Origin of the sequence: Rhodococcus sp. NPDC019647 (assembly GCF_044389235.1) — a bacterium.
GTDB lineage: Bacteria > Actinomycetota > Actinomycetes > Mycobacteriales > Mycobacteriaceae > Rhodococcus_F > Rhodococcus_F oxybenzonivorans.
Genome location: NZ_JBIRXS010000037.1, coordinates 1 through 56,207, shown reverse-complemented (window position 1 = coordinate 56,207; position 56,207 = coordinate 1). Strand labels below are relative to the sequence as shown.

Genomic DNA, 56,207 nt, shown 5'->3' with positions numbered 1-56,207 from the left:
CCGTTGCTGGAGGTCACTCCGAAGCTGCTGGACCGTGCCATGGCGGTGGGTCCCGTGGCGACTCTGTTCCTCATGCAGCTGTGCCATCCCCACTTGAAAGCACGCGGCGGCGGCTCGATCGTCAATCTCGTGAGTTCCTCGGCGGTGCGCTGGGACACCAGCGGTTACGGGCTGTACGCGGCCACGAAGGAGGCCATGCGCTCGCTGACCCGCACCGCCGCCAGTGAGTGGGGCGCCGACGGAATCCGGGTCAATGCCATTGCGCCGCATGCCCTCTCTCCCGGACTGCAGTGGTGGACGGAGAACAATCCGGAGGAGGCGGCCGAGTTCGTCCGGTCTATACCGTTGGGCCGGATCGGAGACTGTGAGCAGGACATCGGACGAGCCGTCGTCTTCCTCGTCGGACCCGACGCCGGCTACCTGACCGGTGCCACCATCCCGCTCGACGGCGGCCAGGCACGCTGGAGTTGAGCGTCGAGCCGGTTGCCCGGCGAGCACGCTGTCAGGGCAACCGGTGGAACGCCTCGTCCAGTCCGCGAAGTCCGCTGGTGTCGATGAGGAACTCCGATTCGAGGCATTTCCGGAGCTCGTCGGCGCTCGTCAGCTCGAGTCGGACGGACTCACCACCGAGCGGGTGGACGGTGAACCGGGTTCCGTTGAGTGCATACCGGCGCCCGTCCGCGACCCGGGCAGCGAGGAGTCCGGTGACGAAATGGGAACCGGGCCAGGTGGACAGGTACCAGTTCGGCGCCTCGTAGTCGACGGGGTGCTGCGGGGTGAGGTCGAAGCGGTAGATGGGACGCCACTCGTCCCCCACGAGGGCCTCCAAGAGGTAGTCGCCGCGCAGGTCGAGCAGCCGGAACGGCTCGAGCGGAGTGTCCTGCACCGTGTTCGTTTCGAGGCGCAACGTGGTGTCGAGGGTCATGCCGCCGAACCCGACGTCGATGATGCGCCGGTCACCCTCGATACTCGAGGTCCAGCCGATTCGGTGTGCCGAGGAACGGATCGAGGTTCTCGAACGGAATCGACCGGGCATGGTGGGCGGCAATGGCATTCAGTGTTGCCGTCGTCGCGGATCGGTCCCCGTCGTATCCGATCCGTTCGAAGTACCGCTCGAGGTCGAGATCGCCTGCAAATCCCATGACTCCCGCAGTTCCCATGATGCTCAGTGTAAGCACGCCCGAGTGGGTGATCAGGCGCCGTTCGCGTCCGGTGAGCGGCATCGTGCGCGCGAGCGTACTTTCGCACTTGTATGGGTGGAGACCGGCGCGCGGCGGAAGGACTCTCATGAAACGGGGATGTGTTGCGGCTGCCGCGTTGCTGGTGGGCTTTGCCGCCACCGGTTGCCAGACCGATTCGAGCACGGGGGAGTCGGCGGCGACATCGGCGGCGCAACCACCCGTGGCCGCTCCCACCGTGGTCGCGACCGAGTTGGAGGTGCCCTGGGGAATCGCGCTGTTGCCCGACGGCGCCGCGGTAATCGCCGAGCGGGACGGCGGCACCATCCGTCGTCTGCAACCGAACGGTGATGTGACCGAGGTCGGGGAGGTGCCGGAGGTGGCAGCGCGGGGGGAGTCGGGACTGCTCGGGCTCGCCGTGTCGCCCACCTACACGTCGGACCAGACAATTTTCGCCTACCTCACCACCGATGAGGACAACCGTGTGGTTGCCGTGCGATACGACGGCCGCAGCCTCGGCGAGCCCGTCCCGATCCTCACAGGAATTCCGGCCGCGTCGATCCACGACGGGGGCCGAATTGCCTTCGGACCCGACGGCAAGCTCTACGTCACCACCGGCGAAGCCGGCGATCGGCCGCTCGCCCAGGATCCCTCCTCGCTCGGCGGCAAGATCCTGCGGATCAATCCGGACGGAACGATTCCGCCCGACAACCCGCTGTCCGGCTCACCGGTCTGGTCGCTGGGACACCGAAACGTGCAGGGCATCACCTGGGACGACGCAGGCAGGTTGTGGGCCACCGAGTTCGGCGCGAACACGTGGGACGAAGTGAACCTGATCCGGCCTGGCGCCAACTACGGATGGCCCGACGTCGAAGGGCAGGCGGACGAGGCCGAATTCGTGGACCCGGTGGTGCAGTGGCCTACGGACGAGGCGTCACCGTCCGGCGTCGCCTACCTCGACGGGTCGCTGTGGGTGGCGGCATTGCGGGGCGAACGGTTGTGGCGGATACCCGTCGGCGGGGACGGCTCGCTCGGTGAACCGCAGTCGCTGTTCGCAGAGGAGTACGGGCGGCTGCGCACCGTCGTCGCGACACCGGACGGGGCGCTGTGGTTCAGCACGAGCAACCGCGACGGTCGGGGGTCGCCGGCAGAGAGTGACGACCGCATCCTCGCGGTGCGGCCGTCGGCCTGAAGTGCGGCGGGGCGTCAGTCGGTCCAGGGCGCGACGGGCGGCTTCACCCACATGATCTTCTCGTCCGCGTGTGCGGGCGATGCCGACGGATGATCCGGGTGGCGCTCGGCCCACGCCGACTTCTGGTCCAGCAGTTCGGCCACGGTGAGCCAGGTTTCCATGGTGCTCGGTGGGTTCGATCCGGCTGCCCGGGCCAGTTTCCGCAGTGTGCCGTCGGTGAGGTCGAGCAGTTCCTTCCCGCTGATAGCGCGATCCCAGACGTATTTGGCGAGCCCCACGGCCTTCTCGCGACGTTTGCGCGCCGCGCCTTCGGTGTGGGCGAAGTCGACTTCCTGAGGTTCCATCGCCTCCCTCTCTCGTGCGCGCCACTACGGTAGGTCACCGCGTAGTCGTGCCGGTATCGTGGGATGACGATTGTCGCAGCAGACGCGCGCAGTCGATGCGAACGGTAGGGAAGTCGGTATATGGGCAGGCAGCGCGGCGGCCGAAGTGCGCACGCAGCCGAAGGTGGGCCCGTTGCCGGGGTTTATCCGATCGACACGGGAACCTGCGAACTCGCCGAGGACAACGTCAATCCCCACGGCTGGGTTCTCAAAGTGAACGGCGTCGAAAGTTCACACATCGACCTCACGGATCCCGAACACCTCGATTTCGAGTACATGCGGTGGATGGCCGACCTGATCGGATCCCGCTGGCAGCGCGCGGACCGGGTACGGGCCCTGCATCTCGGCGGCGGCGCCTGCTCACTTGCCCGTTATCTGTCGGCTGTGTACCCGGACGCCCGGCAGGTAGTGGTCGAACTGGACGGCAAGCTGGCCGAACTGGTGCGTCGATGGTTTGATCTGCCGCGGGCACCGCTGCTCCGACTACGCGTCGGTGAAGCCAGGGCTGTCACCGAAACCCTCACCGAGTCGAGCCGTGATCTGATCATTCGTGACGTGTTCGCCGGCAACACGACGCCTCCGTCACTCACCACCGTCGAATTCACCGGCCAGGTTCGCAGGGTCCTGGCACCGGGCGGGATCTACGTCGTCAACTGCGGTGACACCCGCGACCTCGTGAAGGCGCGGCGGGAAGCGGCCACCATCGGCAGCGTGTTCCCGCACACCGCCGTGATCGCGGACCCGGCCATGCTGAAGGGCCGTCGCTACGGCAACATCGTGATCGCCGGAAGTGACGTGCCCCTCGGCGACGACCCCGCACTGGTTCGGCGACTACTGGGTGGCGGTGTGCCCGCACACCTCTGGGACGACGCGCAGGTCCGGTCGTTCGCCGGTTCGGCGCGCGTCCTGCTCGATGCGGAAGGATCACCGGGCGAGTCCGGGTGAGACTGCGCCGCGGATTGCGCAACGGGAACATCACCGACCGCACCGTGGTTGGGTGTCGGTATGAGCCTGGAAGTGAACGACGCGCAGCGTCCCCTGCTCGACCTCGTCGCGACACACTCGCACGCCGTCCTCACAACGATCAAAAGGGATGGCCGACCGCAGCTGTCCAACGTTCTCTACACCTGGGACCCCGACACGAACACCGCCCGGATCTCGGTGACCGCGGACCGGGCGAAGACACGCAACGCCGCGCGGGACCCCCGGGTGTCGCTGCACGTGAGCGCGCCCGACTTCTGGAGTTATGCGGTCGTCGAAGGTGACGCCGAGCTGAGTGCCGTCGCCGGCGACCCCCACGACGCGGCCACCGACGAGCTCGTCGAGGTATTCCGCAATGCAGCAGGTCGGGAACACGACGACTGGGAAGACTTTCGTCGTGCGATGGTGTCCGAGCGACGGCAGGTACTCCGGGTACGCGCGACACACCTGTACGGCATGGCCCAGCTGCCGTGAGCATTCGGCCCGGAACATAGTTGTGGCAGGCCGCCGCCCCCGGTGGGACCATGGGGTGCATGCGCAGGAGGCGGTGGCCGGCGGCCGCGCCGCCCGCCACGGGAGGGGTCGTCGTATACGGCCCCGTCGAACTCGCGACTACCCGTGATCTGACGCTCCGGCTGGCAGAGGTGGTCGCCCACCCGGCGGGTCTCGAGCTGCGCATCGAGCTCACCGCAACCGGACGCACGGCTGACAGGGCGCGTCACGAAACCCGCCCCCTCGACGATCCCGACGACCCGTCCGCCCGCTGGTCGTATCTCGCGGTGCACGTGCGGGTGGAGGACGTGGTCGGTGAGGCCGACCCGAGCCACCTGCAGTCCACGTCGAGGGTGGCCACGAGCGAGGCGTCCGAGTATCACACCGAGCCCCGCTACTGGGTCGGCGCCTACCCGGAGTCGGGGGTGATCACCCTGACCGTGGGGTGGCCGGAAATCGGGCTGCATGCCCGGACCGACGTCATCCGGCTGGGCCCCAACCCCGCCCGGTGAGCAGGCGAATGTACCTTTCGGCTTTACTACCGCGTCGAAAGGTACATTCGCCCCGACGTCAGCGAGGCTGCTCGGCCAGCTTGGCGGCGATCACACCGTTGAGCCGCTGCAGACCGCTCGGGGTGATGCCGTGGATCTGGCCTTCGATGCTGCGCACGACATGCGTGTCGCTCAGGACCTTCTCGCTGGACTGAATCAACACCGTTCCGGCGCCCGTGAAGTCGAACTGGCGTTCCTCGCCCGAGTTGATGCCCATCATGTGGGCGCCGGCGGCGAGGAAGTTGCTGATCCACCCCTGGTCGTAGTGGTGGCTCGGCGACGGGCAGTCCGCCCACCCGACCAGTGCTTCGGGGTCGATCCGCAGTGGCGGCTCGGCGAACATCACCGGGCCGTTGGAGGAGGCCAGGAACTTGCCGGTTCCGATGAGGGTCAGGAACCCCGGGACAATCGACTGGTTCAGCGACAAACCCGGTTCGAAGGCAAGGAGATTGGACGCCCGGATGGTGAGGTTGCCGTCGTCGAGGTCATACGAGTTGATGTCGTAGCCGCGGTCACCGATGATCAGCTTCCCGAAGCCTTCGGCTACCGCATACTCACCCATGTAGAGCGGCGCCGAGAACTGGTTGGCCACCATGTGCAGTGCGGCGCCGTGCAATCCGTGGGTCAGTGCCTGGAACTGCATCTGCCCGTAGTAGGCGATCATCGCACCCTTGCGGATGAACCAGGGTGCAGTGAGGTCGATGCAGTAGGCGTAACTGTTGTCCGGAATGTTGTCGCTGGCGCCCAAAGTCGTCGGATTCAGCACGGTGCTCACAGTTTCTCCTCCGAAGCCTGAACGTAGACGATTCCTTGTCCGGTGCACTGCAATTGCATCGCTTCGCCGGCGCCGCGGCCCACGGCATCCCGCCAGCCGACCGCGGACTTCAGTTCTACCTGGACGTTTCCGTACGTACCGACGAAGGCGTCGGGGTCGACGAGGATGGGGTTGGGACCGCCCACAGGGATCTCCAGGAAACCGCCGTGCGCCAACAGCACCGCCGATCCGTACCCGGACAGCTGCGTGGTGAACATGCCTGTCCCGGACAACGCACCCGCAGCGGCGCCGCGGAGGGCACCGAGCATTCCGCGACCACCGCCGCCGCCCTGACTCATCACCGAGACCACCGAGCTCTGCAGTCCGGCGTTGTGGGCCAGCAGTCGGGACGCCTCGACGCACAGAGTTCCACCCTGCGACATGTCGACCACGTGCACCTCGAGACCGGCGTGACCGTAGTGCACCTCGCCCTGTCCCTGCGCGAGCATCGTGCGCTCGTGTTCGCCCTGCATCATCCGTCCGGCCATGCGGGTGAACCCGCCCATCCCGGCCATGGACTGCGAACCGGGAACCTGGTGCGGTGAGAACTGGACCTGACCGGTGTAGAACAGCATCGACCCGGTGCGCGCGACGACTCCGCCCGCTGCCCCGACATCGACCTTGACGACCTTCGAATTGACCTGTGTGAACACCATGCTGATCACCGTTCCGCCGGCTGGATGGACACGACGCCGTGGCCGTCCCACTTGAGGGAGAAGGCTTCACCGTTGCCCTGGCCGACGGCGGTCCGCCACGACACATCGGTGACGAAGGACTGGGTCAACTGCCCGCGGGCCGAGACGAAGGCGTCGGGGTCGACCACGAGTGGATACTGCGGCGACACCTCGAGGTGAATGAGCGGGCCACCGGCCGAGAGGAGGGCCACCTGCCCCTGCCCCGACACCGTCGTGGTGAACAGGCCCTGGCCGCCGACACCGCCTCGGAGACCGGTGAAGGTGACGTTGGTGTTCAGGTTGCCGCTGAGTGCGAGAAGTTGCTGCGACTCTACCTGCAGCGTTTCACCCGCGAGGTCGATGACGGTGACGTGCTGGCCGCCCACCGCCAGGTAGACGACACCGTTGCCGGAGCATTCCATCAAGGACAGCGACTCGCCGGTGGCGCGCCTCTTCATCCCCGCCAGTACACCGTCGCCGCCACCGAAACCGGCCGATTTGAAGCTGACATTGCCTTCGTAGGCAATCATCGATCCCTGTATTGCCCGGATGGTGGTTCCGGCCAGTTGGGCTTCGACCACCTTCTTCGACTTCTCGAGCAGCCGCGCCATAGGTGCCCTTTCCAGTGCCGAGCGGCAGTGTTCGTGACCGGGTCACGAACACTGCCGCAGGATGTGAGTACAGGCAGAACCTAGCTGATGGAGAGCGGTTTCGGCTCGTCCACGTCATTGTCCGAGCTCCCGCCGGCGGCTGCAGCCTTGCGGTTGCGCAAGATGCTGGAGATGAACGCGGCTCCGATGAGGGCGACGCCGACGAGTCCGGTGACGTTCTCGTTGACGTGATAGCCGATCGAGACGAGCAGGATCACGGCCAGGGCGCCGATGGCCCAGTGCGCCCCGTGTTCGAGGTACACGTAGTCGGACAGGGTGCCCTTGCGAACGAGGAACACGGTGATCGAGCGGACGAACATCGCACCGACGAAGCCGAGGCCGAGGGCGATGATGATCGGGTCGGACGTGATCGCGAAGGCACCGATCACGCCGTCGAAGGAGAACGACGCATCCAGGACCTCGAGGTAGAGGAACAGGAAGAAGCCGGCCTTGCCGGTGGCCTTGGCCAGTTCGGTCGGGCCGCCACTGGAGCCCTCGACGACCTCGCCGTTCTCATCCTCTTCGGGGGTGTTGAACAGTTCACCGAGGCCGTTGACGGCGATGTAGGTGATCATGCCGAGGACTCCGGCGACCATCACGGTGGAGACGGTGTCTTCGGGTGCGATGTACGAGGCGGTCAGCAGAAGCAGGCCACCGGCGACGATCACCGCGAGCTGGTCGAGCTTGCCTGCGCGGGCGAGCGGCTTCTCCAGCCAGGACAGCCAGGTGATCTCGCGTTCTTCGAGGATGAATCCGAGGAAGAGCATCAGCAGGAACATGCCGCCGAACGCCGCGATCTGCGGGTGGGCGTCGGTGAGCAGGGTTTCGTAGCTGGGGCTGCCGTCGGGGAAGTACGCGGCGTCGTCGGCGGGCGGGTTGAGTGCAAGGTCGAGCGCGGCGACCGGGCCGAGGCCGGATGCGAGCCACACGATGACCAGCGGGAAGACCAGGCGCATGCCGAACACGGCGATGACGATGCCGACGGTGAGGAAGATTTTCTGCCAGAACTCGCTCATCCGCCGCAGCACGGTGGCGTTGATGACGGCGTTGTCGAACGACAGGGAGATCTCGAGGATCGAGAGGATGACGACGAGGAGGACGGCTTGGGGGCCTCCGTAGAGCGCCGCGATGATGATGGACACCACCGTGACAGCGAAGGACAGACCGAATATTCGCAGAACCACTGAGCGTGGCCTTTCTTGTTGGGCAATGCCGGGTGGCTACTGCTGGAGTACGAACGCCGAGGAGGGTTCCACGTCAGCGACGCGAAACCCTACCCGGCTGATGTAGCGAAACTACCGTCAGACGTTGACGCCGTAGTCGCGGGCGATACCGGCGAGCCCGGACGCGTAGCCCTGGCCGATAGCGCGGAACTTCCACTCTGCGCCGTTCCGGTACAGCTCTCCGAAGACCATCGCCGTCTCGGTGGACGCATCCTCGGACAGGTCGTAACGGGCGAGCTCGTTGCCGTTTGCCTGGTCGACGACGCGGATGTACGCGTTGCGAACCTGGCCGAACGACTGCGAGCGGGTCTCGGCGTCGTAGATCGAGACGGGGAAGATGATGCTCTCGATGTTCGCGGGGACCGCCGCCAGGTTGACGTTGATCACCTCGTCGTCGCCTTCGCCGGCGCCGGTGGTGTTGTCACCGACGTGCTCGATGGAACCGTCCGGCGAGCGCAGGTTGTTGAAGAAGATGAAGTGCTGGTCGGAGACAACCTTCTTGTCGGCACCCGCACCGATGGCGCTGGCGTCGAGGTCGAAGTCGGTACCGGTGGTCGAACGAGCGTCCCATCCGAGTCCGACAGCCACCGCGGTCAGGTTCGGCGCCTCCTTCGTGAGTGAAACGTTGCCGCCCTTGGTCAAGCTGACGCCCATTCAGGGGTCCTTTCGAGAGGAGGTGTTCGACCTCGACGGCTGTCGAAGTCTCGAGATCGTCGTGCACCACCACGATAATGAATTTGTCCGACTTGTCCCATCCGATACCTGTCCACAGGTTTGTCCACAGGCGATTCCGGTCAGCTCGGGCCGACTGCGCCGACCAGTACGATTTCAGGTGTGACGAGCGGATGGTCGGGACGCTTCCGAGGAAGAGCCCGGAGCGACGAGTCGACTCGTCGCGCCCACGACACCATGGTCGCAGCGTTTCTCGACATGGACAACCGCCAGAGCATCGCCGCCGCGGCGGTCGACGCCTCGAAACAGCTCACCCCGGAACGCGGAGTGCAGCGGCTGTGGGAGCCGGTTCGGGACGGGTGCTATCAAGCGGCGTCCGCGTATCTCGCGGCGGAGGATCAATTCGACGGCGTCCAGTCGCCGACGGCAACCGCCGCCTTCGAGCAGGTCACAGCGCAATTAGTGGCCGCGACACAGGCGCTGGACGAGTTCTACCGCGCGCATCGCAGTCATCTCGAAGAATCGACGGCGATGCTGGCCGCCGTTCCACAGGTGGCGCAGCAGGCCCTGCAGACAGCCGAGGCCGCTCGCGACGGGCTGCGGCGACACCAGGCGTACGGCGACTATCCGTCGGTGCGGGCATCCGCTGCGGCGCTCGACGACGCCGTCGCGGCCTTGCAGGCAGCCCGGGGGGCCAACCCGGTGCGCGAAGCCGCGGGCCGGGTACGGGAAGCTGCGGCGGCCCTCGACAGTGCGCTGGCGGCGGCGCCGTCCAAGGAGCGGGACGCCTCACACGCGGTGTCGTCCGTGACCACCCGGATCGCCGCCGTGCAGACCCGCGCCGAGCGGCTCGCGCCTGCCTACTCCGCACTACTGCGAGAGTTCAACGCGAGAAGTTCGGCGGATCTCGTCCGCAACGAGCAGGACAGTCGCCTGCAGATCGAACAGGCCGAGGCCGATCTGCAGAAGGCGCGTGAGGCCCTGACCGCGGGCAACCCGGAAGGCGCGCTCGAGTTGACGAGCGCGGCGCGGACTCATCTGGCGGATGCCGAGGCGAAGGTGGACGGTGTCACCGACCGGTTGCGACTACTGCGGCATGTCCGCGAGAATCCGCGTGCGAAAGAGAACGAGATCAGATTTCGCCTGCGCGATGCCCAGATGTTGGCTGTCAATCGCGGGCTCGTGCGGGAATGGGGGTCGGTCCTCGACGCCCAGCTCGAGCGGATCGACCGGATCGCAGGGACACTGACGGGCAGGCACCCCGACTACTGGGCGTACATCACCCAGCTCGATGCGGTGTCGGCGTTCATTGCCGAGGTGGTTCAGAAGATGAGAGGACATACAGCGCAGCGATGACATGGGGGGACGATGAGTATTAGCGAACAGACCGCGGCAGGCGCCGTGACACCGGGTACCACGATGCCGCGGGTACGGCACTTCCACCACCTCGACTCACAGACCCACGAACGGTTGTTCCTGCACGCTCCGCAGTCGCTGGAACCGGACGAGGACAGGGTGGTGCTGGCCGTCGCCCTCGGTGCAACGTTGTACGTGCCGGCCACGCGGTCCGACCTGGCGGACATCGTGCTTCGCCGGTCGGCGGAGGGCGTGTGCTCGATGGTCCTCGACCTCGAGGATGCCGTTGCCGACGATCAAGTGGAGTTCGCGCTGCTCAATGCCGTCGACGCGCTCGACCGGCTGGCCGCTTCGGGTGGTGCCCGGCTGCAGCTGTTCGTGCGGGTGCGGGCGGCCGCGGATCTTCGGCGCATCGCCGAGCTGCTGACCACGGGCGCGGAGGTCCTCACCGGCTTCGTGATACCGAAGTTCGGGAGCGTCACCGGCCGCGAATTCCTCGACGAGCTGGCCGCGGCGTCCGATCGTCTCGGCAAGCACCTGTACGCGATGCCCGTGCTCGAATCACCGGAACTGGTACACCGTGAGACCCGTGACCACGAACTCGCGCGTATCGGCGAGGTGCTGGCCGAGCGCCGCGATCAGATCCTCGCGGTGCGGGTCGGGGCCACCGACATGTGCGGCACCTTCGGGATCAGACGTGACCGCGACCTGACGATCTACGACGTCCGGGTGGTGGCCGACGCGATCGCCGCCATCGTCAACTACCTCGGGCGCAGCGACGACACCGGGCACGTCATCACCGGACCGGTGTGGGAGTACTTCGCCGATCACGAGCGGATGTTCCGGCCCACGCTGCGCGCCACCCCGTTCGAGGAACACGACGAGGTGCGGTTCCGTCAGCAATTGGTGAGCCGTGATCTCGACGGTCTGCTCCGCGAAATCGCCCTCGACCGGGCCAACGGTATCCAGGGCAAAACGGTCATCCATCCCACCCACGTGGCCGCCGTGCACGCCCTGTCCGCGGTCACGCACGAGGAGTACCACGACGCTCTCGACATTCTCGGCGCCGACGGCGTCGGCGGGGTGCGCGCCTCGGGGTACCGCAACAAGATGAACGAGATGCGCCCTCATCGCAATTGGGCCGAGAAGACGCTCGTCCGAGCCAAAGTGTTCGGCGTGACAAACGAGGGGATCACATTCGTGGATCTGTTGACTGCTCTGGCCGTCCGATGACGTCACCGACCTCGCTACGCGAGCTACCCTGGGCCACTGAGCATCTCGGGCTGACGCTCGCCCACGTCGATTCGGCGGTCGGGCTCACCGTTCCCGAGCTGATCGAGCCGGGGCTGCGCCGCAACCCGCGCCGTGCGCACCTGCTCGTCTCGACGGTCCTCGGCAAGCACCTGCCCACCGAACCCGGGGTCGTGATCTCCGCGGGCAACACCCTCGGTGACCTGGTTGCCGAGGTACTCGGTCCGGACGCCGATCCAGTGGTGCTCGGGTTCGCGGAGACCGCGACCGGCCTCGGGCATTGTGTCGCCGCCCGGCTGCACGCCCGGTGCTACCTGCACTCGACTCGTCGTGACGTCCCGCAGGTGGGGACGTTCGCCGGGTTCGAGGAAGGGCACTCCCACGCCACCAGCCACCAGCTGCAACCGACCAGCGCCGAATTGTTCGCCAACGACTTGCCACTCGTCCTCGTCGACGACGAGATCTCCACGGGGGCCACCGCAGTCGACGCGATTCGTGCACTGCACCGGCACAACCCGCGCAGCCGGTACGTGGTGGCGTCGCTCGTGGACATGCGTACCTCGGAGCATCGCGACGCCATGGACGTCGCCGCGGCGGAGTTGGATGTGCGGATCGACAGTGTCAGCTTGGCGCAGGGCCGCACCGAGCTCCCGGACAGGCTGGTGGAGTCCGTGGCCGCTCTTCCCGACCCGGTGCTCAACGGCGTCGCCGAACGGGCGGGCACGGTCGAGCGCATCGACCTGGACTGGCCCGCAACGGTTCCCGATGGAGGGCGTCACGGATTTCTGCGCGAAGACGTTACCGCCTTCGCTCGCGCAGTCGGATCCGTGGCTGCCGCACTCGGTGATCGTCTCGATTCTCGGCGCCCCGTGATCGTCGTCGGGCACGAGGAGTTGATGTACTTGCCGCTGAGGGTTGCGGAAGCGCTCTCGACATCCGGCCATCGGGTGCGATACCAGACGACGACGCGGTCGCCGGCGTACGTGCTGAACGAGGCCGGATATCCACTGCGCCGTGGATTCCGCTTCACCGCACCCGAATCCGGTGAGGAACAGCCCAGATTCCTGTACAACGCCCAGTGGCCGGACGAAGATGCCGTGGTGGTCGTGATGGTCGACGCGCCGGCCGATACCGACCGGCTCACTTCCGAAGGCGGCCTGCTCGACGTGCTCACCGCATCGGGCACCGACGTGGTGCTCGCCGTCGTGTCGGGAGCCGACCCCGCCCGGCTACGGGCCGCACGAGAAGGTGCGTCGTCGTGACGGGCCCGACCGGACCCGGCCCGTTGACCGGACCCGCATTCGGGTCGTACGCCGCCGAAGAGGTGGCGTGGCTCCTCAAAGACCTCTCCCACGTGAACCTCGAGGCGGACGTGGCCGAGCGGGAACGGCGCATCCAGGCGGGTGACGCCCACTACGCCGAAACCCTGCCGATCGAGTATCAGCCGGACGCCGAATACCGCGAGCTGTTCGAGAAGGTTCTGCAGGACAGTGCCATCCGACTTGCCCGGGCGGTGGGGACCGTGACCGAACTGGTCCTGGCCGAACGAGGCCGGGACATCACCCTCGTATCGCTGGCACGCGCCGGGACCCCGGTGGGCGTGTTGATGCGGCGGTGGGCGCGCGAGGTTGCCGGAGTGACGCTGCCCCACTACGCCGTCTCGATCGTCCGGGACCGCGGTATCGATGCGACTGCCCTCGACTATATTGCGGCGCATCATGATTCCCGCAACGTGGTGTTCGTGGACGGCTGGACGGGTAAGGGCGCCATCGCGCGCGAGCTGTCGCAGGCGCTCACCGAGTACCGCGACGCAGGGGGCGCCGTTTTCGACGACGACCTCGCCGTCCTCGCCGACCCCGGACACTGCGTACGCACGTTCGGCACCCGCGACGATTTCCTCATCGCCTCCGCCTGCCTCAACTCGACGGTCTCCGGACTGGTGTCGCGCACGGTCCTCAACGACACCCTGATCGGGCCGGGCGATTTCCACGGCGCCAAGTTCTACGCCCACCTCGCGGGTGAGGACGTGTCCAATCATCTCCTCGACGCCGTCTCCGCCGCTTTCGCCGATGTGCGCGAACACGTTCCCGGTGACGTGGAGAAGCTGCTCCGCGGGGACAGGACACCGACCTGGGACGGCTGGAAGTCCGTCGAGGCAATCCGCGAGCAGTACGGAATTTCCACCGTCAACTTCGTCAAACCGGGAGTCGGCGAGACCACCCGGGTGCTGCTGCGACGGGTGCCGTGGCGTGTACTCGTTCGCGACCTCGACGCGCCTGAGCACGCGCACATTCGACTGCTCGCCGCGGCACGCTCGGTTCCGGTGGAGGAAGTGCCCGACCTGGCGTATGCGTGCATGGGCCTCATCAAGGATGTGACATGAGCAGGCAGGACACGAAAAGTTCGGGCAGAACGGCGCTGATCGCCACCGACCTCGACCGGACCATGATTTATTCGCGTACCGCGATGGAGCTCGGCACGGCCGAGTCCGACGTGACGTCCACGCCGGATGCCGAGGACGTGTTGTGCGTCGAGGTGTATGACGGAAAACCGTTGTCGTACGTCACCTCCGCCGCCGAGGCCATGCTGAGGAAGCTCACCGCTTCGGCGGTGGTGGTCCCCACGACGACGAGAACCATCGTGCAGTTCCAGCGGATCGAGTTGCCCGGCGCGCCGTGGCGGTATGCCATCACCACGAACGGCGGGAACATCCTGGTCGACGGGGTACCCGACGAGCAGTGGCGCACCGGTGTCGAGACCGCGCTCGCAGCCGGTGGCGCCTCACTCGAGGAGGTCGGGGCCGAACTGGGTCGCCGGATCGACGACAGCTGGGTCCGCACTTTCCGCGTCGCCGACGAGTTGTTTTCCTACCTGGTGGTGGATCCCGAAGCGATGCCCTCGGGATTCGTCGAGGAGTGGGACGAATGGTGTGTGGCGCGGGGATGGGGGGCGTCGCAGCAGGGCCGCAAGATCTACACGATGCCGAACGCGGTCTGTAAGAGCCTGGCGGTCGCCGAGGTTCGTTCGCGGCTCATCGACGACGGGGTGCTTCCGCCGGATGCACCCGTTCTCGCAGCCGGTGACGGTGCGCTCGACGCCAACATGCTCAGCGCCGCTGACGCCGCGATCCGCCCACGCCACGGAGAACTCGAATTGGCGAACTGGCAGCATCCGACGCTGTCGATCACCGAGAGCAGCGGCATCGCCGCTGGTGAAGAGATTCTCCGGTGGATGTCGGCGCGTGTCGCCCACGGTGCGGCGACGACGTCTGTCGCCTCTCTTTTGTAGGTTGGTAGGCAAACCGGTCGAACGGGACGAACCCGACGCTCCCCACAGTGAAGGAATCACGCAGTGTCCACTCCGCTTTCCAAGGGTCAGAACGGCCCACTGAGCGTCAACGAGGTCGTCGTCTCTCTCGAACTGACGGCCGCCGCAGACCTGTCCGCACTTCTCGTGACCGAATCGGGGAAGGTGCGCTCCGACGCCGACTTCGTCTTCTTCAACCAGCCGAGCGGTCCGGGCGTCCAGCTGGTTCCGGGACCTGCCGGTCAGGCGGCCTCGCTGAAGGTGGCGCTCGGGTCGGTGCCCGCCGACATCGAGCAGGTGCGTGCGGTGATCACCCTGGACGACACGAACAGTAACTTCGGCCGATTCGCACCGCCGACCGCTCGGGTGGCCGATGGTGCAGGTAACCCGTTGTACGAGTACAAGATCGAGGGCCTGAACTCCGAGTCGATCGTGATCGCCCTCGAACTGTATCGGCGTCAGGGTGCCTGGAAGGTGCGGGCCGTGGGCCAGGGATACGCCGGCGGATTCGCGGCACTCGTCACCGATCACGGCGTGTCCGTCGACGACGCGCCCGCACCTGCCCCCACACCGCCCCCGGCCGCACCGACACCTGCAGCTCCCACTCCGCCTCCGGCGCAGGCAGCTCCCACTCCGCCCCCGGCTGCTCCGGCTGCTCCGGCCGAGGTCAGTCTCACCAAGTCGCGGCCGGTCAGCCTCACCAAGGGGCAGAAGGTGACTCTCCGCAAGGAGGGGGGCGTCGCACTCACGTACATCCAGATGGGCCTCGGCTGGGACCCCGTCGAGAAGCGTGGAATGTTCGGCAGCCGTTCCGCAGACGTCGATCTCGACGCGTCGGCAGTGCTGTTCGCCGACAATAACCTCGTCGACGTCGCCTACTACGGACAGTTGGCCTCCAAGGACGGTTCGATCCGGCACCAGGGCGACAACCTCACCGGGGAGGGCGCCGGAGACGACGAGGTAATCATGGTGGATCTCACCCGCATCCCGCCGCACGTGTCCAGCATCGTCTTCATCGTGACCTCCTACCGCGGGCACACCTTCGAACAGGTGAAGAACGCTTTCTGCCGGTTGGTCGACAGCACCTCGCAGGCCGAGCTCGCCCGGTTCACCCTGCAGGGCGGCATGCCGTTCACCGGAATGGTGATGGCCAAGGTGTACCGCGTCGGCGGCGAATGGAAACTCCAGGCGATCGGCGAGGGCATCCAGGCCAAGCACGCCGGTGAAGCGGCTCCGCAACTCACCCGCTTCCTCGGCGTCTAGGGCAGGGCGGTGACGATTCACCTCGCGGCCGGCCAGAACACGGTGCTGCCTTCGCATTCGGTGCGTTTCCAGGCGGTGAATGCGAGTCCGATCGACGTGTCGGTGCTCGTGGTCGACGGGAACCTGCGCGCGCTGTCGTCGGATCACTTCGTGTTCTACAACGCTCGATCCGCGGCCGGCGTGACTCTCGACGACGGCAACGTGATTCGGCTGGATCTCGGCGGGGTGGACGGCACCGCTTCGGCGGTGCTCTGTGTGGTGAGTGTGGACCCGACGGCCGACGAGGGAACACCTCTCCCTCGTAGCGGTTTGTCGGCCACGCTCTCCGACGAGCACGGCGCTCCGCTTGTCGCTTTCGAGGTGCCGCTCGTCGGCAGCGAGACGGCGGCGATCTGCCTCGAGCTCTATCGCCGCGGCGACGAGTGGAAGGTGCGGGCCGTTGGGCAGGGCTACGACGGCGGCCTGGCGGAGCTGCTCACCCGGCACGGGGTCGAGGTGGACGAGCCGAAGCCGACAGTCCCTGCCCCCACTCCTGCCGGGCCTGCCGCCGTGCCCCTCGACCCAGCCCACTCGTTCGAGCGGGCGTGGATGATCTTCGAGGATGCAGCTCGCTCCGCCGCCTCCTTCCGGGCATCCCGCGACTATGCCCAGGCCCGGCTGGACGATGAGCTGTCAGCGTCGGTGGCCGACCAGTCCACGAGAAACAGCCCCGCCGCGGCGGGATTGCAGGCCCGAGCCCAGGAGCGTCACGACGCGCTCCTCGCCGAGGCGCAGTCGAAATTCGCGGGTGAGACAACGCAGCTGGCCGAGGAACTCCGCGTCATCGACCCGCTGCTGCCGCGCTCGCTGGCCACCTTCGAATCGACCTCGTGGTCGGCACGGGACGCGAGCAGGGCGATGACCGACGGTCTGCGGCTCGGCGAATTGTCCGCACCCGATCTCGGTGACCTGCGGGTGCCGTTCTGTGTGCACTATCCGCTGGCTCGCCCGCTGTGGATCGTCGGGGACTCGGCGGAGGCCGCGCCGGTCGTCGCAGCACTGGCGGTTCGCATGCTGGTGGCATCCGCCGCGGGAACGCCCACACTCGAAGTTGTGGACCTCAGCGGTTCGTTGCGCGCTCTCACCGAGCCCCTCGCCGCGCTGCTGGCTGCCCCGGTGGTGACTACCGCCGCCGACATCTCGGCACGGCTCGCCGCACTCTCGGACAGCGTCGACCTTGCAGAAATGGCCGCCCGCAACGGAATCGCGGATACAGTGCCGTCCTCGCGCCTCGTCATTCTCAACGATTTTCCGCACGGCTACGGAGCCGAGGATGCTGCGCGCATCGTCCATCTGGCTGACCACGGTCCTGCAGTGGGAACGTCCCTGATCATCGTCGGCGAAGACAGTGCGGCGGAGACGGACTCCGGTGTCGCGGTGCTCGAGCGAATCGCGCAACAAGTCCCGTCGTCGGGGGTTCTCACCGTGTCCGACCCGTGGACGGGCAACCAGTGGACCCTCACGCCCGACCGGCTTCCCGCCGATCCGCTACATCGTGCCTCGGTGCTCGATTCGCTCACCGGGCGGTAACCCTCACTCGTCCGGTAGCTCGATCCCGAGTTCCCGCGCCTTCGCGGCGACCGCGTCGGGAAACACGTTGCGGAACAAGAACAGGTCTTGCCCGAGAACCCACCCGGGCGCGAGTTCCGTCGCGTAGCGCTCGAAGTACCCCAGCTGCTTGCCGAACAGCACCAACTCCTCGGGGCTCGCGACACCCCACTTCTTGCCGATCCCCACCAACGCCATGATCAGTTCGCTGAGGCGCAGTTCGCCGAGGTCACGCCCGAGGAGGGGCGCGAGGGCGGCCGCTACCTGCAGGCCGACCTCCTCGTCGGTCGCAGGGTTGTCCGTCACATATCCCAGGCTCCGGATACCACGGGCCATCCGGGAGAAGTCGCCGTCGATCAGCGTCGCATAGAACATGTCGCGAAGGATTTGACGCCACGACTCCGGGAGCTCCCCGACGATGCCGAAGTCGAGCATCGCGATACGGCCGTCGTCGAGCACCCACAAATTGCCTGCGTGCACGTCGCCGTGGAAGGGCCCGTGGACGATGACCGATTCGAGCCAGACCTTCACGCCCCGGCGGATCAGCATCCGGGTGTTCATGTGTGCGAGGTCGGGGAAACGGTCGAGGGGCAGTCCGTACATGCGTTCCATGCAGATCACGTGGGGACCGCAGTAGTCCCAGTACACCTCAGGGGTAGTGACCCCTTTGTTGTCCCCGAACGCCCCGATGTTGGTACGGAATCGGGCCTGGCGATCGGCCTCGACTGCGCTGTTGAGCTCCGTCATCGTGGCAGCGTGCAGGTCGCGGATGATGGCTGTGGCGTTGGCGATGCGGAAGAACTCGAAGAGCCGCTCGAGGATTCGCGCTCCCCAGTACGCGGTGCGCAGATCCACCACCATGCGGCGGAAGATGTCGGGGCGCTGTACCTTGATGACCGCTTCCCGGCCGTCGTGCAGAACGCAGGCGTGGACCTGCGCAACGGAGGCGGCGGCGAGGGGGATGTCCTCGAACGCGGCGAACAGTGCGTCCACCGGATGTCCCAGGTCTTGCTCGATGACCCTGCGTGCTTCGGCAGCGGGTACCGGTGGGACGTCGTCGAGACATCGCAGGCACGCGTTGGCCAGCGGGGCGGGGAACACCCCGGACGACGACGCCATCAATTGTCCGACCTTCACGAAGGTAGGTCCGAGCACCTCGAAACCGTCGACCAACCCTTCCGACGCCGCGTCCGCGAGGGTGCGGCCGCGGCGACGGAAGGGCCAGCTGGCGACGGAGAACAGCACGTAGGCCACGACGACGACGCCGATGACCACCGCTCGCCACAGTTCCGCGCCGCGAAACCGGTCGAGGGTGACGGCGTCGACGGTCAAGGCTGCTTCGGGCGGTCCCGAGGCGTAGGGGCCGACTGGACGTGCCGTTGGCTCTTGCACAGTTCCTACCTTGCGTTCAGTCCTGGCTGCCGTTCAGTGGGGACCCTACCCCGACCGATGAGCCGGACTTCTGCCGGTATGCGGGACGTGCTGTCACACTATTTCGTTAGCACAAGTCAGATCCCCAGCGCGGCCGCGAGTTCGCGAAGCGCGGGAACCGGATCGTCCCCGGCCGGCAGCACCTGAATAGCGACGTGGTCGGCACCGGCATCGAGGTGTTCGCGCAGGCGTCCGGCGATGTATTCCGTCTCCCCGTGAGCCACCAGGGCGTCGATCAGGTCGTCACTGCCACCGCCGGCGATCTGCTCCTGGGTGTACCCGAGCCGTTCGAGGTTGCTCACGTAGTTGCGCAGATGGAGGTAGGGGTTGTCGACGGCGGCGCGTCCGATCGGGCGGGCCCGCGCGGTATCGGTGTCGAGAACGACCTTCTGCTCGGGCGCGAGTATCGGACCGGTGCCGAGGAGTTCGCGGGCCTCACGGGTGTGTTGAGGAGTGGTCAGATACGGGTGGGCGCCGGCGCTGCGTGCCGCCGACAGCTCCAGCACCTTCGGGCCGAGTGCGGCCAGAACCCGGCGATCGGCCGGCACTCCGGCTTCGTCGAGGACGTCCAGGTAGCTCACCAGAGAGGAGTACGGCTTGCTGTAGTTCAGTCCCGGCTGTTCGGGATGGCCGACGCCGATCCCCAGGAGGAAGCGCCCGGCGTGACGCTTTTCGAGGCGGTGGAACGATTCCGCGACCTCTTCGGCGGGCGCAGTCCAGATGTTGGTGATGCCGGTGGCCACGGTGATCGTGGACGTGGCGTCGAGCAGGCGCTCCGCCACCTCGAGGTCGGCCGGCGGAGACCCGCCGATCCAGATGGCGCCGTAGCCTGCCTTCTCGATGGCAACGCCCACCTCGGGCTGTAGACCGCCCGCGTGTCGCCATACGCCGAACTGTCCGAGCTGCGGGGTATTCGCTGTGGTCTCTGTCATGTGGCGTGCAACCTCCCCTGTTCGTCATTCATTCCGGCGACTCGTACTCGGCGGACCGTCAGCTTCCCGGTGCGCGATAGTCGGCCTCACGCCGTACGGCGTCGTCGATCTGTTCGGGCGTCAACAGCATGACCGATTCCGACCGTGCGGCACCGGATGCGGCGGTACGGATGCCGAGAGCGGCGGCCGCGACGTCGTCGGGTACGTCACCGATGACGAACAGATCGCGTCCGCCGAGCGCGAAGTAGCAGGATTCTACTGTCCCGCCGATGCTTTCGACCATCCGTGTGATCGCCTCGCGTCGGGCGGTGCCACCCTCGGTGAGGAGGCCTTGCGCGCCTTCGGATGAGTACGTGACCTGCCAGAGGTATTTCGGCATGGGGCCTCCTCGGTTGTGGTCCGTCCCATGCTTCTCCCCGGGAGCGATCGCGCGCAAGGGGCAACGCCGTTAGTGTCGTGATATGGCGCAGGCCCGAATAGGTATCTCCGGTTGGACGTATCCGGGCTGGCGTGGTGATTTCTATCCGGAGGGACTGGCTCACCGGAAGGAATTGTCCTATGCGGCGGGGCGTTTGACGTCCATCGAGATCAACGGGTCGTTCTATTCGTTGCAACGACCCACGAGCTACGCGAAGTGGCGGAGCGAGACACCGGAGAACTTCGTGTTCGCGGTCAAGGGTGGCCGCTACATCACCCACATGAAGCGGCTGGTGAATGCGGAGAGCGCAATGGCCAACTTCTTTGCCTCGGGTGTGCTCGCGCTCGGTCCCAAGCTCGGGCCGTTCCTGTGGCAGCTCCCCCCGACACTCGCCTTCGACGAGTCGAGCCTGGCCGCCTTCTTCGACCAGCTTCCGCGTACTACCGCGGAGGCGGCGGCGCTCGCGGCTCACCACGACGAGAAGCTGTCCGGCGATCGAGTTCTGCTCGAGACCGATGCCGACCGCCCGCTACGCCACGCGCTCGAGGTTCGCCACCACAGCTTCGACACGGCGGAGGCGACCGAACTGCTCCGTGCCCACGACATCGCCTTCGTGGTGGCCGACACCGCGGGCCGGTATCCGTTGGTGGAGGCGACCACCAGCACCTTCGTCTACGTCCGGTTGCATGGCGACAAGGAGCTTTACGCAAGCGGTTACGACGACGAGGCGCTGGACGGGTGGGCACGCAAGATCGAGTGGTGGATGGAGCAGGGGCTCGATGTGTTCGTGTACTTCGACAACGACATGAAGGGGTATGCACCGTTCGATGCGCTCCGGCTGATCGACCGCGTGCGGGGGAGTGGAGGTGTCGGGCCGCCATGAGAGGGTGATGGCGCACTTCTCCCGGAGAAAGAGGATCACCCGATGTGGCCTACACACTGGCCGACGGTCGCCCGCGACATTGCCGAAGCGGTCGACACCGCACTCGCCGCTGCTCGCTCGTCGGACGCGGCAGCGCTGACCGAAGCAGTGGCGAAGCTGGCAGGGGCACCGCCGGAACAGGTTCGGGTAGTGCTGGCAGCCGTCGTCCGGGAACTGCTCGAGACACTCCACCCCGACGGCCTGACCGGCGACGATGTGCAGGACGTGCTCGGGCGCTGCGCTCGCGCGGCCGTGCTCTGGTTCCCCGCCGTCCCGGTCGACGCCTTCGTCAGCGTGCTCACGGGCGCACTCGGGGTGACCGAGGTGGAGGAGAACCCGCGATCACCGGAACGCGTGTTCGAGGCGGCGGTTCTGGTAATCGCCGACCTGTCGGCCACGGCCGCAGTGCCCCCTACCGACTACCTGCGGCGGGCGCTCGACGAGATCGCCCGCGCCGAAACGGTCGAAATGCCCTGATCAGCTAGGGGTGGACTCCGGACTCGACGTTGGTGGCGATGCGGCGGAGCAGCCCGGCCAGAACCGAGCGTTCGTCCTCGTCCAGACCGTCGAGTAGCCGCCTGTCGCGCTCGATTCGTCGCGGGAACTCAGCGTCGACGAGCGCGCGCCCGGCGTCGGTCAGGTGAATCAGGACCACCCGCCCGTCGCGCTCGAAGGGCAGGCGTTCGACGAGGCCGAGCCTGCCGAGGCGGTCGACGTGTTTGGTGGTGGAGGCGCCGCTGAGCATGGTCACGGCGGTTACTTCACTGGCCCGCAACGGCCGCCCGCTCCGGGCCAGCACGCACAGCACGTCGAACTCGGGGCGGGAGACGCCGTGTTCGTCGAGCGAATGGTCCAACTGCTGCAAAGCGCGCGACCCGATGCGGGTGATCCGCCCGATCACCTCGATCGGTGAGGTATCGACTTCGGGATAGGTTTCGGCCCACTCGCGTCGGACGCGGTCGGTGAAGTCCTCGTCCGGACGGGAAGTGCTGCTCATGACAGCCATGGTAGCGACCGACCTCACACTAGTTCACAACTATTTTACTAGTGAAATATACGCTACGCTCGAGCAATGCAGGTTCTCCCTCGATACGTGCCCGACAGCAGTCGACTCGCACACTGCCGCACTGCGCTGAAGCATTCGGTGACCCCCGCTACCTGGCGTCGAGCGCTCGAGGTCCACCCGGTGGACGCCACCATCGCGCCGGCGATACGCGTGGGTGCGGCTACAGCGCTGGTGCTGGTACTGGGCGGACTGCTCGGGCACGGCAACCTGGCGGGACTCGGTGCACTCGGTGCGCTGACGGCGGCGTTCGGGCGGTACGAGCCGTATTCACAGCTCGCCCGCAAGGCCGGTTTCGTGGGGATCGCCTTGGTTGTCTACGTCGCTGCCGGGGCACTGCTCGGTGCGGCAGGCTGGGCGGTGTGGTGGCAGATCGCCCTGATGTCGGTGGCCGCGGGTACCGCTGCCTGGCTGCTGACCGCCTTCCGGATCGCCGGCCCCGGTCCCGTCATCCTGATCTTCGCCGCTACGGCTGCAGTCGGGTATGCCAGGAATCTCTCCGACGTGGGACCGGCTGTAGCCGCTGTCGCAGGCGGAGTAGTCGTCGGGTGGCTCGCCGTCATGACGCCCTATTTCTTCCTTCCGCTCGGACCTGCGCGGCTCGCGGTGGCGAGGGCCCTCGCGGCGGTGTCGGAACTGGGTCGGAAGTGCGACGGTGCAACTCTGACCTCTGCCCGCCGGGCCGTCGATCGTGCGTGGGAGGTGCTGGCACACACCGGCAGGCGCCAGGACGCGCACGTCCGTCAACTCGCCGCCCTGCTCGCCGACGCGGAAACGGTGGTCGAGCGGTGGACGTCGGATCGAGACTGCGCCACCCTGCGCGCCCTCGCCGAATACGAGGGCGAACTTCGCAAGGTGAAGCGCCGCAGTGTTCTTCCCGGGATCGAGGGCCCCGATCGCGAACTGCCGGCGCCCGGACGTTTCCTTCCGGACGGCATGCGCCGGCTGCGGTCACGGGACGAGGCGGTCAGTGCTGCCCGCATTGCAGTGGCAGCGCTCCTCGCCGGATGCTTCTGCCTCACTGTGGGGTTGGAGCATCCGTTGTGGGCATCGATGGGTGCGATGGCGGCCATGCAGGGCATGACTTTCAGTCAGACGGTGCAGCGCGGGATCCAGCGATTGACCGGAAATCTGGCCGGCGCAGTCCTCGCGGCAGCATTGATCGCCGCGGCTCTGGGGTACTGGCAGACGGTGGTCGTGATCGTCGTACTGCAGACGGCGACCGAACTCGTCGTCATCAAGAATTACGGCTTCGCGTCCGTCGTGATCACCCCGATGGCTTTGCTGCTCACCGGTCTGGGGTCGGCAGTCACCCCCGGCATCGCGGTCAGTCGGGTGATCGACACCCTGGTCGGGGTTGTGATCGGTGTGATCGTGTCGGCCGTGGCCATCAGTCGGACGGACGACCACCACGTGTCCCGGTCGAGTGCGTAGAACTGCGAAATACCCTTCAAGTACGCGCCGATCGGGTGTGGAATGTCTGTATGGACACAGAACAACTTCTACCGACGGATCGTCGAAGGATTGCGCGGACAGCCGTGGAGTCGCTCGGTACGCAACGCAGTGATCACGCCATCGTGCGGGTGACCTGCCCGGCCAGTCACCGCGTTGCCACCGTGTACCGGACGGACGAGGGCCCTGTGGTCGTCGCCGGGGGTGGTCCCGGGGGCCACGGATCACGTGATCGGGCGGGCACCGGACACCATGGCGATCGACCCGGCACCGACTACATAGACATGCTCGACGCCTCCAGATTCGAGGACGATCAGATTCCGGCTCGGTGCGCGTGCGGTTCCCGCACCCTTTCTCGGACGGAACTTCGGCAGGCGGTCCAGTCCCACACGCACGCCGTCTCGGTTCCCTGAGGGGCCGAGCCGGGGCAGTAGAAACATCCGCGGGTCGGCGAGTCGGCCTGTGGTTGGATACCCGCATGGGGAAACGACGGTGGGTCCGCCGCATGCTCGGGGTGGGAGCGGTGGCGGGGATCCTCGCCGGAATCGTCGTGGCCGCGTCGACGGTCTGGGTGTCGCGTCAGGCCACCGGCCACATCTATGACCTCGAGGATGCTCCGGCAGCCCCCGTGGTGATTGTCCTCGGTGCGCAGGTGCGTGACGGCAAGCCGATGGCGTACCTGTCCGGCCGGCTCGACGTCGCCATCCAGCTCGTGAGGGACGGCCGCGCGCGTGCGGTCCTCGTGTCGGGTGACGCGGGCGGGAGGTCCGGCGACGAGGTCGCGGCGATGACGGAGTACCTGGTGGAGAAGGGCATCGACCGAGATGTGATCGTCGGTGACCCCTATGGGCTCGATACCTACGACACCTGTGCGCGGGCCATACGTACGTATGGTGTGACGAAGGCTCTGATTGTCACCCAGGAATTCCACGTGCCGCGGGCCGTCGCGCTGTGCCGCGACGCGGGCATCGACGCCGACGGCGTCAACGCGGGCTGCGACTGCAGTGTGTTCGCGAGGGCCCGGAACACCATCCGAGAACCACTGTCCAGGCCCAAAGCCGTGCTCGACCTGTTGTCCGGCCGGGACCCCGCGGTGGTGTCCGCTCGGGACGATGCACTCGCGAAGGCACTCGCACGCCAGGACTGACTTCCGGCGTGAGTCACATGCCGCCTCGGTATCCTTCTGACAGTCGACGATCGGAGGCTGAGCATGGTGTCCGATTCCGGTGCCAGACCGGATCCCAGTTCCCAGGACATCCGGAAATGGCGTCGCTATCTCGCCGACGAGCGCGCGGAGGCGGCGGTCTACCGGGACCTGGCAAAGCGTCGAACGGGTGAGGAACGCGCGATCCTCCTTGCACTCGCCGATGCCGAGGGTCGTCACGAAGCGCACTGGCGGACGCTCCTCGGGGAGCACGTCGGCAAGCCGGTGCGCGGTGACCTCCGGACTCGAATCCTGGGTGTCCTCGCGAGAAGATTCGGCTCGGTGTTCGTGCTCGCCCTCGCACAGCGCGCGGAGACGCGATCGCCCTATCCGACGGACGTCGACGCGACCGATGCCATGGGCGCCGACGAACGCATCCACGAAGAAGTGGTACGCGCACTGGCTGCGCGGGGACGGAATCGGCTCTCCGGCACCTTCCGTGCCGCCGTGTTCGGTGCCAACGACGGTCTGGTCAGCAATCTGGCGCTCGTGCTCGGCATCAGCGGAAGCGGCGTCTCCAATTCGATCGTTCTTTTGACCGGTCTTGCGGGTCTGCTCGCCGGCGCACTCTCGATGGGAGCAGGCGAGTACGTGTCGGTCCGATCGCAGCGCGAGCTGCTCGAGGCCTCCACGCCGGGGCGTGCCGCCCGTGAGGCGGTGGCTCTCCTCGACGTCGATGCCAACGAACTTGCCCTCGTCTACCGGGCGCGCGGAATGTCGGTGGAGGAGGCAGAGAACCGCGCGAACGAGGTGCTGCAGACCACGTATCACCCTGAACCTGCCACCGAGAGCGTCGACCAGCACGAGGCCGTCGGCACCGGCATCGGTGCTGCCGCGGCGAGTTTCAGTTTCTTCGCCTCAGGTGCCATTATTCCGGTACTGCCGTACCTGTTCGGGCTGGAGGGCACCGCAGCGCTCCTCGTCGCTGCTGCGCTCGTCGGCGTGGCGCTACTCGGAACTGGTGTGGTGGTCGGGCTGCTTTCGGGTGGCCCACCCGTCAAGCGGGCTCTACGCCAGCTGGCAATCGGTTACGGCGCCGCGGCCGCGACCTACGTGCTGGGGATGCTGTTCGGGACGGGCGGCTGAGACTCGCCGGGACCTTCTGCGGGGACATTCGGGTCCGTCAGCACCGCGCGGACAGCGTCGGGTAGCTTTTCGCGACGACTGCGCGGCGGCTTCTTCCCCGACTGCAGATAACGCTGCACGAAGCTGTGCGGAAGGTCGATGACGGCGAGCACGACGAGGTCCGACTCTCTTCGGCCCGCACGCCCGAACACGTTTCGGGTCAGTGCGCCCATGAGTGCGGCAGTGTCTCTGTCGGTGGCCTGGACCTCCGCTCGCAGTGCCGGGTCGAGATCGAGGTGCAGCACGTCCTCCCTGCGTAGGCGATCGAGTAGGAGTGTGTCCTGCGGCGTCTCGACGCAGTGGTCGTAGAACGCGAGCGCGAGCTGCACGGCCATCTCGACCGGATCACCGGCGGTGTCGCTTCCGTCGGGCCGCACCTGCTGGGTGCGCTGTACCGCCCGTAGCCACACGCGTACCAGCAACTCGTCGACGGACGCGAAGCGGTGATAGATCGAACCGGTCGGTGCACCGGCCCGGGCAGCGATCGCCGTGATGGTCGCCGCTCGGGGGCCGCGCTCGAGTATCACCTCGCGGGCGGCGTCGAGGAGGTCATCAGTGGAGAACGTCGTCCGGGCCATGTGCGCATTCTCTCAGATCGACCGCTGGACAACTCCAGTTCTAGAATATAGTTTCTAGAAATGACTTTCTCATCGACAACTGGTCCGGCACTGAACCGGGTGGGCGACGTTCTCGTCCTGCATCTCGGCTCGGACGAGAACCGGATGAATCCCGACTGGCTCGACGCCGTCGAATCGCAGCTCGATGTCGTCGCGGCCGAAAGCGGGCCGATCGCACTCGTCACGACGGCATCCGGCAAGTTCTGGAGCAACGGGCTCGACCTGGAATGGCTGATGGCCAACGCGGATGCGATCCCCGGCTTCAGCGCACGCGTGGAGGCCTTGTTCGCCCGGGTGCTGGGACTCGGGGTACCCACGGTCGCGGCGATTCAGGGCCACGCTTTCGGTGCGGGCGCGATGTTCGCCCTCGCACACGATCAGCGCGTGATGCGTGCCGACCGCGGCTACTTCTGTTTCCCCGAGGTCGATATCCAGATCCCGTTCTCCGTCGGCATGACCGACCTCATTCGCGCAAAACTTCCCGTCTCCACCGCGAATGCGGCCATGACCACGGGCCGCCGATACAGCGGCGCCGACGCGGCGACCGCCGGCATCGTCGACCGGACAGCTCAGGAAGACGACGTAGCCCCTGCCGCTATCGAACTGGCGACAGGGCTGGCGCCGAAGGCCGGCCCCACCTTGCGAACGATCAAGGAGCGCCTCTACCGCACGGCCCTGGAAGGGCTGTCTCAGCCGGAGACGTCAGGTCACCAGTGAACGGGTAACGACGTCCTGTAGTGACAGCCGACGCCGCGGAATGTTACCCCCGGGTATGGCGTGTGGGAATCGGTGGACGTAACCCGTCGATGCTAAGTTGCCCTCGCCAGGTGTGGCCGAGACGGACCTGCGCGCGGAAAGAGTGGACAGCGGAGGGGTTCGGGGATGTCGAAGAGATGGGTCGCGTCGTTCGCGGCGGTGGCTATCGGTTCGGGCGTGATCGTCTACTCGAATCAGAGCTCGGCCGGCGCCGAACCCGAAACGGTGTCCAACGGGGTGCCGGGTAGTGGTTCGTGCGCCAGCGACAGCACCAACGAAACCGCTTCGCTCATACCGGAAAAGCTCGAAATTCCGATCCCGTACCCGAAGATCACCACCGTTCCGTACCCGGCGCCCACCACAGAACCTACGCGTATTGCTTCACCGCCGCTGCCCGCGGACCCGTGCATGGATCCCTGCCCCGACCTCACCGACGACACCGAGCTCGATCCGGGAAACCTGTCTAGCGTGTTGAACATTCCGGATGTCAGCGTGAAATTCACGCCCTTCCACCTCGGCATTCCCGTCCCCGGCGCAGACGTGGCCTTACCGCCTCCGCCGCCGCTGGTGCATCCCGCGACCGAGGAAGCACCCCGCAGCCCCGCTCCGGCAACCCCGAAGATCGGGGACGTGACCCGGGTGGCCAAGGTGACCGGGGCCGGCTCCGTCAGCCGGACCGACAAGCGCTACCAGGTCAACGGCACCGACCTGGGCATCATGTGGGAGACTGCGCCCGACCAGGTCGCGGTCGCCTTCGGTGACACCGTCGGCAAGGGCTTCATGCCGCCCGGTGGCCAGGGCGGCGACTGGCGCAGCAATGTCCTCGGCTTCAGTTCCGACCGCAACCTCGCAGACGGTATGAGCCTCGACAGCATGGTGCAGGACAGCCGTTGTCACGCGGCGGAACTGCTGGACAGCCGGAAACTCGACAACGTCGAGATCACGACCATTCCGACGTCGGGATTCGCGGTCGGCAACAGGCAGTACATGAGTTACATGTCGATTCGGACGTGGAACAGCATTCCCGCAACGTGGTGGACGAACTATGGCGGCATCGCCTACTCGGACGACGGCGGGTCGACGTGGACCAAGGACCCCTACGCCAAGTGGGACAACATCTTCGGTGTCACCAAATTCCAGGTGGCCTCGATGGTTCCGGTCGGGGACTTCGTCTACATGTTCGGCACCCCCAATACCCGGCTGGGTTCGATCGGCCTCGCGCGGGTTCCCGCCGATCAGGTGCTCAACAAGTCGGCCTACCAGTACTGGCAGCACGGAAACTGGACCCCGGTCGGTGGTTTCAACGAGGCCACCCCCATCGTGAACGCGCCGGCCGGCGAACTGTCCGTGCGGTACGAGGAGGCCACCGGCAAGTGGCAGATGTCCTACCTCGACACCTCCAAGGCGGCCATCGTTCTCCGGGAGTCCGATTCGCCGCAGGGTGAATGGTCGGACGGTGCCCCGATGGTCAGCGCCATGGAATATCCGGAGCTGTACGGCGGTTTCATCCACCCGTGGTCGAGCGGTGAGGATTTGTACTTCACCCTGTCGACGTGGTCCGACTACAACGTGTTCCTCATGAGGGCGAAGCTGGGCGGCTAGCGCCCGTGAGTGGTTGACGAGTCCTCGGACTCCTTAACCGCTCACGAGCCCGGAGGGCCTACAGCAGCCCGTGCCGGGGCGGAATGGTCCCCGACAGCGTCCACCGGCCGATGTGCTGGATCTTCCAGCGTGTCGGGTCGTGCAGGGTGTGGGTACGCGCGTCGCGCCAGAAACGGGAGAGATTGCCCGACTCCGACGCACTGCGCGTGCCACCGAGCTCGAACAGCACGGACGAGGCCTCGAGTGACGCTCTTGCCGACGCCACCTTGGCAGCGGCCGCGTCGATCGAGGCGACGGCGGCCGTCGATTCGGTCAGGTCTCTGCGTGCGGCATCGATGCTCCGGGCCCCCTCTCGCAGCAGAGCGGTGGCCGCCCGCACCCCGAGCGATGCTTCACCGGCCAATTGGACGAGCAGGGGGTCGTCGACGGCGTCGTCGACACCGGCTTCGAAGTACGGCCGCGCCCGACGTGCCGACCGTACCGCCTCGTTCAGCGCGGCGGACGCGATGCCGACGTCGATGGCCGCGTGCAGGATCTGCGCCTGCGCACCGTACGTGGTGGGTGCGTCGAAGATTGGGGAGAACGGCACGACATGGGTCGCGGGCACCCGCACGGATTCGAGGGTGACCGTGCCGCTCGCGGTGGTTCTCTGGCCCATGCCGTCCCAGTCGTCGACAATTGAGAGTCCCGGTGCGGTCCTCGGGACGTAGGCAACAGCTTTGGCCGGTTTTCCGGTTGCTGTGGTGGCCCCGGTAAGTGTGGCCCGTACTGCGATCCAGTCGGCGAAGAGGGCGCCGGTGCTGTAGAACTTCGTTCCGTCGACGACAAAGTCGGCGCCCTCCTCGACCAGAGTGGTGGCGTCGACGTCGATGGTCGTCGTCCCGCGCTCGCTTTGCGCATTGGCGAACTGCGCACCGGCGAGAACTTCGCTGTAGAAGAACTTGCGCTGATCGGAAGTCCCTTGAAGCCGCAACACCTCGAGGAACGTGTAGTGGCTGTGCGGGATCTGCGCAATACTCGGATCGGATTCTGCCAGAAGGCGGAACACCTCCGTAAGCGTCTCCGTTCGCGCATCGATTCCACCGTGCTCGCGCGGGACACTCAGCGCGAGAAGGCCGGACTGTGCCAGTGCCCGAATCTGGTCGTGCGGCAGTGTCCGTTCCGCGTCACGGGCCGAGGCGTCGACGGCGAATTGTGCGGCGAGATCGGCGGCGACGGCCAGGGCCTGCGCCTCGTCGGTGATCCGGTGAGCGTTCTGGACGGCGGTCATGATCCTCCGAGTGGTCGTGACGTGCCGAGTCCGGCTACCGGATGTAGGTAGCCGGACTCGGCGATCAGTGAAACGTAGATGTGCGAGATCTTAGGTGTACCAAGTAGGTTCGGGAATCTCGCCGGTCAGGACGTAGCCGCCCACCTCGCGGCGCTTGTACGCCACAGGGTCGTGCAGGGTATGGGTCCGCACGTTACGCCAGAAGATGTCCAGCCCGACACTGTTGGAGGTGGCGCGCGCACCCGTCAACTCGAAGACTCTCGTTCCGATTTCGAGGGCAACGTCGGCAGCCCGTAGTTTCGCTGCGGCAATCCGCACGGCGAGATCGCCGCGAGCCTGCTCGGTGAGGTTTTCCCGTGCGTCGTGCAGGACCGCGTCGGACTCGCGATTGACCTGATCGACGAAGGCCTCCGCCGCCCACAGCTTCGCCTGCAGGTCGCCGTAGCCTTCACGCAGGTACCACTCGTCGGTGGCGAGTTCCTTGTTGTCGCCCCCGTACGGCCATGGGCGGGTGCGTGTTCGGGTGTACTCGGCGGCGGTGTCGAGAGCGCCGCGGGCGATTCCGACGTAGAAGTTGGCGAACACGATCTCGAGTGCCGGAAAGTTCAGCGTGTTGTAGACGAGGGGCTGGAACTTCTTGTCCACGAACCCTGCTGCGCCGGCCCAGTCGACCTCGACGTCATTGATTTCCACCGAACCGGAATCGGTGAGACGCTGACCGAGGTTGTCCCAGTCACCGCGGAAGACGATACCGTCCTGAGCGGTCGGAACGATGGCGAACACATGGGTGGCGGTGCCCTCGATGATGCCCTCGAGCACGGTGAGGTCGGTGGCACGTCCTCCGGTGGAGAACGATTTCACGCCGTTGTACACCAGGGTCTCGCCACGGTCGACGATGGTGAGGTCGGTGTCCCGCGGGTTGACCGCACCGCCGAAGAGGAAGTTGTTGCTGGTGTACAGCTCCTCCACCGCGCCGATCTGGGGTTCGGTGCCGACGAGCCGCACGGCCCACGCCCACAGGTAGTGGTATCCGAGGAGCTGCCCGATCGAACCGTCGCCGCGGGCGATCACCCGGACCACTTGATACGCCGTCTCCCAGCGCTGTCCGCCGCCACCGAACTCGGTGGGGCCCAGGAGGGTGACCAGTCCGCTGTCCTTGAGGAGCTGGACCTCCGCGTAGGGGGCGGCTCCGACGCGGTCGCGTTCGACGGCGTCGCGGGCGAGGATGTCGCTCACCTCCTGTGCACGGGCAATCCACTCTGCGCTCGTGGCCGGGGTCTCTGCCCAGACTGTATCTGCCGTGGTTACTGTCATGACTGGTCTCCTGTGTCGTTCCGTGCGGTTCCGATGGCCCAGACGTAGATGGGTTCGGTTCCGTTGATTTCGTAGTCGCCGACGACCTTCGCCTTGAACACCACCGGGTTGTGGCTCGCCACGGTGCGCGCATTTCTCCAGAACCTGTCGAGTCCCCAGCCACGGTCGACACCCGAGGCGCCGAGTGCGTCGAAGATCTTCGCCGTGGCCGGGACGACGAGGGACGTCGAGGCGATCTGTCCCTGCGCGGAGGCGATTTCGGCGGCGATGTTGGCCGCCTTCTCCTCATCGGGGTCGCTGCCGAACGCGGCCTCATAGGCCCATTGCGCCGGCTCCGCGGCATGAATCGCGATGGCCTCGGCTGCGTGCGCGGCAGCGGACACCTCACCCACCACCTGCTGGATCTGGGCGTCCTGAGCGTAGGTGGGTGCGTTGCCATGACTGAACGTGCGGGTGCGGGCGGCGACGCGTGCGGCAATGGCGTCCGTCGCAGCTCGGGCAATCCCGGCCAGAGTCGCCAGGTGGAACAACTGGTAGAAGGCGGTCTGATACTTGAAGCGCGTGGAGAAGTCGAAGATGTTCTCCGGCCGGACCACTGCGTTCTCGTAGGTCGACGTGCCCGAACCGGTGGTCTGTTGCCCGAAACCGTTCCAGTCGTCGCTGTGGGTCACACCCGGTTGGCGTGCGTCGACGGCGGCGATGACGAAAGCGCCGGTGTCGGTGCGCTGCGAATACAGGTCGATCCAGTCGGCGAAGATGGACCCAGTGCTGTAGTACTTGGCGCCGTTCGCGAGGAAGTGATCACCGTCGGGTGAGGGAGAGACCTTGGTGTTGGCTTCCCCGAGGGCGACGTCCCCGATCTCCGTCCACGCGTTTCCGACGAGTTGGCCGTCGACGAAACGCTGCAGCCACAGGTCGCGGTCCACGCCTTCGTCCGCCACCAGACGGTCCTCGACGAATGCGAAATGGCCTCGCAAGGCCTGCGTAACATTGGAATCCGCAGCGGAGAGTTCGACGAGAAGCCGGAACAGCTGCGGAATGCTTGCGCCGAAACCGCCGTGTGACGTGGGTACCCGGACTGCGCCGAAACCAGCTCTCTTCAGAGCGTCGATCTGTTCGTAGGGAAGAACATGGTCGCGCTCGCGCTGCACCACCCCCTCGGCGATGTCGGAGAAGATGGGGCGGAATGTATTGGCGAGCGTGTTGTAGTCCGTCTCGCTTGCGATCGGGGAAGCAGCTCTTCGCTCCTGTACGGCTGTCATGTCAGCGAAGCTCACACGCCTCCGCTGGAAGGAGGAAGGGTTGCACGCGTCATGATCGGAAGGGTGGGCGCCACCGCGGTGAACAGGTTCGATCCTGGGTATGTCAACGGAACACATCGCCGATCAGATCAAGTTCGCCTACTGGGTGCCCAACGTCAGTGGCGGACTGGTCACGTCCGACATCGAACAGCGCACGAGCTGGGACTACGAATACAACAAGAAGCTCGCCCAGACGGCGGAGAACAACGGTTTCGAGTACGCACTCAGCCAGGTGCGCTACGAGGCGAGCTACGGCGCGGAGTTCCAGCACGAGTCGACCAGTTTCAGTCTCGCGCTGTTGCTGGCCACCGAGCGGCTGAAGGTGATCGCGGCGGTGCACCCCGGGTTGTGGCAGCCCGCCGTACTCGCGAAGCTGGGGGCCACAGCAGATCACCTGTCGAACGGCAGGTTCGCGGTGAACGTGGTGAGCGGCTGGTTCAAAGACGAGTTCACCCACCTCGGAGAGCCCTGGCTCGAACACGACGAGCGCTACCGGCGCAGCGCCGAGTTCCTGCAAGTGCTGCGCAAGATCTGGACCGAAGACGACGTCGATTTCCGCGGGGACTTCTACCGCATCCACGACTTCACGCTGAAGCCGAAACCGTTGAACACGCCGGAACGGCCCAACCCGGAACTGTTCCAAGGCGGAAACTCTTCCGCGGCCCGGGCGAACGGAGGACGCTACGCGGATTGGTACTTCTCCAACGGCAAGGATTACGACGGTGTCACCGAGCAGATCGTGGACCTTCGTCGGCATGCGCGTGAGGCGAACCGCGAAGTGAAGTTCGGTCTCAATGGATTCATCATTGCCCGCGACACCGAAAAGGAAGCCCGCGACACCCTCCGGGAAATCATCGACAAGGCCAACAAGCCGGCCGTCGAAGGGTTCAAGTCGGCCGTCCAGCAAGCGGGTGCGTCCACCGCCGACAAATCGGGTATGTGGGCGGATTCGACATTCGAAGATTTGGTGCAGTACAACGACGGGTTCCGTACCCAGCTGATCGGCACACCCGAGCAAGTCGCCGAGCGCATCGTCGAATACCGCCGCCGCGGAGTCGATCTTATTCTGGGCGGGTTCCTCCACTTCCAGGAGGAGATCGAATACTTCGGCGCCAAGATCCTGCCGCTCGTCCGCGAACTCGAGGCGGCTGAGTCGGGAAATCGGACCCTCGCCGGAGTGTAGGCGCTTCGCGCCCGTGCGCCTTTCTGGTAGCAGTAACAACCAGAAAGGCGCACGAGCGGCGGAGCCGCCTACCGGGCGAGGGCCCGGCCGGCGGCGCGCCCGGAGAAGATGCAGCCACCGAGGAAGGTGCCCTCGAGGGCGCTGTAACCGTGCACGCCGCCGCCGCCGAATCCGGCGACCTCACCCGCGGCGTAGAGGCCCTCGAACGGCGTGCCGTCCGGCTTGATGACCTGTGAGTCGAGGTTGGTTTCGAGACCGCCCAGGGTTTTGCGGGTGAGGAGGTGCAGCCGGACAGCGATCAGCGGGCCGTTCTCGGGGGCGAGTATCTCGTGTGGGGCGACGACGCGAGTGATCTTGTCGGCGAGAAGGTTTCGTGCATTGTGGATAGCCATTATCTGGAAGTCTTTGCTGTAGCTGTTCTTCACCTCGCGGTCTCGGGCCGCGATTTCGTGTTCGAGGTCCTCGTACTTGATCAGGGGCTGGTCGGTGAGCGCGTTCATGCCGTCGACGAGGTCGCGTAGGTTGTCGCGGACCACGAAATCGACCCCGTGCTGTTTGAATGCTTCGACCGGTCCGGGCGCACCCTTTCTCAGGCGCGCGGCGAGGAGCTTGAAATCCCGCCCGGTGATGTCGGGGTTCTGTTCGGAGCCCGACAGCGCGAACTCCTTCTCGATGATCTTCTGGTCGAGCACGAACCACGTGTGGTGGTGGCCGCTGTTCATGATGTATTCCAGTGTTCCCATGGTGTCGAACCCGGGGAAGTTGGGGCTGGGCAGTCGTTTCCCGTTGGCGTCGAACCACATGGACGACGGGCCGGGAATGATCCGAATCCCGTGATTGGGCCAGATGGGGTCCCAGTTCTGGATGCCCTCGGTGTAGTGCCACATGCGGTCGCGGTTCACGATGTTGCCGCCCGCGTTCTCGGTGATTTCCAGCATTCTGCCGTCGACGTGCGCCGGGACCCCGGCGAGCATATTCTCGGGCGCCTTGCCCAGCCGGGCAGGCCAATTCTTCGCGACCAGTTCGGGGTTTCCGCCGATGCCGCCGGAGGTGACGACCACCGCCTGCGCCGAGAATTCGAAGTCCCCGACCGCCGTTCTCGAGCTCTTCACCCCGCGCGGCTCGGTGGACGGTTCGAGGACGGTGCCGCGCACCCCGGTGGCGGCGCCGTTGGTGACGACGATCTCGTCGACCTGATGCCGATGCTTGAATGTGACCAGCCCCCGCTGTGAGGCGGCGATGACACGGGTGAGGAAGATTTCGACGACACCCGGTCCGGTGCCCCAGGTGATGTGGAAGCGGGGCACCGAGTTGCCCTGCCCGAGTGCAGATCCCCGACCGCGCTCGGCCCATCCGACATTGGGCATCAGGCGCAGGCCGAGGTCGTGCAGGTACTGGCGCTTCTCGCCGGCGGCGAACTCGACGTACGCCTGCGCCCACAGGCGGGGCCACTGGTCCTCTCGTTCGCGGTCGAAGGCGGCGGTGCCCATCCAGTCCTGGATCGCGAGCTCGTACGAGTCCTTGATACCGAGACGCCGCTGCTCGGGCGTGTCGACGAGAAACAACCCGCCGAGTGACCAGAAGGCCTGCCCGCCGAGGTTCGAGGAACTCTCCTGCTCGACCACCAGGACTTTGCGGCCCGCCTTCACCATTTCGTAGGTGGCGACGAGACCGGCCAAGCCGGCGCCGACGACGATGACATCAGCCTGTTCGGTCACGAAGACTCCTCTTGTCGGGCGGTGCGTGGTGGGGTGGTGTCGGGCCGGCTGTATGCCGTGACGACGTGGGTGAACAGGTCGACGCGCAGTTCCCGGGCGGACGCGCTGGCGTCCTCGATCAGGCACTGGACGCTGGTGCCGTCGTGTACGGCGACCAAGGCGCGGCCCAATGTTTGTGGGTCGCCGACAATGGTGCGGCCGAGTCGGCCTAGGGCACTCTCGAGGATCGGCACTATCGTGTCGAGGATCGCTTGTTCGCGCGCCGCGAGGGCCTTCTTCAAGGCGGGATTACGTAGCGCATGCGCGGTGAATTCGGCGTTGATCCGGTACCACTGGTCGTCGACGGGAACGACGTCGAGTATGAGGGCGGTACCGGCACGCACCTTCTCCGACGGCGGGAGATCGGTCAGGTCGATGTCCGACGACTCGGCTGCCAGTCGAATGTGCTCGAGCATGGCGGTGGATCGCTGTTCCCACATGGCGAAGAACATCTCGTCGAGGGAGGCGAAGTTGGAGTAGAAGGCGCCGCGCGTGTATCCGCCGCGCTCACAGATCTGTTCGACCGTCGAGCGCCCGAACCCGTTCTCCGAGAACACCTCGCCCGCTGCGTCGAGCAGGCGCCGCCGAGTTTGGCCGCGCCGTTTCGTCACCCTTCGCGGCGCGTCGGTGGCACGGTGAGGGGTGGGCGCAGAAGATGTCGCCATGTTCCCTCCTCTGCGCCGGGGTCGGTGGACTCACTCGATACACTAACGTATCGAATACGCCGATGTATCGAAGTCGGTGTGCCGAGTGAGTGCCGCGGATGCCCGGGTCAGAGGTAGAGGTCTTGCTTACGGATCGCAGATGTGGCGGCGACGCTGACGATCGAGGTGGCGACGAGGTAGCCGCAGGCGAGCCACGGGGTGCCGCCGCCGACTGCGATGAGGGCGGTGAGGATCATCGGCGTCACACCGGAGGCGTAGATCCCGGAGAATTGATACACCACCGACAGCCCGGTGTAGCGGATCTCGGTGGGATAGAGACTTGCATAGAGGGTGCCCTGCGCTCCGTAGAACAGAGCGTGGATGATCCCGAACACCAGCACCAGCGCGACGGTGAACCAGAGCATGTTCTCCGTGCCGAACAGGCCGAAAGTCGGGAACACCGCCAGGCCGTACGCGGTGATACCGATGATGTAAATCCTTGCGGCCCCGTAGCGGTCCACCAAGAGCCCGGAGAACGGAAGTAGGGCCGCCATGACGACTGCCGCGATCGTGACGGCCAGCAGGACGGGCACTTTCGCGAAGTCCAGACTCTTCGTCGCGTAGGTGATTGCGAAAACGCCCCAAGTGTTGAACGCGGCCCCTTCGCCCCAGCGCGAGAGCAATCCGAGCACAGTGTTGCGGCGGACGCGGCCGCGGAACACGTCTTTCAGCGGAGCCGAGGAACGCGTCTGCAGTTCGTGCACTTCCCGGAAGGCCGGGGTCTCCTCGACCTTCAGTCGCACGACGAAGCCGATGACGACAAGGATCAGGCTGAGCAAGAACGCGATTCGCCATCCGTACGACAGGAATTGGGCGTCGTCGAAGATCACCTGCAGGGCCGCGAAGACTCCGGTCCCCAGTGCGAGACCCAGGGCGAGGCCGATCTGCGGGATGCTCCCGAACAGCCCGCGTCGCCGCGCGGGGCTGTGCTCGACGGCGAGAAGCACGGCGCCCGCCCATTCGCCACCCAGGGCGAACCCCTGCAGGATCCGGAGCAGGAGCAACAGCACGGGGGCGAGAACGCCGACCTGCTCGGCGGTCGGCAGCACGCCCATCAGGGCGGTGGCGATGCCCATGATGAACATGGTCAGCGCGAGCGTCTTCTTGCGCCCGATGCGGTCACCGATGTGGCCGAACACGACTCCACCGATCGGGCGGACCACGAAACCGACTGCGAACGTCGCGAAAGCCAGCATGGTGCCGACGAAGGAGGTCTGGTCGGGGAAGAAGAGTTGGTTGAAGACCAGGCTGGCGGCCGTTGCGTAGAGGAAGAAGTCGTACCACTCCACTGTCGTGCCCAGGAGGCTGGCTGCCACGACGGTGCGTAACCGCGTGCGCCGCTCGAGGTCGGACTCGGTCGACGGCGAGGAGGCGGGTTGGGAGAGCGTGGTCATGGGCCGGTGACGTTATCGGTGTCCGCCGCCGGCCTTCACCCTCCGAATCACGGTGAATGAAACCCTCCCGCCGGGGCCGCCCGGTTGATGAACTGGGCAGCGCTGCCCCTCTTCGTCGACAAGGATCCCGCGTGTCTCTGCATTTCCACTGGTTCCTGCCCACCTACGGTGACTCCCGCAACTTGATGGCAGGCGGCCACGGAAGCTCGATGGCGGGGGACCGTCCCGCAACGCTGAAATACCTCAACCAGATCGGCGCAGCCGCGGAGGCGAGCGGTTTCGAATCGGTTCTTACTCCCACCGGCGCCTGGTGCGAGGACGCGTGGCTCACGACGGCGATGATGGTGGAGACCACTGAAACATTGAAGTTTCTGGTCGCATTGCGGCCAGGCTTGCTCAGCCCGACGCTCGCCGCTCAAATGGCGTCGACGTTCCAATGGCAGTCGCAGGGACGTCTGCTGCTCAATGTGGTGACCGGTGGAGAAGACCACGAGCAGCGGACGTATGGCGATTACCTCGACAAGAACCAGCGATACGCACGGTGCGGAGAGTTCCTCGACGTCATCCGGCGTCTGTGGTCGGGCAACGGTCCGGTCGACTACGCCGGCGAGTACATCCGGGTCGAGAACGCTTCGCTGCAGCGGATTCCCGATCCCGTGCCACCGATCTTCTTCGGCGGGTCGTCACCTGCGGCCGGTACCGTCGCGTCCCAGTTCGCCGACACTTACCTCACCTGGGGTGAGCCGCCCAGTGCTGTCGCCGGGAAGATCGCGTGGATCCGGGACCTCGCCGAGGTGCAGGGTCGCACGCTCGACTACGGCATCAGACTGCACGTGATCAGCCGCGACACCTCCGAGGAGGCGTGGGCCGAAGCCGACCGGCTGTTGGCAGCGCTCGATCCGGCCACGGTCGAACAGGCGCAACAGAGCCTCGCCCGCTCGGGCTCGGAGGGACAGCGGCGCATGCGCGAGCTGCACGGCGGAGGCAGCGCGTATTCACAGGCGAGTGACGCGCGGAGTCTCGAGGTGGCGCCCAACCTGTGGGCAGGTGTCGGACTGGTGCGGGGTGGCGCCGGCACCGCGCTGGTCGGCTCGCACGAGGAGGTCGCCGACCGCATCGCCGAATACGCGGCACTCGGACTCGACCATTTCGTGCTGTCCGGTTATCCCCACCTCGAGGAGTCGTACCGCTTCGGTGAGGGTGTGCGGCCTATTCTCGAGCGCCGCGGGCTCGTCCAGCCACGCAGCCACCGCCCGGGCGACCTGTCGGGCTCGACGGCGTTCCTGTCCTCTCGTCGGTAGGTCCTGCCAGACTGGGAGCATGACCGCGGCTGCTCGAGTTCCCGAGGAGCTTCTCCCGCACCTGCGCCGCCGTGTACGGGAAGACACCCGGGGTCTATCTCGCCGAGCGGCCACTGATCGCCCCAGGACAGTCAGCTCGAAGGGGGCCGTCAGCAGCGCGACCGGTGACGGCGGACGGCGTCCCGGTTGGCGCAGCGAGGCGAGCAGTATCGTTGCCGCCCGTTCCGAGAGGTGTCTGCATAGATCACTGTGCATTCCTCCACCGCGCACCGGCCGAGGCGGCTCATCCCTCGGCCGACGAGATGCAATGCGGTTCCGACGGCAATGAGTGCCTCGAGCACTCCGGCGAGGGAACGCTGGTCGTCGCGATAGTGCAGATGCCAGCCGTCGCCGGCGTGGTTGGTCAGACGTGGGTAGGCGGACGCCTTTGCGAGGAGGAGATTGACCTGCTCTGCGCGGTCCTGCTCGTGTGCGGCGTCCACGATGACCACCCACCGGTCGAGCACGGCACGTACGTCGCCGAGGTCGTCCTCGGAGACCGGGAAATCGACCACGACTCCGGCCTCGATGCATCGGGTTACCAGTTCGTCGATGGTCCGGGGTCGGCGATTCGCCAGATCAGCGGCGAGTTCCACCGCATACTCCCCGTAAGGGTTGAGATGCACAATGCCATTACATCACGCTGGAGCCATGAGTGAACGGCACGAGCACGCCTGGCGGGAAGTATCGCGGCATCGGACGAGTACAGGGGTGGTGTCCTACACGGGCTGCAGTTGCGGACGTTGGCGTTTAGTCCTGGTAGAGACTGCGATAGCGGCATCTACGCAGATCTACGTCTGATCGCAGAAAGGCATAGATTCGTCTACGGAACGGTGACCTCCCCGGCGAGGGGCTGGCATTTTCGGCGCGGGACGCACATAATCACCACGTGAGCCAAGTTACTGTTACTTCGAGTTCACTCATCTTCGCGCAGTCTGGCGGAGAGGGTGGCGGCGCAGCGTTCGACCAGATGATCGCGATCACGGTGGCGACGGCGGTCATCACGATCGGCCTGCTGTGGATCGCGTACCTGCACCGTGCGCGGAAGATCACGTGGCTACAGTCGATTGCCGATGCCGCGGGTCGCAAGCTGGACCGCCCCGCGTGGGTGGCGCTCCCGCTGTTCACCTTCGTGGGCACCATTCTCACGGCGTTCTTCGGCTTCATCTGGGACGTGAGTCTGCATATCGGACGCGGGCGTGACGACGGCCCGCTGGCGAACCCGGCGCACTACTTCATCCTCGTGGGTCTCTTCCTGCTGTTCATCACCGGCATGCTGGCGATGATCCTGCCCCGCGACGAGAAGCCAGGTCCGGCCGCGCTGAAGATCACCCGCACCTGGTACGTCCCGGTCGGCGGGGTACTGGTCGCCGGGGCAGGCTTGTACGCCCTCATCGGTTTTCCGCTCGACGACGTCTGGCACCGCATCTTCGGCCAGGACGTCACGCTGTGGGGCCCCACCCACCTCATGCTGATCGGCGGAGCGGGACTGTCCCTGATCGGCGTTCTCCTCCTCGACTTCGAGGGTCGCGCCGCCAAGACGGGGGAGACGGTCGCCGACAGCCGGCTCATCTGGTTCCTCCGGTGCGGCACCTTCGGTGGTCTGATCATCGGCTTGTCCGTCTTCCAGATCGAGTACGACTTCGGTGTCGAACAGTTCCGGTTGGTCCTGCAGCCGATGATGATCGCCGGTGCTGCCGCATTCGCCCTGGTCGCTGCGCGCATCGTCCTCGGTCCTTTCGCGGCACTCGTCGCAGTCGCCGTCGCCGGAGTGGTGCGCGCCGCCACCGCGTTGATGGTGGGCCCGGTACTCGGGGCCCCGACCAACGTGTTCGAACTGTGCCTCGGTGCAGCCGTGGTCATCGAATTGCTCGCCCTCACCCCGCTGATCAAGAATCGGGTGGCGTTCGGTGCCGTGGGCGGATTCCTCGTCGCTACGGTGGGACTCTGGCTCGAATCGTTGTGGATCGACGCCATGTACCTCTACCCCTGGCCCACCAGTATGTGGCCGGAGGCACTGGCGATGGCCGTGCCCGTCGGTATCGCGGCGGGAGCCTGTGGTGCGCTGCTCGGCCGGGTGTTGCGGTCCGAGGGTTTGCCGCGTCCCGCGCTCAGCCGGACCATCGTGGTCGCCACCGTTCTGGTGATCGGCGGTGCGACCGCCAACGGCCTGATCGCCACCGTCCCGGAGAACGCCACAGGCACAGTGGTCCTCACCGACGCGGCACCCAACGGCGGCCGAATGGTCAATGCCGAGGTCACCATCGATCCGCCCGATCTGGCGAGCGACGATCCGGCCTGGGTGTCCATCCTGTCCTGGCAGGGCGGGCCCGACCTCGACAACGGTTTCACCGTGGACAACCTCGAGCGCACCGGGCCGGGAACCTACCGGACCAACGAGCCCGTGCCGGTGCACGGAACGTGGAAGACTTTGCTGCGCGTGCAGGACGGGCGCACCATGACGGCGGTGCCGATCTTCCTGCCGAGCGACCCGGGGATCGGTGCCGAGGAACTGCCCGCGGAGTCGTCGTTCACCCGTGAGTTCGTCCCGGAAATCACCATCTTGCAGCGGGAGCGCAACTTCGATCATCCCAGCTGGTTGTTCGCCGCCGCCTCCCTGGTCGTGTTGGCCTGCACGCTTGCACTCGTCACAGCCCTGGCCTGGGGCGCCGGACGGATCGGCAAGTACACCCGGGGACAGGCGACCGCCGACACCCGCGAGGACGTGAACGTGACATGAGTCCGGCGAGCGACCCGAATGTCGTGTATCTCGCGGACCACTCGGTGTTGTTGGCGATTCCCGCCTTCGTTCCGGCATTCCTCGTCGTCGGTCTGATCGTCTATCTGGCGGTCCGGGACCGCAAAGCCGAGGCAGCCGAGAATGCCGAGAACACGGAAAATGTCGAGAACACCGGCGACGAATCGACGGAGCGGAAAGAGGAGGACGTCTAGGTGATCAGGCGGTTGACCGCCGTGGTGGCGGTGTCCGCGGGTGTTCTCGTCGGAGCTTCCGGGTGCGGTACCGAAACCGAAGCCCCAGGCGCCGGCACGCCGGCCAGTGAGACCTCAGCAGAGACCACACCGGACGCGGCCGAGGACAGTGTCGTGATCGACGTCCGGATCAGCCAAGGCACGATGACTCCCACCAACGAGCGCATCGACGTCGCGGTAGGACAGACCGTGACCGTGCGCGTCGACAGCGACGCCGACGACGAACTGCACGTACATGCGGTGCCGGAGCACTCGTTCGAAATCCACCCGGGGACGGGCCAGCAGACCCAGTTCTCGGTAGAGGTTCCGGGCCAGGTCGCCTTGGAGCTGCACGAGAGCGGCAAGACGGTGGCCACCCTGCTCGTGCGTCCATGACCGCTGTGCTCGCACACGGGCTCGGTGGGTCCACCGATCTTCCGATTCCCTTCACCTTTGCCCTGATCGGCGCGAGCTGGGCGCTGACCGTGTCGTTCGTCGTTCTGGCCCTCGCGTGGAAGACCCCCAAACTCGATCCCGACCGCCCCGGCCGCGCCCTCCCCGACTGGGTCACGCGGTTCGCGGACTCGCCCATCACCCGGAACGTTCTTGCGGGTGTAGCGCTCGTCCTCACCGCGTGGGTGGCTCTGGCCGCGTTCTTCGGCCCGTCGACGTCCGCGGATAATGCGTTGCCCGGTGTGTTCTACGTGCTCCTGTGGGTGGGCCTGGTCGCGGTGTCGCTGGCGTTCGGCCCGATCTGGCGGGTCCTGTCCCCGGTGCGGACAGTGCATCGAATGGTGTGCGCCGCGCTCGGACGCTCACCCAGCGAACGGAACCGGCGGTACGGCGACTCCTGGGGATATCGGCCGGCGGTGGTGGGTCTGTTCGCTTTCGTGTGGCTCGAACTCGCCTATTCGGACCCGGGTTCCGTTGCCGCCGTGCGTACCTGGTGTATTGCCTACCTCGTCGTGACGTTGACCGGCGCTGTTGTCACAGGGGAGCGCTGGTGCGAGCGAGGTGATCCCTTCGAGGTCTACAGCACCCTCGCATCCCGGTTGTCGCCGCTGAGCCGCAACCGCGGTGACGGCCGGATCGCCTTACGTAATCCGCTCGACCATCTGGGGTCGATGCCCGTGCGCGCCGGGTCGGTGGCATTGATGGCGACCCTGCTGGGGTCGACGGCGTTCGACAGCTTCTCCGCCTTTCCATGGTGGCAGCGCACCCTCGACGCAGCCGGGGGACCAGTAGCGGAGACGCTGGCACGCACCGCCGGACTGCTCGTCTTCATCGGCTTCGTCGGAGTGTCGTTCTGGGCGGCCACCAGGGCGACGGGCGGCCTACGTCCCGAGCGGCGCGCCGCCCTCCCCGGATTGCTCTCGCACTCGCTGATCCCGATCATCATCGGCTATGTGTTCGCCCATTACCTGACATACCTGGTGGAGAAGGGTCAGGCGACGGTCATCCTGCTGGCCGACCCGCTGGGACGCGGATGGAATCTGCTCGGACTGGGCAACGCCGAGGTGGCGTACATACTGTCCGAGCACCCGTCCGCGACCGCGTCGATCAAGGTGCTCTGTGTGCTGATGGGGCACGTCCTGGGCGTTGTTGCGGCACACGACGCATCGGTGAGGATCCTGCCGCGGGGGCATCAGCTCACCGGACAGCTGGCACTGCTGCTCACCATGGTCACCTACACCTTCGGTGGGCTGTACCTGCTGTTCGGCGGCTGAAGCGCACGCTCGGCGTGGAGGGTGTCAGCGTTGGAGAACGACCGCGGCCTCGGCGGTGAGCGAGGAGAACGTGAACGTCTCTTCCAGGTACAGCGTCACGTCGGTCGCGGTGTGGCTGTCGTAGCCGATGGACAGGTCGGCGCCGAGGGTCAGTTGGTTGTCACCGCCACGGGTGGAGAGCACGTACCCGCCGCGGATCGCCGGGGCCCAGATGATGTCGCCGGTGACCAGGGCGTCGAGGTGGTGGAACACCGGGTGCCCGGCGTCGCGGGTCTCGCTGACTGCCGTGTATGTGTCGGCGTCGAGCACCACCGAGTACGGTCCTTCGACACCGGCGAGACGCAACGCCGACAATGCCGAGGCCACGGCGTCGGGAACGAGAAGCGGATCTTCGGGCAAGCTCAGGACGGGATTGTCGCTGGACGCGCCGATGCCGCGAATCCCGGCCTGCTCGAACCCGTCGAAGATCGACTGGTCCTCGGCGAACGCGAGGGCCTTCGCGGCGTCCTTGACGGGCTGCCAGTCGGAGTCGAGAGAGCCCCTGGCCACGTCGTCGACCTCAGCGCGACTGAGCGTGAACGGGAAACGCAGTTCGACGAGGGGATGAACCTGGCGCAGCTGTGCCCGAATTCGGCTGTCTGAGGTACTGATCGGGGTGACCCGCCCGCTGTTGTGGGCAGAGTAGGAGTAACCGAACGGTCCCGCGACGTCGACGACCCGTCGCCCGGCGACATGGCGCTTGAACGTACGGGCCGCCTCCTCGCTGATCTGCTGCCACGCTGCCTCCGTCACCGGGGCGAGGTTGCGGTGCAGATTGCTCGAATCACTCATTGCGATACTCCTTTGAGACCACCGATGTTCAAGGACAGGTCGTACGGGTCCGGCTGTTCGGCTTCGCCGGTGCCATTCGATGGCGCCTCGGCGCTCTCCGGCTCGTCGCCGAGCGACTCGAGGACGTCGCGGCTCGGAACGAAGAACAGCGTGCCGGTGACGGCCGTGGAAAAATCGAGGATGCGGTCGTAGTCGCCGGGCGGTTCGCCGAGGAACATGCGGCGCAGCATCAGTTCGGTGACGCCCGGATCCCTGGCGTAACCGATGAAGTAGGTGCCGAACTCACCGGCCGCCAGGCTGCCGAACGGCATGTTGTCGCGGAGAATCTGGTGTTCGACACCGTCATCGTCGACGATCGTGTTGAGGGCGACATGGGAGTTGCCGGGCTGTGCGTCCTCGTCCAACTCGACATTCTCGAGCTTGGTACGCCCGATGACGCGTTCCTGCTCGGCGACGCTGAGCGACGTCCAGGCGCTCATGTCGTGCAGATACTTCTGCACGATCACGTAGCTGCCACCACGGAAATCCGGATCCTCGTCTCCGATGAGGGCGGCCTCGTCGGCGTCGGCGTCGGTCGGGTTTTCGGTGCCGTCGACGAATCCGAGGAGATCGCGGGCGTCGAAATACCGGAAGCCGGACACCTCGTCGACAACGGTGGCAGCGGACCCGAGCGCGGCGACGAGCAAGCGGCCCAGCTCGAAACAGAGGTCGGCGCGGGCAGCCTTGATGTGGAACAGAACGTCACCAGGAGTGGACGGGGCGCTGTGGACGGGTCCGGACAGGGGGAGGAAGCGGTGCAGCAGAGCCGGTTTGGCCGCGGGGCTCACCCGATCCCAGAACTCGGACCCGATGCCCACCACACACGACAACGATCCCGACAGTTCCCGGAAACCCACGGCCTTGAGAAGACTTTCGAGGTCGGCGACGACGTCGCGCACCGTCAGCGCGTCCTCTCGCGACTCGCCCGCCACCACGACGAGGAAGAGCGATGCCGCACTCGGTGGTGTGAGAACGGCCTGCGCAGCCAATCTCGGCACTGGACCCGGCATCACGGCCTCCGATCATCTCGACAACGACGCTGCACCGACCGACGGGTCCCATTCAACACCCTCGGCTGAATCCGTCGACTCGGGACCGCAGCCACGCGGAACCACAGTGCTTACCGGAACACGATGTCGGTGGGTTCCTCTACCGTCGGGATATGCCACTCTCTGCACACGAGCGCGAACAGTTCCTGGCCGAGCCGCACATCGCGGCGCTGTCGGTGTCCGCGGGCGAGCACCGCGGACCCCTGACAGTCCCGATCTGGTACCAGTACCACCCCGGTGGCGAAATATGGGTGCTCACCGGCCCTGGGTCGGAGAAGGCGCGCCTCATCGAGGCGGCCGGGCGATTCACGATGATGGTCGAACGAGTGGAACCCACGGTTCGATACGTCTCCGTCGAGGGCGCGGTGACGCGAACCGCCCCGGGAACGGACGACATGATGCGGGAGATGGCTCAGCGTTATCTCGCGCCGGAGAAGGTCGACGCCTACCTCCACTTCGCCAAGGCTCAACTTGGCGAGCAGGTTGCGATCTACCTCCGGCCCGAGCACTGGCGATCGGCAGACATGGGATCGAGCTGACTCGCTCCGGTGCCCGGGTGAAACGCCTCAGACCTGCACGGTGTCGAGAAGAGCTTCGGCAACGGCTGCGTCGCCGAAGAGTTGGAGGCTGTCGAGCGGCCGCCGCCGCCACACGGCGAGGAGGAGTTGTTGCGCGGAGCCGCGCAACGCGACGTCGGCTTTCGTGTGTTCGGTCGTGACGGACATGCCGTCGTCGGTGAAGGCCAGCAGCCACTCGGCGTCACCGGTGTCGGTGCCGTGCATGTGTACGGTGCGGCCGAGCAGGCTTTCGGGCACCTGTCCCGCGCCGAGGAATCGTGAGGCCATGGCCTGAATCCACTCGTCGACGCCGTCGGCCGCTGCGGTGGGGTCTGCGGGTTCGGGCAGGGGCCCACCGGCCGTGTGGACGGCATCGGCGGCGTCGAAACGATGGACCGTCGCCTCGTGGGCCTGTCGGCGAACCCACCACCGCGCGGTTGCCGGTCCGACGAAGGTGGGTGCGGGCTCATCGAGATCTCGCTGCTCGAACTCGGCCATCATCGCCTCGTGAGCCGAGCGGTAGGCGTCGAGACACTCCGGTCCCCGTGGCATCTGCCGCGCCGGTCGAGCCTGGTCGAGGGCGGCTCCGGGGCCTGCCTGCATCACGGCGGTCACCCATAGGTGGACTTTGCCGGTGTGCCGGACCACGTGTTCGAGCGTCCAGCCCGGGCACGACGGTACCGGCGCGGCAAGGGCGTCGGCCGGCATCGAGGCGATGCGCTGCCCTTCGGTGCGCAGGACATCGAGGAGGAGGGGCGTGCCGGGGTTCGTCATCCGCTCACGGTAATGCCCCGAGCCGCTTGGCAACGCAAAGCACGGCCGCGTTAGAACACCGCCGGTTGTTGGGAGATGTAGTTCCGCTCCGACGCCTGAAAAACGTACGGCCGAACATGTAGCGTAAGATTTACGCTGTAAAGTAAATGGTGTCCCTTGTCGGCACCCGGTCCCAGGAGGGCGAAACACATGACGACTGCCATCGACGTAGGACTGTTGATATTGAGAGTCACCGTCGGGGTAACGCTCGCCGCCCACGGCTACGCGAAGATCTTCCGTGGGGGTCGCCTGGCAGGAACTGCCCGCTGGTTCGATTCCATCGGGATGCGGCCGGGGCGGTTGCACGCACCGTTGGCGGCATTCACCGAAATCGGCGCCGGCGTACTGTTCGCCCTCGGGTTGCTCACCCCGCTGGCGGCCGCGGCGATGATCGCGCTGATGGTGGTTGCTGCCTGGACGGTGCATCGCGGCAGCGGCTTCTTCATCGTCGGTAACGGGTGGGAATACAATTTCGTGTTGGCCTGCGTGGCGCTCAGTGTCGCTGTCACCGGTTCCGGCAGGCTTTCGGTGGATCATCTGATCGGCCTCGGCTCCGGGGTCGATCAGTGGTGGGGTCTGGTCATCGCCCTGGTCATCGGCCTGGGTGCAGGTGTCGGACAGGTCGCCGTGTTCTTCCGCCCTCCCGTGCCAGCGGAGGAGCGCTGAATTCCAGTTTCAGCTGTTCCGCGGGGCACGGCTCGTCCGGCGATGACACTAGGGTGCTCCGGTGTCGCGCGACCTCACCATCTCACCTCCCGGACGCCGATGCATGGCGGATCCGGGTCGCGTACGCCGTTCGGGCGGGCAAGTCCAAATGCCTTTCCGGTGACGCCCTGTCGTTGACGTCTCGAAGGAGTCGGTATGTCGGTTGATCGCCACCCCCCTGAATCCGGAACGCTCGTGAAGGATCGAGTGTTCGACCAACCGCGTGCCGAAAGGGCGGTACGAGAACTGCTCCTGGCCGTAGGTGAAGATCCCGACCGCCCCGGGTTGATCGACACTCCCGCCCGTGTTGCCCGCTCCTATCGGGAAATGTTCGCCGGTCTTTACACCGATCCGGACGATGTTCTGAGCACCACCTTCGACGAAAGCCACCGCGAGTTGGTTCTCGTTCGGGATATTCCGATCTACTCCATGTGTGAGCATCATCTGGTCTCGTTCCACGGCCTGGCGCACGTCGGATACATCCCGGGTAGCTCCGGCCGGATCACCGGCCTCTCCAAGATCGCCCGGGTCGTCGACCTCTACGCGAAGCGACCGCAGGTGCAGGAGCGTCTCACCAGCCAGATCGCCGACGCCGTGATGCGCAAACTCAGCCCTCAGGGTGCGATCGTGGTGGTCGAGGCCGAGCACTTGTGTATGGCGATGCGCGGAATCCGCAAGCCGGGAGCGGTGACGACGACCTCGGCGGTCCGGGGGCTTCTGCAGTCCAGTGCCGCCTCGCGGTCCGAGGCGCTGAGCCTGATCCTACGCAAGTGACCGCGGTGGTATGAGTACAGTTTCGCGCGCCGGCGCAGCGGGGGAGCGGTCGAGTCGATGGCATCCGCCGGCCTCTCGAGAAGTGCAGCGGCGGCCCTCTCTCCTCGCACGTCCATCTCGGAGAAGGGCTCGGGCGGCCCGTGCTGGGTCAGGCAGGCTGGTCGTCCTCGCCCTGGCATCGTGCGGCATCGCGGTCTCGCTGATGCAAACCATCGTGATGCCACTGCTGCCGGAGTTCCCGCGGCTGCTGCACACCACACCCGGCGGGGCCGTGTGGCTGGTGACGGTCAACCTCATCGCCGGCGCCGTCTGTGCACCGGTTCTCGGTCGGCTCGGCGACATGTACGGCAAGCGGCGGCTGTTGCTGATCGCGCTGGCGGTGATGGCGACGGGTAGTGCCCTCGGCGCGCTTTTCAACACCTTCGCCGCAGTGTTGATCGCCCGTGCCCTGCAGGGTGCGGCGGTCGGAGCCGTACCACTCGGCATCAGCATCATGCGTGATGAACTCCCACCGAGGCGGGTGGCCGGTGGGATCGCGTTGATGAGTTCCACGCTCGGCGCAGGCGGGGCCATCGGGCTGCCCTTGACCGGTGTCGTCGCCGAACATCTGAGCTGGCATTGGCTTTTCGGCGGTGCCGCGGTGATCGGAGTGCTCGGAATGGGCGCGATCTGGACGGTGGTGCCCGAATCACCGGTCCGTTCCGGCGGCAAGTTCGACCTGCTCGGCGCCCTCGGGTTGACCGCGGCATTGGTGTGCCTGCTGCTCGCCATCATCCAGGGCAACGGATGGGGCTGGGGGAGCAGACCGGTACTCGGACTGTTCGCCGGGGCGGCAGCGTTGTTCCTGGTGTGGGGTAGTTACGAACTACGGCTCACCTCGGCAAGGCGTGCGGCCGGAGTTCGGCAGCCGTTGGTTGACCTGCGCGTGTCCGCACGCCGTCCGATACTTCTGACCAACATCGCCTCGATCCTCGTCGGGTTTGCCATGTTCACGTCCTTCATGGTGAGTGCCCAGATCTTCCAGGCCCCCCTCGAGACCGGTTACGGCTACGGGATGTCGTTGACCCTCAGCGGTCTCGCGCTGCTTCCCGCCGGTCTGATGATGGTCGCGTTCTCCCCGGTGACCGCCTACCTGTCCCACAGTTGTGGTCCCCGAAGGACCTTCCTGATCGGCACCACGATCCTCATGGCCACCAATCTCGTCCGCGCAGTCACCCCACCTCATCTCGTCGTCGTGATTGTGGCGGCAACGGTGACCTCGGTCGGTGCTGCGTTCGCCTACGGCGCGATTCCTGCGATGATCATGCGCGCGGTCCCCACCACGGAAACTGCCGCGGCGAATAGCCTCAATACCTTGGCTCGGTCCCTCGGTACGTCGACGTGCAGCGCGGTCGTCGCAGCTCTGACGACCGCATCGGTGATGCACATTGCGGGAGTCGAATATCCCACGGCCGCGGCGTACGCGGCCGTCTTCGGGATCGCCGCGGCTGCCGGATTGCTCGCTGTCGGCATCGGCATGTTCATCCCCCGCGACGGTGACCTCCTCGTCGAAGGACCACCCGCCGCCGAGATGTGGGAATCGGCCGAAAAGGAGACAACCGCGGAGGCCCACACCGATCTCCGTTAGGGATATCCTCGAGAGGGCGCCATCGAAAGGTGAGTCCACGGGTGAATGGGCGCTGGACGTACCGTCGGGTCCAGTGCCTTATGACTCGAGCGACGGGGTGAGTAGTCCGTCCGATGGGTGAAGGTGATCCGCTCGACACTCAACGGTATCCGCCGTCGCCCGCCGCGGAGCTGGCGCGCATCGGCTTCGATGATGCGCAGGAGATCGGTCGCGGTGGTTTCGGCGTCGTCTACCGGTGCATCCAGGCGGACCTGGACCGCACGGTCGCGGTGAAGGTTCTCACCGTCGAACTCGACGAGGAGAACCGGGCGAGGTTCTTCCGGGAGCAACAGGCGATGGGCCGGCTGACCGGTCACCCGAACATCGTGGGCGTTTTGCAGGTCGGCGCCACCGACGGCGGTCGTCCCTACATCGTGATGCCGTATCACCCGCAGGATTCCCTCGAGGTGCAAATCCGTCGCCATGGTCCGCTAACTGTGAGTGAGGCACTGCGGCTCGGGGTGAAGATGGCGGGTGCGATCGAGACGGCGCACCGACTCGGCATCCTCCATCGCGACGTCAAACCAGCGAACATCCTGCTCACCGACTATGGCGAACCCGAGTTGGCGGATTTCGGTATTGCGCATATCGCCGGTGGATTCGAGACCGCCACCGGTGCGGTCACCGGGTCGCCGGCGTATACGGCGCCGGAGGTCCTCAGTGGTGATCCGCCGAGCCGGGCCGGCGACGTCTACGGCCTGGGCGCGACCCTGTTCAGTGCGCTGACCGGTCATGCCGCGTACGAACGTCACAGCGGGGAGCAGGTGATAGCCCAGTTCCTGCGGATTACCACTCAGGAGGCGCCCGATCTGCGAGAGCACGGGATCCCCGACGATGTGTCCGACACGATTGCCTGGGCGATGTTCCGGACTCCTGGTCAGCGTCCCGCCAGCGCCGCCGAGTTCGGGGAGGAACTGCGCACCCTCCAACGGCAACACGGTCTGCCGGTTGACGAGATGGCTTTGCGCGGCGAGTCCGATGCCCAGGGAAACGGACGGCATGTGTCCACGCGCAGCGGACACGTGTCGCCACCTTCCTCCGTGAGGGGGGCGACGGGACATCTGCCCCTGGAACTGAGCAGTTTCATCGGCCGCCGACACGAGCTGACCGAGACGAAGAACCTGCTCACCGGGTCCCGGCTCGTCACCTTGACTGGGATCGGGGGTGTAGGCAAGACGCGGCTCGCACTTCGGGTCGCGGCAGCGGTGCAACGCGACTACGCCGACGGTGTACGCCTGGTCGAGTTGGGGGAACTGCGCGACGAGTCGGCGCTGATCGACGCCGTCGCCGGAGCAGTGGGATTGCGGGACCACTCGACGAGGCCGCTGCGGGAGGTGCTGATCGAGTTCCTCACCCCGCGAGAACCTCTGCTGGTCCTCGACAACTGCGAACACCTGGTGGACGCCGTGGCGGAGCTGTCCAGTCTGCTGCTGCAGACCTGCCCTGGTGTGCGGATTCTCGCCACCAGCCGCGAACCCCTCGGTATCGGCGGGGAGGCGGTGTTCCGGGTGCCCCCACTGTCGGTCCCTGATCCCGAGCGGCAACCCTCGCTGCGAGGGTTGCCCAGATACGATGCGGTGACGCTGTTTACCGAGCGCGCTGCCGCCGCCGTCCCCGGATTCACGCTCACCGAGGACAATGCGGCGCCGGTGGCCGGAATCTGTCACCGCCTCGACGGGCTTCCGCTGCCGATCGAACTGGCCGCGGCCCGGTTGCGGGCGATGTCGCCCGAACAGATCCTGCAGCGGCTGACCGACCGCTACGCCCTGCTCACCCGCGGCAGCCGAGGCGCGCCGACGCGGCAGCAAACCCTACGATGGTGTATCGACTGGAGCTTCGAGTTGTGCAGCCCCGGCGAACAACTGGTCTGGCGGCGGGTAGCGGTGTTCGCGGGTAGCTTCGAACTCGACGCCGCCGAGCATGTGTGCGGCGAGGGCCTCGACCGGGACGAGCTCCTCGATACCCTGACCTCCCTGGTGGACAAGTCCATCCTCATCCGGGAAGAAACCGGGTCGGTGGTGCGGTTCCGGATGCTCGAGACCCTCCGCGCATACGGCTACGACAAACTCGTGCAGAGCGGCGAGAGCAACGCATTGCGTCGCCGGCACCGGGACTGGTACGAGGCATTGGCGCTGGAATCGGAAGCCGACTGGATCAGCGCCCGCCAACTCGACTGGATCGCCCGCCTGCAGCGGGAACAACCGAATCTGCGAGAGGCCCTCGAATTCAGCCTCGACGACAATCCCGCCGCCGGTCTGCGTACCGCTGCCGCCCTGTTTCTGTTCTGGGGAACTGAGGGCTTCTACAGCGAGGGGCGGCGCTGGCTGGGGGATCTGCTCGTCCGCCAGAGCGGCCCACCGACGCTCGAGTGGGCAAAAGGACTCTACTGCGCCAGCGTGACGGCGATCATGCAGCGCGACCTTCAGACTGGAGCGAAATTTGTCGAGGAGGGACACGCGCTCGCCGCGCACACGGGTGACCCGATGATACGGGCGTTGAGTCTCTTCGCCGAAGGAACGCTGGCACTCATCAGTGGCGATCCCGACCGCGCGTGCACTCTGCTCGAAACTGCCCTGCCCACATTCAGTGAACACCCAGAGCGCACCCTCGAAGTCAGCCTGCTGTACTCGTTAGGGCTTGCCCGTGGAATGCGCGGTTTGACGGAGCAGGCGATCGAGACCCACGAACGAGCTCTCGCGATCACGGAAGCCCACGGTGAGTTGTTGTTTCGATCCCTCTCACTGTGGGCCCTGGGCATCGCCGTGTGGCGCCAGGGCGACACCGATCGCGCAGTGCGGCTGCTGAGGCAATCATTGGAGCTGACCCGGCGCATCCACAGTCCACGCGTCGCCGTGTCTTCCCTCGAGGCGCTCGCTTGGATCACCTGCGAACAACGTGACGCAACTCGGGCCGCAGTTCTGATGGGAGCCGCAGACGGGTTGGCGCAGTCGATGGGAAGTGATGTGGTCATACATTCCAACCTACTTCTCCACCAGCAGGAATCTAGACGGAATGCCCGGCAGAAACTGGGTGACAAAGCATTCTCAGCGGCACACCACAAGGGTGAACAGTTCGGCTTCGACGCGGCAATCGCCTACGCCCTCCGCGAGCAACCGCCCGGTAACCCGGCCCCCACCTCCGAGGCGTCGACGCGGCTGACCAAGCGGGAACGCCAAGTCGCCGATCTGATCGCCGAAGGCCTGACCAACCAGGCCATCGCCGACCGCCTGGTGATCTCCCCCCGCACCGCGCAAGGGCATGTAGAGCACATCCTGGCCAAACTGGGTTTCACCTCCCGGACACAAGTGGCAGCCTGGGTCGTGGAGCGGACGCGCGATTAGAGCCCGGCAGTACCCGCGCAAGACGAGAAATCACCGGCCATCAACGATCTAGACATTCCGCGTTGCAACGCTAGCAGCGCGACGCCGTAGCTACCGCAGCCCGGTGGAATTCGGCGGCCTCGGGCTCCCGGCTCGTCCATCGCCCGTCGAGGGCAGGGAATCAACGCGAAGCCTTTACAAGACCGGTCAGATGCATTAAATTACAGCGTAAAGTAATACGCTATCCGCTCTAAGTCTCCCGCGCCCCGTTCGTGCGCCGCCCGCGTTCGCTGTGTGAAGGACGGGTGTTTCGTAGGACAAGGGCAGACACAACTACCTCAGGAGGTACGTAATGCCGACCAAGATCTGGGCAAACTCCGCCGATTCGCATTTCCTCGAGCCTGAGGATCTTTGGCGGGATAATCTTCCGGCGCGGCTTGCCGACCTGGTTCCTCGAACCGTCAAGGATGCCGATGGTCAGTGGGAAACCGTGCACATCGATGGTATGTCGTTCCGGCGCAAGCTCCCGACGATGAAGGCTCAGGAGTTCATCGAATCGTCGATGCGCGCTCCAGGTGCTCGTGACGTGGACAAGCGGATGGCCGACCTCGATCAAGAGGGCATTTGGGCAGAACTCGTGTTCCCTTCACTCGGCATGTGGAGTTCATCGTTCAGGACCCCGGAGGTGCTGCGTGAAGCTCTGCGAGTGAGTAACGACTGGGCGTGGGAAACAATCGAGAAGCCTTACGATCGGCTGGTTGCAACTGCGCAGGTGTCGACGTTGGATGTGGGCGACGCGGTAGCTGAACTCGAGCGTGTTGCTGAAATGGGTTACCGCGCAGTCTTCTTACCGGTCACCCCGCATCCCCTGCAAAAGGACTACCACCACGAGGATTGGGAACCGTTCTGGGCTGCCGCAGAGCGGGCGCGTATTGTGATCGCGTTTCATATCGGTACTGACCCGGTTGATCTTTCGACCGGAAACACCAACGGTGAGATCAAGTACCGTGGTCCGGGCGGGTTCATCCTCAACTTCACCGAAACTTCTTTCGGCGGGCAGCGGGCTGCGATGAAGATGGTCGCCAGTGGAGCACTTGATCGTCACCCAGACCTGAAGGTTTTGGTCGCCGAGGGCGGTGCCACGTGGGTGCCGTTCATCGCAGACAGGATGGAGGAAGGCTATCGGCAACATGACTCCGCCATCCGGCACAAGCTGAAGCGCTCGGCGCGCGAGATCCTTTACTCGCAGGTTTATGCGTCTTTCCAGCATGACGCAACCGCAGTAATGGCCGCCACCCATATGGGCTACACCAATGTGTTGTGGGGCAGTGACTATCCGCATATGGAAGGCACCTACGGCCACACGCAAGAAACGCTTCACGGACTCTTCCGCGATGCCGACCCAGTGGTCAGGGAGAGGATCACGGTCGGGGCGTTCAACGAGCTGTTTCCCGGACTGCCAGCAGTTCCCGCGGCATGACAGGCGAGGCTGACATGTCCGAGAACGTCATGTACGACTCTCCACTCGAGATGATGCAGGACGCGATCGCCGACGGCAGTTGCGACGTGCAGTCGGTTGTGCCGCTCACCGAGGGAGGTTTTCGGTGTGCGTGCTCGTGCGAGCGGTGGCAAACAGTCGCACCGACTCGCGACGAAGGGCTTCGGCTCGCGAGGTTGCACGCCAACTGAGAGTTGCGCAGATAATCGGTGCGGCCGACCGGATCGGATTCGTCGGTCCTGTTCGGTGGAGCGAGATTCAGCTCGTCGTCAAAAGTCGCGAAATATGATTGTTTGCGCGGACGTGGGGCAGGATGCAGCCATACCCCCGTCGAGCACGTCGGGCCGGCCCCGAGACGTTTGCCTCGTCACCACCGCTCGTCGCTGCATCGTCGCCGACGAGCGGTGGTGGCGGGGCATCACTCGAAAGTCTGTGGGAGCAGCTTTCGTCGCTCGACTGCTTCTGACCCCGCGCGAGGAAGAATCACTGCCACGCGGCGTGCAGCGCTTCGTTGCGAGCGTGAACCCCGCGGTGTCAGGTCGCGCGTGGTATCGACCCAAGAGCGCGGAGCCGTTCTTCGGTGACGGCGGCCCGGCCATCGCTGGGGGAATAGCCAGGTAAGGAGATGACGCTCAGCCAGCCCACTGCCCGGTCCTGCGTGATGGATCGTAGTCCGTCTCCGGGCTTCGATGCCGGGAGCGGCGGCCATGGGCGACTTCCCGCCACAGCATGGTGGCCAGCTGCGCCATCTCGAGTTCCTCGAGCCGAGAGGTACTGCTTGTACTCGACAACATCGAACACATGAGGCTCTTCTGACCCCTTGATGGGTGATCTCCGCGAGCCTGAACGACGCAACGCCCCCTCTTGCATAGGTTTTGGTTTGCGAAGACAAGACCTAAG

General features: G+C 66.0%; 53 protein-coding genes and 1 pseudogene (1 of these 54 running past the window's edge). 31 read left to right on the top strand and 23 right to left on the bottom strand.

What is annotated here, in order from left to right; all coding sequences use genetic code 11:
- On the top strand, positions 1 to 471 hold the 3' portion of the coding sequence (locus ACH49N_RS35070) for an SDR family oxidoreductase (RefSeq protein ID WP_358277323.1). 291 nt of this gene lie to the left of the window's left edge; only the last 471 of its 762 coding nucleotides appear in the window; the start codon falls outside the window, past its left edge; the stop codon is at positions 469 to 471.
- 31 nt (positions 472 to 502) lie between these two features.
- Here the strand turns inward: ACH49N_RS35070 and ACH49N_RS35065 are convergent.
- Positions 503 to 1,142: pseudogene (locus ACH49N_RS35065) on the bottom strand (arylamine N-acetyltransferase).
- A 145-nt stretch (positions 1,143 to 1,287) separates the two neighbouring features.
- On the opposite strand from ACH49N_RS35065, the gene ACH49N_RS35060 reads away from it, so the two are divergent.
- Complete coding sequence (locus tag ACH49N_RS35060; protein ID WP_358277321.1) at positions 1,288 to 2,370, top strand: PQQ-dependent sugar dehydrogenase; 1,083 nt, start codon at positions 1,288 to 1,290, stop codon at positions 2,368 to 2,370.
- 14 nt (positions 2,371 to 2,384) lie between these two features.
- Here the strand turns inward: ACH49N_RS35060 and ACH49N_RS35055 are convergent, their stop codons facing one another.
- Entirely contained in the window at positions 2,385 to 2,714 is a 330-nt protein-coding gene (locus ACH49N_RS35055; RefSeq protein WP_213576135.1) for a hypothetical protein, read from the bottom strand.
- Positions 2,715 to 2,834: 120 nt separating this feature from the next.
- Here ACH49N_RS35055 and ACH49N_RS35050 point away from each other — a divergent pair, with 120 nt between their 5' ends.
- From ACH49N_RS35050 to ACH49N_RS35040, 3 genes are read left to right on the top strand one after another with little or no spacing between them, the layout of a single operon-like run.
- The gene (locus ACH49N_RS35050) at positions 2,835 to 3,698 is read left to right on the top strand and encodes a fused MFS/spermidine synthase (protein ID WP_358277319.1); all 864 of its coding nucleotides are present in this window, start codon (positions 2,835 to 2,837) and stop codon (positions 3,696 to 3,698) included.
- 60 nt (positions 3,699 to 3,758) lie between these two features.
- Positions 3,759 to 4,208 (top strand): PPOX class F420-dependent oxidoreductase, encoded by a 450-nt coding sequence (locus ACH49N_RS35045; RefSeq protein ID WP_159923363.1) that lies wholly within the window; start codon positions 3,759 to 3,761, stop codon positions 4,206 to 4,208.
- Between the two features lie 59 nt (positions 4,209 to 4,267).
- On the top strand, positions 4,268 to 4,738 hold the full coding sequence (locus ACH49N_RS35040; protein WP_358277316.1) for a hypothetical protein: 471 nt from the start codon (positions 4,268 to 4,270) through the stop codon (positions 4,736 to 4,738).
- A 58-nt stretch (positions 4,739 to 4,796) separates the two neighbouring features.
- Here the strand turns inward: ACH49N_RS35040 and ACH49N_RS35035 are convergent, their stop codons facing one another.
- The 5 genes from ACH49N_RS35035 to ACH49N_RS35015 all read right to left on the bottom strand — a co-directional run bounded on the left by ACH49N_RS35035 (position 4,797) and on the right by ACH49N_RS35015 (position 8,792).
- Positions 4,797 to 5,552, bottom strand: a complete 756-nt coding sequence (locus ACH49N_RS35035; RefSeq protein WP_159923367.1) for an AIM24 family protein — start codon at positions 5,550 to 5,552, stop codon at positions 4,797 to 4,799.
- Positions 5,549 to 6,247, bottom strand: a complete 699-nt coding sequence (locus tag ACH49N_RS35030; protein ID WP_159923369.1) for an AIM24 family protein — start codon at positions 6,245 to 6,247, stop codon at positions 5,549 to 5,551. The genes ACH49N_RS35035 and ACH49N_RS35030 overlap by 4 nt, the downstream gene beginning before the upstream one ends.
- Before the next feature lie 5 nt (positions 6,248 to 6,252).
- On the bottom strand, positions 6,253 to 6,876 hold the full coding sequence (locus ACH49N_RS35025; RefSeq protein WP_159923371.1) for an AIM24 family protein: 624 nt from the start codon (positions 6,874 to 6,876) through the stop codon (positions 6,253 to 6,255).
- Between the two features lie 80 nt (positions 6,877 to 6,956).
- Positions 6,957 to 8,099 carry a DUF475 domain-containing protein gene (locus tag ACH49N_RS35020; RefSeq protein ID WP_159923373.1) on the bottom strand — a complete coding sequence of 381 codons (1,143 nt, stop codon included), beginning with the start codon at positions 8,097 to 8,099 and terminating at the stop codon, positions 6,957 to 6,959.
- Positions 8,100 to 8,216: 117 nt separating this feature from the next.
- Entirely contained in the window at positions 8,217 to 8,792 is a 576-nt protein-coding gene (locus ACH49N_RS35015) for a TerD family protein (protein WP_159923375.1), read from the bottom strand.
- Positions 8,793 to 9,047: 255 nt separating this feature from the next.
- Between ACH49N_RS35015 and ACH49N_RS35010 the strand changes: the two genes are divergently transcribed.
- The 7 genes from ACH49N_RS35010 to ACH49N_RS34980 all read left to right on the top strand — a co-directional run bounded on the left by ACH49N_RS35010 (position 9,048) and on the right by ACH49N_RS34980 (position 17,555).
- Positions 9,048 to 10,166: a hypothetical protein gene (locus tag ACH49N_RS35010; RefSeq protein ID WP_250767887.1), complete on the top strand. Its 1,119-nt coding sequence runs from the start codon at positions 9,048 to 9,050 to the stop codon at positions 10,164 to 10,166.
- 12 nt (positions 10,167 to 10,178) lie between these two features.
- Positions 10,179 to 11,399 carry an HpcH/HpaI aldolase/citrate lyase family protein gene (locus tag ACH49N_RS35005; protein WP_358277313.1) on the top strand — a complete coding sequence of 407 codons (1,221 nt, stop codon included), beginning with the start codon at positions 10,179 to 10,181 and terminating at the stop codon, positions 11,397 to 11,399.
- Positions 11,396 to 12,679 (top strand): phosphoribosyltransferase family protein, encoded by a 1,284-nt coding sequence (locus tag ACH49N_RS35000; protein WP_358277311.1) that lies wholly within the window; start codon positions 11,396 to 11,398, stop codon positions 12,677 to 12,679. The genes ACH49N_RS35005 and ACH49N_RS35000 overlap by 4 nt, the downstream gene beginning before the upstream one ends.
- Positions 12,676 to 13,800, top strand: a complete 1,125-nt coding sequence (locus tag ACH49N_RS34995) for a cysteine protease StiP family protein (RefSeq protein ID WP_358277309.1) — start codon at positions 12,676 to 12,678, stop codon at positions 13,798 to 13,800. Before ACH49N_RS35000 ends, ACH49N_RS34995 begins: the two co-directional genes overlap by 4 nt.
- Positions 13,797 to 14,705 (top strand): HAD family hydrolase, encoded by a 909-nt coding sequence (locus ACH49N_RS34990; RefSeq protein WP_159923381.1) that lies wholly within the window; start codon positions 13,797 to 13,799, stop codon positions 14,703 to 14,705. The genes ACH49N_RS34995 and ACH49N_RS34990 overlap by 4 nt, the downstream gene beginning before the upstream one ends.
- A 63-nt stretch (positions 14,706 to 14,768) precedes the next feature.
- A complete protein-coding gene (locus tag ACH49N_RS34985; protein WP_358277307.1) occupies positions 14,769 to 15,986 on the top strand; it encodes a TerD family protein in 1,218 nt (405 codons plus the stop codon).
- Between the two features lie 9 nt (positions 15,987 to 15,995).
- Positions 15,996 to 17,555 (top strand): TerD family protein, encoded by a 1,560-nt coding sequence (locus ACH49N_RS34980; protein ID WP_358277305.1) that lies wholly within the window; start codon positions 15,996 to 15,998, stop codon positions 17,553 to 17,555.
- A 3-nt stretch (positions 17,556 to 17,558) separates the two neighbouring features.
- Here the strand turns inward: ACH49N_RS34980 and ACH49N_RS34975 are convergent, their stop codons facing one another.
- From ACH49N_RS34975 to ACH49N_RS34965, 3 genes are all read right to left on the bottom strand, one after another.
- A complete protein-coding gene (locus ACH49N_RS34975) occupies positions 17,559 to 18,965 on the bottom strand; it encodes an AarF/UbiB family protein (RefSeq protein ID WP_358277303.1) in 1,407 nt (468 codons plus the stop codon).
- Between the two features lie 116 nt (positions 18,966 to 19,081).
- Entirely contained in the window at positions 19,082 to 19,936 is an 855-nt protein-coding gene (locus tag ACH49N_RS34970; protein ID WP_358277301.1) for an LLM class F420-dependent oxidoreductase, read from the bottom strand.
- Between the two features lie 58 nt (positions 19,937 to 19,994).
- Positions 19,995 to 20,315 (bottom strand): GYD domain-containing protein, encoded by a 321-nt coding sequence (locus tag ACH49N_RS34965; RefSeq protein WP_358277299.1) that lies wholly within the window; start codon positions 20,313 to 20,315, stop codon positions 19,995 to 19,997.
- An 82-nt stretch (positions 20,316 to 20,397) separates the two neighbouring features.
- Here ACH49N_RS34965 and ACH49N_RS34960 point away from each other — a divergent pair, with 82 nt between their 5' ends.
- Positions 20,398 to 21,237: a DUF72 domain-containing protein gene (locus ACH49N_RS34960; RefSeq protein WP_358277297.1), complete on the top strand. Its 840-nt coding sequence runs from the start codon at positions 20,398 to 20,400 to the stop codon at positions 21,235 to 21,237.
- Between the two features lie 42 nt (positions 21,238 to 21,279).
- Entirely contained in the window at positions 21,280 to 21,753 is a 474-nt protein-coding gene (locus ACH49N_RS34955) for a hypothetical protein (protein WP_358277295.1), read from the top strand.
- Positions 21,754 to 21,757: 4 nt separating this feature from the next.
- Here ACH49N_RS34955 and ACH49N_RS34950 read toward each other — a convergent pair whose 3' ends face one another.
- Entirely contained in the window at positions 21,758 to 22,273 is a 516-nt protein-coding gene (locus ACH49N_RS34950; protein ID WP_397505009.1) for a MarR family winged helix-turn-helix transcriptional regulator, read from the bottom strand.
- Positions 22,274 to 22,348: 75 nt separating this feature from the next.
- Here ACH49N_RS34950 and ACH49N_RS34945 point away from each other — a divergent pair, with 75 nt between their 5' ends.
- Entirely contained in the window at positions 22,349 to 23,773 is a 1,425-nt protein-coding gene (locus ACH49N_RS34945; RefSeq protein ID WP_358277291.1) for an FUSC family protein, read from the top strand.
- A gap of 242 nt (positions 23,774 to 24,015) precedes the next feature.
- On the opposite strand, the gene ACH49N_RS34940 is transcribed toward ACH49N_RS34945, so the two are convergent.
- Complete coding sequence (locus ACH49N_RS34940) at positions 24,016 to 24,186, bottom strand: hypothetical protein (protein WP_358277289.1); 171 nt, start codon at positions 24,184 to 24,186, stop codon at positions 24,016 to 24,018.
- An 83-nt stretch (positions 24,187 to 24,269) separates the two neighbouring features.
- On the opposite strand from ACH49N_RS34940, the gene ACH49N_RS34935 reads away from it, so the two are divergent.
- Positions 24,270 to 24,938, top strand: coding sequence for a vancomycin high temperature exclusion protein (locus ACH49N_RS34935; protein ID WP_250767762.1), 669 nt, complete (start codon positions 24,270 to 24,272; stop codon positions 24,936 to 24,938).
- A 63-nt stretch (positions 24,939 to 25,001) separates the two neighbouring features.
- Positions 25,002 to 26,081 carry a VIT1/CCC1 family protein gene (locus ACH49N_RS34930; protein WP_358277287.1) on the top strand — a complete coding sequence of 360 codons (1,080 nt, stop codon included), beginning with the start codon at positions 25,002 to 25,004 and terminating at the stop codon, positions 26,079 to 26,081.
- Here the strand turns inward: ACH49N_RS34930 and ACH49N_RS34925 are convergent.
- On the bottom strand, positions 26,045 to 26,698 hold the full coding sequence (locus ACH49N_RS34925) for a TetR/AcrR family transcriptional regulator (protein WP_358277285.1): 654 nt from the start codon (positions 26,696 to 26,698) through the stop codon (positions 26,045 to 26,047). The two genes, ACH49N_RS34930 and ACH49N_RS34925, sit on opposite strands and share 37 nt — an antisense overlap.
- 60 nt (positions 26,699 to 26,758) lie before the next feature.
- Here ACH49N_RS34925 and ACH49N_RS34920 point away from each other — a divergent pair, with 60 nt between their 5' ends.
- Both ACH49N_RS34920 and ACH49N_RS34915 read left to right on the top strand, forming a co-directional pair.
- Positions 26,759 to 27,454 carry an enoyl-CoA hydratase-related protein gene (locus ACH49N_RS34920; protein WP_358277283.1) on the top strand — a complete coding sequence of 232 codons (696 nt, stop codon included), beginning with the start codon at positions 26,759 to 26,761 and terminating at the stop codon, positions 27,452 to 27,454.
- A 165-nt stretch (positions 27,455 to 27,619) separates the two neighbouring features.
- Entirely contained in the window at positions 27,620 to 29,095 is a 1,476-nt protein-coding gene (locus ACH49N_RS34915; protein ID WP_358277281.1) for a DUF4185 domain-containing protein, read from the top strand.
- 58 nt (positions 29,096 to 29,153) lie between these two features.
- Here the strand turns inward: ACH49N_RS34915 and ACH49N_RS34910 are convergent, their stop codons facing one another.
- From ACH49N_RS34910 to ACH49N_RS34900, 3 genes are all read right to left on the bottom strand, one after another.
- Positions 29,154 to 30,365, bottom strand: coding sequence for an SfnB family sulfur acquisition oxidoreductase (locus ACH49N_RS34910; protein ID WP_358277279.1), 1,212 nt, complete (start codon positions 30,363 to 30,365; stop codon positions 29,154 to 29,156).
- A gap of 90 nt (positions 30,366 to 30,455) precedes the next feature.
- The gene (locus ACH49N_RS34905) at positions 30,456 to 31,679 is read right to left on the bottom strand and encodes an acyl-CoA dehydrogenase family protein (RefSeq protein ID WP_358277277.1); all 1,224 of its coding nucleotides are present in this window, start codon (positions 31,677 to 31,679) and stop codon (positions 30,456 to 30,458) included.
- Positions 31,676 to 32,941, bottom strand: a complete 1,266-nt coding sequence (locus tag ACH49N_RS34900) for an acyl-CoA dehydrogenase family protein (RefSeq protein ID WP_358277275.1) — start codon at positions 32,939 to 32,941, stop codon at positions 31,676 to 31,678. Before ACH49N_RS34900 ends, ACH49N_RS34905 begins: the two co-directional genes overlap by 4 nt.
- Before the next feature lie 100 nt (positions 32,942 to 33,041).
- Here ACH49N_RS34900 and sfnG point away from each other — a divergent pair, with 100 nt between their 5' ends.
- The gene (sfnG, locus tag ACH49N_RS34895; RefSeq protein WP_358277273.1) at positions 33,042 to 34,163 is read left to right on the top strand and encodes a dimethylsulfone monooxygenase SfnG; all 1,122 of its coding nucleotides are present in this window, start codon (positions 33,042 to 33,044) and stop codon (positions 34,161 to 34,163) included.
- Between the two features lie 68 nt (positions 34,164 to 34,231).
- Here sfnG and ACH49N_RS34890 read toward each other — a convergent pair whose 3' ends face one another.
- From ACH49N_RS34890 to ACH49N_RS34880, 3 genes are all read right to left on the bottom strand, one after another.
- Positions 34,232 to 35,881 (bottom strand): FAD-binding dehydrogenase, encoded by a 1,650-nt coding sequence (locus ACH49N_RS34890; protein WP_358277271.1) that lies wholly within the window; start codon positions 35,879 to 35,881, stop codon positions 34,232 to 34,234.
- Entirely contained in the window at positions 35,878 to 36,585 is a 708-nt protein-coding gene (locus ACH49N_RS34885; RefSeq protein ID WP_109333880.1) for a TetR/AcrR family transcriptional regulator, read from the bottom strand. Before ACH49N_RS34885 ends, ACH49N_RS34890 begins: the two co-directional genes overlap by 4 nt.
- Positions 36,586 to 36,692: 107 nt before the next feature.
- Positions 36,693 to 38,018: an MFS transporter gene (locus tag ACH49N_RS34880; RefSeq protein ID WP_358277269.1), complete on the bottom strand. Its 1,326-nt coding sequence runs from the start codon at positions 38,016 to 38,018 to the stop codon at positions 36,693 to 36,695.
- A 131-nt stretch (positions 38,019 to 38,149) separates the two neighbouring features.
- Between ACH49N_RS34880 and ACH49N_RS34875 the strand changes: the two genes are divergently transcribed.
- Positions 38,150 to 39,319: an LLM class flavin-dependent oxidoreductase gene (locus tag ACH49N_RS34875; protein WP_208960248.1), complete on the top strand. Its 1,170-nt coding sequence runs from the start codon at positions 38,150 to 38,152 to the stop codon at positions 39,317 to 39,319.
- Between the two features lie 149 nt (positions 39,320 to 39,468).
- On the opposite strand, the gene ACH49N_RS34870 is transcribed toward ACH49N_RS34875, so the two are convergent.
- Positions 39,469 to 39,984, bottom strand: coding sequence for a CGNR zinc finger domain-containing protein (locus tag ACH49N_RS34870; protein WP_358277267.1), 516 nt, complete (start codon positions 39,982 to 39,984; stop codon positions 39,469 to 39,471).
- Between the two features lie 263 nt (positions 39,985 to 40,247).
- On the opposite strand from ACH49N_RS34870, the gene ACH49N_RS34865 reads away from it, so the two are divergent.
- Genes ACH49N_RS34865 through ACH49N_RS34850 form a run of 4 tightly spaced genes read left to right on the top strand, consistent with a single transcriptional unit; the run spans position 40,248 to position 44,055 of the window.
- On the top strand, positions 40,248 to 42,098 hold the full coding sequence (locus tag ACH49N_RS34865) for a hypothetical protein (protein WP_397505003.1): 1,851 nt from the start codon (positions 40,248 to 40,250) through the stop codon (positions 42,096 to 42,098).
- Complete coding sequence (locus tag ACH49N_RS34860; RefSeq protein ID WP_358277265.1) at positions 42,095 to 42,310, top strand: hypothetical protein; 216 nt, start codon at positions 42,095 to 42,097, stop codon at positions 42,308 to 42,310. Before ACH49N_RS34865 ends, ACH49N_RS34860 begins: the two co-directional genes overlap by 4 nt.
- Positions 42,311 to 42,724, top strand: a complete 414-nt coding sequence (locus ACH49N_RS34855) for a hypothetical protein (RefSeq protein ID WP_358277263.1) — start codon at positions 42,311 to 42,313, stop codon at positions 42,722 to 42,724.
- Positions 42,721 to 44,055: a hypothetical protein gene (locus tag ACH49N_RS34850; RefSeq protein WP_358277261.1), complete on the top strand. Its 1,335-nt coding sequence runs from the start codon at positions 42,721 to 42,723 to the stop codon at positions 44,053 to 44,055. The genes ACH49N_RS34855 and ACH49N_RS34850 overlap by 4 nt, the downstream gene beginning before the upstream one ends.
- A gap of 24 nt (positions 44,056 to 44,079) precedes the next feature.
- On the opposite strand, the gene ACH49N_RS34845 is transcribed toward ACH49N_RS34850, so the two are convergent.
- Complete coding sequence (locus tag ACH49N_RS34845; RefSeq protein WP_358277259.1) at positions 44,080 to 44,886, bottom strand: family 1 encapsulin nanocompartment shell protein; 807 nt, start codon at positions 44,884 to 44,886, stop codon at positions 44,080 to 44,082.
- Complete coding sequence (locus ACH49N_RS34840; protein WP_358277257.1) at positions 44,883 to 45,935, bottom strand: Dyp-type peroxidase; 1,053 nt, start codon at positions 45,933 to 45,935, stop codon at positions 44,883 to 44,885. Before ACH49N_RS34840 ends, ACH49N_RS34845 begins: the two co-directional genes overlap by 4 nt.
- A gap of 152 nt (positions 45,936 to 46,087) precedes the next feature.
- On the opposite strand from ACH49N_RS34840, the gene ACH49N_RS34835 reads away from it, so the two are divergent.
- On the top strand, positions 46,088 to 46,513 hold the full coding sequence (locus ACH49N_RS34835; RefSeq protein ID WP_250767823.1) for a pyridoxamine 5'-phosphate oxidase family protein: 426 nt from the start codon (positions 46,088 to 46,090) through the stop codon (positions 46,511 to 46,513).
- 27 nt (positions 46,514 to 46,540) lie between these two features.
- On the opposite strand, the gene ACH49N_RS34830 is transcribed toward ACH49N_RS34835, so the two are convergent.
- Positions 46,541 to 47,305, bottom strand: a complete 765-nt coding sequence (locus ACH49N_RS34830) for a maleylpyruvate isomerase family mycothiol-dependent enzyme (RefSeq protein ID WP_358277255.1) — start codon at positions 47,303 to 47,305, stop codon at positions 46,541 to 46,543.
- A 189-nt stretch (positions 47,306 to 47,494) separates the two neighbouring features.
- Between ACH49N_RS34830 and ACH49N_RS34825 the strand changes: the two genes are divergently transcribed.
- From ACH49N_RS34825 to ACH49N_RS34805, 5 genes are all read left to right on the top strand, one after another.
- Positions 47,495 to 48,010 carry a DoxX family protein gene (locus ACH49N_RS34825; protein ID WP_358277253.1) on the top strand — a complete coding sequence of 172 codons (516 nt, stop codon included), beginning with the start codon at positions 47,495 to 47,497 and terminating at the stop codon, positions 48,008 to 48,010.
- Positions 48,011 to 48,205: 195 nt separating this feature from the next.
- Positions 48,206 to 48,823 carry a GTP cyclohydrolase I FolE gene (gene folE / locus ACH49N_RS34820; protein ID WP_358277251.1) on the top strand — a complete coding sequence of 206 codons (618 nt, stop codon included), beginning with the start codon at positions 48,206 to 48,208 and terminating at the stop codon, positions 48,821 to 48,823.
- An 82-nt stretch (positions 48,824 to 48,905) separates the two neighbouring features.
- Positions 48,906 to 50,450: an MFS transporter gene (locus ACH49N_RS34815; RefSeq protein ID WP_397505019.1), complete on the top strand. Its 1,545-nt coding sequence runs from the start codon at positions 48,906 to 48,908 to the stop codon at positions 50,448 to 50,450.
- A 113-nt stretch (positions 50,451 to 50,563) separates the two neighbouring features.
- Positions 50,564 to 53,830, top strand: coding sequence for a protein kinase (locus ACH49N_RS34810; protein WP_358277249.1), 3,267 nt, complete (start codon positions 50,564 to 50,566; stop codon positions 53,828 to 53,830).
- A gap of 331 nt (positions 53,831 to 54,161) precedes the next feature.
- Complete coding sequence (locus tag ACH49N_RS34805; RefSeq protein ID WP_358277247.1) at positions 54,162 to 55,289, top strand: amidohydrolase family protein; 1,128 nt, start codon at positions 54,162 to 54,164, stop codon at positions 55,287 to 55,289.
- Positions 55,290 to 56,207: the final 918 nt, after the last annotated feature.

Excerpts from the sequence above, each read along its gene's own strand:
- ACH49N_RS35060 (WP_358277321.1), top strand. The coding sequence starts at position 1,288 with ATGAAACGGGGATGTGTTGCGGCTGCCGCGTTGCTGGTGGGCTTTGCC.
- ACH49N_RS35055 (WP_213576135.1), bottom strand. The coding sequence starts at position 2,714 with ATGGAACCTCAGGAAGTCGACTTCGCCCACACCGAAGGCGCGGCGCGC.
- ACH49N_RS35050 (WP_358277319.1), top strand. The coding sequence starts at position 2,835 with ATGGGCAGGCAGCGCGGCGGCCGAAGTGCGCACGCAGCCGAAGGTGGG.
- ACH49N_RS35045 (WP_159923363.1), top strand. The coding sequence starts at position 3,759 with ATGAGCCTGGAAGTGAACGACGCGCAGCGTCCCCTGCTCGACCTCGTC.
- ACH49N_RS35040 (WP_358277316.1), top strand. The coding sequence starts at position 4,268 with ATGCGCAGGAGGCGGTGGCCGGCGGCCGCGCCGCCCGCCACGGGAGGG.
- ACH49N_RS35030 (WP_159923369.1), bottom strand. The coding sequence starts at position 6,247 with ATGGTGTTCACACAGGTCAATTCGAAGGTCGTCAAGGTCGATGTCGGG.
- ACH49N_RS35025 (WP_159923371.1), bottom strand. The coding sequence starts at position 6,876 with ATGGCGCGGCTGCTCGAGAAGTCGAAGAAGGTGGTCGAAGCCCAACTG.
- ACH49N_RS35015 (WP_159923375.1), bottom strand. The coding sequence starts at position 8,792 with ATGGGCGTCAGCTTGACCAAGGGCGGCAACGTTTCACTCACGAAGGAG.
- ACH49N_RS35010 (WP_250767887.1), top strand. The coding sequence starts at position 9,048 with ATGGTCGCAGCGTTTCTCGACATGGACAACCGCCAGAGCATCGCCGCC.
- ACH49N_RS35005 (WP_358277313.1), top strand. The coding sequence starts at position 10,179 with ATGAGTATTAGCGAACAGACCGCGGCAGGCGCCGTGACACCGGGTACC.
- ACH49N_RS35000 (WP_358277311.1), top strand. The coding sequence starts at position 11,396 with ATGACGTCACCGACCTCGCTACGCGAGCTACCCTGGGCCACTGAGCAT.
- ACH49N_RS34990 (WP_159923381.1), top strand. The coding sequence starts at position 13,797 with ATGAGCAGGCAGGACACGAAAAGTTCGGGCAGAACGGCGCTGATCGCC.
- ACH49N_RS34970 (WP_358277301.1), bottom strand. The coding sequence starts at position 19,936 with ATGACAGAGACCACAGCGAATACCCCGCAGCTCGGACAGTTCGGCGTA.
- ACH49N_RS34965 (WP_358277299.1), bottom strand. The coding sequence starts at position 20,315 with ATGCCGAAATACCTCTGGCAGGTCACGTACTCATCCGAAGGCGCGCAA.
- ACH49N_RS34960 (WP_358277297.1), top strand. The coding sequence starts at position 20,398 with ATGGCGCAGGCCCGAATAGGTATCTCCGGTTGGACGTATCCGGGCTGG.
- ACH49N_RS34955 (WP_358277295.1), top strand. The coding sequence starts at position 21,280 with ATGTGGCCTACACACTGGCCGACGGTCGCCCGCGACATTGCCGAAGCG.
- ACH49N_RS34950 (WP_397505009.1), bottom strand. The coding sequence starts at position 22,273 with ATGAGCAGCACTTCCCGTCCGGACGAGGACTTCACCGACCGCGTCCGA.
- ACH49N_RS34945 (WP_358277291.1), top strand. The coding sequence starts at position 22,349 with ATGCAGGTTCTCCCTCGATACGTGCCCGACAGCAGTCGACTCGCACAC.
- ACH49N_RS34935 (WP_250767762.1), top strand. The coding sequence starts at position 24,270 with ATGGGGAAACGACGGTGGGTCCGCCGCATGCTCGGGGTGGGAGCGGTG.
- ACH49N_RS34930 (WP_358277287.1), top strand. The coding sequence starts at position 25,002 with ATGGTGTCCGATTCCGGTGCCAGACCGGATCCCAGTTCCCAGGACATC.
- ACH49N_RS34925 (WP_358277285.1), bottom strand. The coding sequence starts at position 26,698 with ATGGCCCGGACGACGTTCTCCACTGATGACCTCCTCGACGCCGCCCGC.
- ACH49N_RS34920 (WP_358277283.1), top strand. The coding sequence starts at position 26,759 with ATGACTTTCTCATCGACAACTGGTCCGGCACTGAACCGGGTGGGCGAC.
- ACH49N_RS34915 (WP_358277281.1), top strand. The coding sequence starts at position 27,620 with ATGTCGAAGAGATGGGTCGCGTCGTTCGCGGCGGTGGCTATCGGTTCG.
- ACH49N_RS34910 (WP_358277279.1), bottom strand. The coding sequence starts at position 30,365 with ATGACCGCCGTCCAGAACGCTCACCGGATCACCGACGAGGCGCAGGCC.
- ACH49N_RS34905 (WP_358277277.1), bottom strand. The coding sequence starts at position 31,679 with ATGACAGTAACCACGGCAGATACAGTCTGGGCAGAGACCCCGGCCACG.
- ACH49N_RS34900 (WP_358277275.1), bottom strand. The coding sequence starts at position 32,941 with ATGACAGCCGTACAGGAGCGAAGAGCTGCTTCCCCGATCGCAAGCGAG.
- sfnG (WP_358277273.1), top strand. The coding sequence starts at position 33,042 with ATGTCAACGGAACACATCGCCGATCAGATCAAGTTCGCCTACTGGGTG.
- ACH49N_RS34885 (WP_109333880.1), bottom strand. The coding sequence starts at position 36,585 with ATGGCGACATCTTCTGCGCCCACCCCTCACCGTGCCACCGACGCGCCG.
- ACH49N_RS34880 (WP_358277269.1), bottom strand. The coding sequence starts at position 38,018 with ATGACCACGCTCTCCCAACCCGCCTCCTCGCCGTCGACCGAGTCCGAC.
- ACH49N_RS34860 (WP_358277265.1), top strand. The coding sequence starts at position 42,095 with ATGAGTCCGGCGAGCGACCCGAATGTCGTGTATCTCGCGGACCACTCG.
- ACH49N_RS34850 (WP_358277261.1), top strand. The coding sequence starts at position 42,721 with ATGACCGCTGTGCTCGCACACGGGCTCGGTGGGTCCACCGATCTTCCG.
- ACH49N_RS34845 (WP_358277259.1), bottom strand. The coding sequence starts at position 44,886 with ATGAGTGATTCGAGCAATCTGCACCGCAACCTCGCCCCGGTGACGGAG.
- ACH49N_RS34840 (WP_358277257.1), bottom strand. The coding sequence starts at position 45,935 with ATGCCGGGTCCAGTGCCGAGATTGGCTGCGCAGGCCGTTCTCACACCA.
- ACH49N_RS34835 (WP_250767823.1), top strand. The coding sequence starts at position 46,088 with ATGCCACTCTCTGCACACGAGCGCGAACAGTTCCTGGCCGAGCCGCAC.
- ACH49N_RS34830 (WP_358277255.1), bottom strand. The coding sequence starts at position 47,305 with ATGACGAACCCCGGCACGCCCCTCCTCCTCGATGTCCTGCGCACCGAA.
- ACH49N_RS34825 (WP_358277253.1), top strand. The coding sequence starts at position 47,495 with ATGACGACTGCCATCGACGTAGGACTGTTGATATTGAGAGTCACCGTC.
- folE (WP_358277251.1), top strand. The coding sequence starts at position 48,206 with ATGTCGGTTGATCGCCACCCCCCTGAATCCGGAACGCTCGTGAAGGAT.
- ACH49N_RS34810 (WP_358277249.1), top strand. The coding sequence starts at position 50,564 with ATGGGTGAAGGTGATCCGCTCGACACTCAACGGTATCCGCCGTCGCCC.
- ACH49N_RS34805 (WP_358277247.1), top strand. The coding sequence starts at position 54,162 with ATGCCGACCAAGATCTGGGCAAACTCCGCCGATTCGCATTTCCTCGAG.